Origin of the sequence: Citrobacter sp. Cpo032, from assembly GCF_030332975.1 — a bacterium.
Lineage (GTDB): Bacteria > Pseudomonadota > Gammaproteobacteria > Enterobacterales > Enterobacteriaceae > Citrobacter > Citrobacter portucalensis.
Map to the genome: position 1 here is coordinate 288,357 of NZ_JAOWGU010000052.1, position 57,671 is coordinate 346,027.

The 57,671-nt window shown below is 52.2% G+C and carries 47 protein-coding genes (2 of these 47 cut by a window edge); 28 read left to right on the forward strand and 19 right to left on the reverse strand.

The features are described from left to right. Positions 1 to 598, reverse strand: the 5' portion of a protein-coding gene (locus OGY33_RS23385; protein WP_048215000.1) for a helix-turn-helix transcriptional regulator. The gene continues 128 nt to the left of window position 1, outside the view; only the first 598 of its 726 coding nucleotides appear in the window; it begins with the start codon at positions 596 to 598; its stop codon lies beyond the left edge, outside the window. A gap of 458 nt (positions 599 to 1,056) precedes the next feature. Between OGY33_RS23385 and OGY33_RS23390 the strand changes: the two genes are divergently transcribed. The 6 genes from OGY33_RS23390 (at position 1,057) to opgB (ending at position 6,786) form a co-directional block, all read left to right on the forward strand. Next, positions 1,057 to 1,833, forward strand: a complete 777-nt coding sequence (locus OGY33_RS23390; RefSeq protein WP_003830006.1) for a threonine/serine exporter family protein — start codon at positions 1,057 to 1,059, stop codon at positions 1,831 to 1,833. Continuing rightward, on the forward strand, positions 1,824 to 2,297 hold the full coding sequence (locus tag OGY33_RS23395; protein ID WP_048215002.1) for a threonine/serine exporter: 474 nt from the start codon (positions 1,824 to 1,826) through the stop codon (positions 2,295 to 2,297). Before OGY33_RS23390 ends, OGY33_RS23395 begins: the two co-directional genes overlap by 10 nt. A 125-nt stretch (positions 2,298 to 2,422) precedes the next feature. Then, positions 2,423 to 2,962 (forward strand): primosomal protein DnaT, encoded by a 540-nt coding sequence (gene dnaT / locus OGY33_RS23400; RefSeq protein ID WP_008786116.1) that lies wholly within the window; start codon positions 2,423 to 2,425, stop codon positions 2,960 to 2,962. Positions 2,963 to 2,964: 2 nt separating this feature from the next. Next, positions 2,965 to 3,702, forward strand: a complete 738-nt coding sequence (gene dnaC, locus OGY33_RS23405) for a replicative helicase loader DnaC (RefSeq protein WP_003019133.1) — start codon at positions 2,965 to 2,967, stop codon at positions 3,700 to 3,702. Between the two features lie 70 nt (positions 3,703 to 3,772). After that, positions 3,773 to 4,264, forward strand: coding sequence for a YjjA family protein (locus OGY33_RS23410; protein WP_008786115.1), 492 nt, complete (start codon positions 3,773 to 3,775; stop codon positions 4,262 to 4,264). A gap of 230 nt (positions 4,265 to 4,494) precedes the next feature. After that, positions 4,495 to 6,786 carry a phosphatidylglycerol--membrane-oligosaccharide glycerophosphotransferase gene (opgB, locus tag OGY33_RS23415; protein ID WP_103014422.1) on the forward strand — a complete coding sequence of 764 codons (2,292 nt, stop codon included), beginning with the start codon at positions 4,495 to 4,497 and terminating at the stop codon, positions 6,784 to 6,786. Positions 6,787 to 6,891: 105 nt separating this feature from the next. Here the strand turns inward: opgB and OGY33_RS23420 are convergent, their stop codons facing one another. Next, positions 6,892 to 8,337 (reverse strand): tagaturonate reductase, encoded by a 1,446-nt coding sequence (locus OGY33_RS23420; protein WP_191238878.1) that lies wholly within the window; start codon positions 8,335 to 8,337, stop codon positions 6,892 to 6,894. Between the two features lie 13 nt (positions 8,338 to 8,350). After that, positions 8,351 to 9,373 (reverse strand): zinc-binding alcohol dehydrogenase family protein, encoded by a 1,023-nt coding sequence (locus OGY33_RS23425; RefSeq protein ID WP_048215005.1) that lies wholly within the window; start codon positions 9,371 to 9,373, stop codon positions 8,351 to 8,353. 137 nt (positions 9,374 to 9,510) lie between these two features. On the opposite strand from OGY33_RS23425, the gene OGY33_RS23430 reads away from it, so the two are divergent. From OGY33_RS23430 to OGY33_RS23440, 3 genes are all read left to right on the forward strand, one after another. After that, a complete protein-coding gene (locus tag OGY33_RS23430) occupies positions 9,511 to 10,425 on the forward strand; it encodes a GntR family transcriptional regulator (RefSeq protein ID WP_103014424.1) in 915 nt (304 codons plus the stop codon). A gap of 213 nt (positions 10,426 to 10,638) precedes the next feature. Continuing rightward, complete coding sequence (locus OGY33_RS23435; RefSeq protein WP_003845612.1) at positions 10,639 to 12,000, forward strand: MFS transporter; 1,362 nt, start codon at positions 10,639 to 10,641, stop codon at positions 11,998 to 12,000. 52 nt (positions 12,001 to 12,052) lie between these two features. Continuing rightward, positions 12,053 to 12,568 (forward strand): GNAT family N-acetyltransferase, encoded by a 516-nt coding sequence (locus OGY33_RS23440; RefSeq protein ID WP_137377286.1) that lies wholly within the window; start codon positions 12,053 to 12,055, stop codon positions 12,566 to 12,568. A 105-nt stretch (positions 12,569 to 12,673) separates the two neighbouring features. Here the strand turns inward: OGY33_RS23440 and tsr are convergent, their stop codons facing one another. Beyond that, the gene (gene tsr, locus OGY33_RS23445; protein WP_008786110.1) at positions 12,674 to 14,335 is read right to left on the reverse strand and encodes a methyl-accepting chemotaxis protein; all 1,662 of its coding nucleotides are present in this window, start codon (positions 14,333 to 14,335) and stop codon (positions 12,674 to 12,676) included. 364 nt (positions 14,336 to 14,699) lie between these two features. On the opposite strand from tsr, the gene btsT reads away from it, so the two are divergent. The 8 genes from btsT to OGY33_RS23485 all read left to right on the forward strand — a co-directional run bounded on the left by btsT (position 14,700) and on the right by OGY33_RS23485 (position 28,537). After that, entirely contained in the window at positions 14,700 to 16,850 is a 2,151-nt protein-coding gene (gene btsT / locus OGY33_RS23450; RefSeq protein WP_003830033.1) for a pyruvate/proton symporter BtsT, read from the forward strand. A 50-nt stretch (positions 16,851 to 16,900) separates the two neighbouring features. Further along, positions 16,901 to 17,095, forward strand: a complete 195-nt coding sequence (locus tag OGY33_RS23455) for a YbdD/YjiX family protein (protein ID WP_003830038.1) — start codon at positions 16,901 to 16,903, stop codon at positions 17,093 to 17,095. Between the two features lie 12 nt (positions 17,096 to 17,107). Continuing rightward, positions 17,108 to 18,064, forward strand: coding sequence for a GTPase (gene yjiA, locus OGY33_RS23460; RefSeq protein WP_191238879.1), 957 nt, complete (start codon positions 17,108 to 17,110; stop codon positions 18,062 to 18,064). A gap of 186 nt (positions 18,065 to 18,250) precedes the next feature. After that, the gene (locus OGY33_RS23465) at positions 18,251 to 20,098 is read left to right on the forward strand and encodes a 3'-5' exonuclease (RefSeq protein ID WP_191238880.1); all 1,848 of its coding nucleotides are present in this window, start codon (positions 18,251 to 18,253) and stop codon (positions 20,096 to 20,098) included. Positions 20,099 to 20,634: 536 nt separating this feature from the next. Further along, positions 20,635 to 22,980 (forward strand): type I restriction-modification system subunit M, encoded by a 2,346-nt coding sequence (locus tag OGY33_RS23470; protein ID WP_191238881.1) that lies wholly within the window; start codon positions 20,635 to 20,637, stop codon positions 22,978 to 22,980. After that, positions 22,980 to 24,290, forward strand: a complete 1,311-nt coding sequence (locus tag OGY33_RS23475) for a restriction endonuclease subunit S (protein ID WP_191238882.1) — start codon at positions 22,980 to 22,982, stop codon at positions 24,288 to 24,290. Before OGY33_RS23470 ends, OGY33_RS23475 begins: the two co-directional genes overlap by 1 nt. Beyond that, the gene (locus OGY33_RS23480) at positions 24,287 to 27,544 is read left to right on the forward strand and encodes a type I restriction endonuclease subunit R (RefSeq protein ID WP_191238883.1); all 3,258 of its coding nucleotides are present in this window, start codon (positions 24,287 to 24,289) and stop codon (positions 27,542 to 27,544) included. The genes OGY33_RS23475 and OGY33_RS23480 overlap by 4 nt, the downstream gene beginning before the upstream one ends. Before the next feature lie 69 nt (positions 27,545 to 27,613). Continuing rightward, positions 27,614 to 28,537 carry a DUF5655 domain-containing protein gene (locus OGY33_RS23485; protein WP_153753785.1) on the forward strand — a complete coding sequence of 308 codons (924 nt, stop codon included), beginning with the start codon at positions 27,614 to 27,616 and terminating at the stop codon, positions 28,535 to 28,537. A 175-nt stretch (positions 28,538 to 28,712) separates the two neighbouring features. On the opposite strand, the gene OGY33_RS23490 is transcribed toward OGY33_RS23485, so the two are convergent. The 4 genes from OGY33_RS23490 to OGY33_RS23505 form a co-directional block, all read right to left on the reverse strand. After that, the gene (locus tag OGY33_RS23490; protein WP_191238884.1) at positions 28,713 to 29,777 is read right to left on the reverse strand and encodes a DUF2955 domain-containing protein; all 1,065 of its coding nucleotides are present in this window, start codon (positions 29,775 to 29,777) and stop codon (positions 28,713 to 28,715) included. After that, positions 29,767 to 30,834 carry an HlyD family secretion protein gene (locus OGY33_RS23495; protein WP_191238885.1) on the reverse strand — a complete coding sequence of 356 codons (1,068 nt, stop codon included), beginning with the start codon at positions 30,832 to 30,834 and terminating at the stop codon, positions 29,767 to 29,769. The genes OGY33_RS23490 and OGY33_RS23495 overlap by 11 nt, the downstream gene beginning before the upstream one ends. Before the next feature lie 6 nt (positions 30,835 to 30,840). Further along, positions 30,841 to 31,305, reverse strand: coding sequence for a MarR family winged helix-turn-helix transcriptional regulator (locus OGY33_RS23500; RefSeq protein WP_191238886.1), 465 nt, complete (start codon positions 31,303 to 31,305; stop codon positions 30,841 to 30,843). A gap of 147 nt (positions 31,306 to 31,452) precedes the next feature. After that, positions 31,453 to 31,617 (reverse strand): DUF1127 domain-containing protein, encoded by a 165-nt coding sequence (locus tag OGY33_RS23505; protein WP_003019180.1) that lies wholly within the window; start codon positions 31,615 to 31,617, stop codon positions 31,453 to 31,455. Positions 31,618 to 31,794: 177 nt separating this feature from the next. Here OGY33_RS23505 and OGY33_RS23510 point away from each other — a divergent pair, with 177 nt between their 5' ends. Continuing rightward, on the forward strand, positions 31,795 to 33,207 hold the full coding sequence (locus OGY33_RS23510) for an aminotransferase-like domain-containing protein (RefSeq protein WP_191238887.1): 1,413 nt from the start codon (positions 31,795 to 31,797) through the stop codon (positions 33,205 to 33,207). A gap of 51 nt (positions 33,208 to 33,258) precedes the next feature. On the opposite strand, the gene OGY33_RS23515 is transcribed toward OGY33_RS23510, so the two are convergent. Further along, positions 33,259 to 34,173 (reverse strand): Rpn family recombination-promoting nuclease/putative transposase, encoded by a 915-nt coding sequence (locus OGY33_RS23515; RefSeq protein WP_128316523.1) that lies wholly within the window; start codon positions 34,171 to 34,173, stop codon positions 33,259 to 33,261. Positions 34,174 to 34,403: 230 nt separating this feature from the next. On the opposite strand from OGY33_RS23515, the gene OGY33_RS23520 reads away from it, so the two are divergent. The 3 genes from OGY33_RS23520 (at position 34,404) to mdtM (ending at position 37,485) form a co-directional block, all read left to right on the forward strand. Next, positions 34,404 to 35,219 carry a helix-turn-helix transcriptional regulator gene (locus tag OGY33_RS23520; RefSeq protein WP_191238888.1) on the forward strand — a complete coding sequence of 272 codons (816 nt, stop codon included), beginning with the start codon at positions 34,404 to 34,406 and terminating at the stop codon, positions 35,217 to 35,219. Between the two features lie 48 nt (positions 35,220 to 35,267). After that, on the forward strand, positions 35,268 to 35,918 hold the full coding sequence (locus OGY33_RS23525; protein WP_048215017.1) for a LysE family translocator: 651 nt from the start codon (positions 35,268 to 35,270) through the stop codon (positions 35,916 to 35,918). Positions 35,919 to 36,243: 325 nt separating this feature from the next. Further along, positions 36,244 to 37,485 carry a multidrug efflux MFS transporter MdtM gene (mdtM, locus tag OGY33_RS23530; RefSeq protein ID WP_125363511.1) on the forward strand — a complete coding sequence of 414 codons (1,242 nt, stop codon included), beginning with the start codon at positions 36,244 to 36,246 and terminating at the stop codon, positions 37,483 to 37,485. An 84-nt stretch (positions 37,486 to 37,569) separates the two neighbouring features. Here the strand turns inward: mdtM and OGY33_RS23535 are convergent, their stop codons facing one another. From OGY33_RS23535 to OGY33_RS23545, 3 genes are all read right to left on the reverse strand, one after another. Next, positions 37,570 to 38,130 (reverse strand): YagU family protein, encoded by a 561-nt coding sequence (locus OGY33_RS23535; protein ID WP_079934429.1) that lies wholly within the window; start codon positions 38,128 to 38,130, stop codon positions 37,570 to 37,572. Between the two features lie 238 nt (positions 38,131 to 38,368). Next, positions 38,369 to 39,559: a cystathionine beta-lyase gene (metC, locus tag OGY33_RS23540; RefSeq protein WP_103014436.1), complete on the reverse strand. Its 1,191-nt coding sequence runs from the start codon at positions 39,557 to 39,559 to the stop codon at positions 38,369 to 38,371. A gap of 30 nt (positions 39,560 to 39,589) precedes the next feature. Continuing rightward, entirely contained in the window at positions 39,590 to 40,822 is a 1,233-nt protein-coding gene (locus OGY33_RS23545; RefSeq protein ID WP_048227154.1) for a dicarboxylate/amino acid:cation symporter, read from the reverse strand. 219 nt (positions 40,823 to 41,041) lie between these two features. Here OGY33_RS23545 and OGY33_RS23550 point away from each other — a divergent pair, with 219 nt between their 5' ends. From OGY33_RS23550 to OGY33_RS23570, 5 genes are all read left to right on the forward strand, one after another. Continuing rightward, positions 41,042 to 41,968, forward strand: coding sequence for a LysR family transcriptional regulator (locus tag OGY33_RS23550; protein ID WP_003845596.1), 927 nt, complete (start codon positions 41,042 to 41,044; stop codon positions 41,966 to 41,968). Between the two features lie 75 nt (positions 41,969 to 42,043). After that, the gene (locus OGY33_RS23555) at positions 42,044 to 43,324 is read left to right on the forward strand and encodes a DUF445 domain-containing protein (protein ID WP_191238889.1); all 1,281 of its coding nucleotides are present in this window, start codon (positions 42,044 to 42,046) and stop codon (positions 43,322 to 43,324) included. A gap of 13 nt (positions 43,325 to 43,337) precedes the next feature. Then, on the forward strand, positions 43,338 to 43,802 hold the full coding sequence (locus OGY33_RS23560) for a GNAT family N-acetyltransferase (protein ID WP_032942291.1): 465 nt from the start codon (positions 43,338 to 43,340) through the stop codon (positions 43,800 to 43,802). A 91-nt stretch (positions 43,803 to 43,893) separates the two neighbouring features. Next, entirely contained in the window at positions 43,894 to 45,081 is a 1,188-nt protein-coding gene (locus OGY33_RS23565) for an MFS transporter (protein ID WP_048215022.1), read from the forward strand. Between the two features lie 191 nt (positions 45,082 to 45,272). Continuing rightward, positions 45,273 to 45,674, forward strand: coding sequence for a hypothetical protein (locus tag OGY33_RS23570; RefSeq protein ID WP_149607579.1), 402 nt, complete (start codon positions 45,273 to 45,275; stop codon positions 45,672 to 45,674). A gap of 62 nt (positions 45,675 to 45,736) precedes the next feature. On the opposite strand, the gene OGY33_RS23575 is transcribed toward OGY33_RS23570, so the two are convergent. From OGY33_RS23575 to uxuA, 4 genes are all read right to left on the reverse strand, one after another. Then, complete coding sequence (locus OGY33_RS23575; RefSeq protein ID WP_191238890.1) at positions 45,737 to 46,780, reverse strand: porin; 1,044 nt, start codon at positions 46,778 to 46,780, stop codon at positions 45,737 to 45,739. A gap of 1,037 nt (positions 46,781 to 47,817) precedes the next feature. Beyond that, entirely contained in the window at positions 47,818 to 48,591 is a 774-nt protein-coding gene (gene uxuR, locus OGY33_RS23580) for a Uxu operon transcriptional regulator (protein ID WP_008786090.1), read from the reverse strand. Positions 48,592 to 48,766: 175 nt separating this feature from the next. Continuing rightward, on the reverse strand, positions 48,767 to 50,242 hold the full coding sequence (locus OGY33_RS23585; protein WP_191238891.1) for a fructuronate reductase: 1,476 nt from the start codon (positions 50,240 to 50,242) through the stop codon (positions 48,767 to 48,769). Between the two features lie 80 nt (positions 50,243 to 50,322). Next, positions 50,323 to 51,507 carry a mannonate dehydratase gene (gene uxuA / locus OGY33_RS23590; RefSeq protein WP_032942283.1) on the reverse strand — a complete coding sequence of 395 codons (1,185 nt, stop codon included), beginning with the start codon at positions 51,505 to 51,507 and terminating at the stop codon, positions 50,323 to 50,325. 261 nt (positions 51,508 to 51,768) lie between these two features. On the opposite strand from uxuA, the gene gntP reads away from it, so the two are divergent. Beyond that, positions 51,769 to 53,112: a gluconate permease GntP gene (gene gntP, locus OGY33_RS23595; protein WP_003033260.1), complete on the forward strand. Its 1,344-nt coding sequence runs from the start codon at positions 51,769 to 51,771 to the stop codon at positions 53,110 to 53,112. A gap of 49 nt (positions 53,113 to 53,161) precedes the next feature. Here gntP and OGY33_RS23600 read toward each other — a convergent pair whose 3' ends face one another. Genes OGY33_RS23600 through OGY33_RS23610 form a run of 3 tightly spaced genes read right to left on the reverse strand, consistent with a single transcriptional unit; the run spans position 53,162 to position 56,007 of the window. After that, the gene (locus OGY33_RS23600; protein ID WP_000370411.1) at positions 53,162 to 53,857 is read right to left on the reverse strand and encodes a LutC/YkgG family protein; all 696 of its coding nucleotides are present in this window, start codon (positions 53,855 to 53,857) and stop codon (positions 53,162 to 53,164) included. Further along, a complete protein-coding gene (locus OGY33_RS23605; protein WP_048215027.1) occupies positions 53,850 to 55,277 on the reverse strand; it encodes a LutB/LldF family L-lactate oxidation iron-sulfur protein in 1,428 nt (475 codons plus the stop codon). The genes OGY33_RS23600 and OGY33_RS23605 overlap by 8 nt, the downstream gene beginning before the upstream one ends. Positions 55,278 to 55,287: 10 nt before the next feature. Next, positions 55,288 to 56,007 carry a (Fe-S)-binding protein gene (locus OGY33_RS23610; protein ID WP_048227166.1) on the reverse strand — a complete coding sequence of 240 codons (720 nt, stop codon included), beginning with the start codon at positions 56,005 to 56,007 and terminating at the stop codon, positions 55,288 to 55,290. A gap of 581 nt (positions 56,008 to 56,588) precedes the next feature. On the opposite strand from OGY33_RS23610, the gene OGY33_RS23615 reads away from it, so the two are divergent. Beyond that, positions 56,589 to 57,671: the 5' portion of an L-lactate permease gene (locus OGY33_RS23615; protein WP_008786084.1), read on the forward strand. The gene runs 471 nt beyond the window's last position; only the first 1,083 of its 1,554 coding nucleotides appear in the window; its start codon is at positions 56,589 to 56,591; its stop codon lies beyond the right edge, outside the window.

Consider the following 57,671-nt stretch of genomic DNA (forward strand, 5'->3'; position numbering starts at 1 on the left):
TTATCGACAAGCGACGCATAGCGCTATTCTTTTGGGCGCTGATTGTTTTATTACTTTTCTTCAGCAACGCCGCAATCTGGTTAATCCCCCAGCCTTTCCCAAGGAGGCGCAATACTTTTCTTTCAGAGAGAGTGAGAACGATAGATCGTGCGCTATGGTCTAACAATTGCGGCATAGCAGGCGGAAAGAGCAGCGCCTTGCTTATTCTCTCTGCTCGTGTATTTCCTGCGTGAATGACATTCACTAAACTTTCAATCGGCTCGGCGTCAGAGAGCAGCGAACTGACAGAACACATCAGTAGTTCAACAGCCAGAGGATAAAAAATACGAGATACGAGAAATACCCAATGAATATCACGGTATTGAGATAATAAAGAATAATATTGTTCGCAAACTGAACGTGGATGATTGCAGTCTCCGGTTAAATCAGCAATTACCAAATCAGCACACCGTAGCTGTAATAACGTCAGTTCTTCAACAGAACGACAGTAGGTAAGTTCGTAATCGGCGAACTGCGCTTGCATTACGCCTTTAAGCCCAGTTTGTATAATCGGTGATTTACTAATAATAATTGCGTTTTTGCAGCGTCCTGGCAACATATCCCCTCCACACTCACCAGTCCGCAATCGTACTTAATTAAATTCTCCCGGATAGATTAATAATCTTAACTCACAGGAGAATACTCCGAACAATAAGCGGGGTGAATTGTTATCCTTGGTATTTATTTCAAAAAGTATTGACGGCACCATCCAAATAGCGCCAAATTTTAAGCTATTATTGCACAATTACGTATAAATACATTATCTGTACAATTATAATAACTACAATAGATCGTTAGCATGGCTTACGTATTTGCCATCCGGGAAAATAACGCTACATTTCAATCATGTCTCCCCCTCGTACCTTAGCGAACGGGAGCGTTAAGATGCCACAACCGTATCACCTGTGTCTTTTTTCGACACAAAGATTGATCTTAGCCAGAGCCAGCGGGCTCATGCTTCATGATAAAAAGAAGACATTCGTCACTCAAAGAGATCCTTTTCAGTCAGAGCGAGCCATGCAAACAGAGCAGTCGTCACAGCGAACGGTTACACGGTTATGTATTCAATGCGGACTTTTTTTACTTCAGCATGGGGCAGAAAGCGCTCTGGTTGACGAGTTATCCACCCGCCTCGGGCTGGCACTTGGCATGGATAGCGTAGAAAGCGCCATCTCCTCTAACGCTATCGTCCTGACCACCATTAAAGACGGGCAATGCCTGACATCAACGCGAAAAAATCAGGATCGCGGCATTAATATGCACGTCGTGACGGAAGTGCAGCACATTGTCATTTTGGCGGAACATAAACTGCTGGATATTAAAGGGGTAGAGAAACGCTTTAGCCAGATTAAGCCGCTACGCTATCCAAGATGGCTGGTCGCCTTCATGGTCGGCTTGTCCTGCGCCTGCTTTTGTAAGCTCAATAACGGCGGATGGGATGGTGCGGTGATCACTTTTTTCGCCAGCATGGTGGCAATGTATATCCGTCAGATTCTGGCATCCCGGCATTTGCACCCACAAATCAACTTTTGCATCACCGCGTTTGTGGCGACAACGATTTCTGGTCTGCTGCTAACGCTACCGACGTTTAACCACACCCCAACCATCGCCATGGCTGCCAGCGTGCTGCTGCTGGTTCCGGGCTTTCCGCTGATCAACTCCGTCGCGGATATGTTTAAGGGACACATTAATACCGGGCTCGCCCGCTGGGCAATTGCCAGTTTGCTGACATTGGCAACCTGCATTGGCGTAGTCATGTCGATGACCTTATGGGGGCTGCGCGGATGGGCGTGATCGATTTCATATTGGCGTTAATGCAGGACATGATCCTGTCGGCAATCCCGGCGGTAGGCTTTGCCATGGTATTTAATGTCCCTCATCGGGCGCTCCCCTGGTGTGCGGTACTCGGCGCGCTCGGCCACGGTTCGCGAATGGTAATGATGAGCGCAGGATTTAATATCGAATGGTCAACCTTTATGGCGTCGCTGCTGGTCGGCTGCATTGGGATCCAGTGGTCGCGTTGGTATCTGGCGCATCCGAAAGTCTTTACCGTTGCGGCAGTGATCCCGATGTTCCCTGGGATCTCCGCCTACACCGCCATGATCTCGGCGGTAAAAATCGGTCATTTTGGCTACAGCGAAGCGCTGATGATCACCCTGCTGACCAATTTCCTGAAAGCCTCATCGATTGTCGGTGCGCTCTCCATCGGGCTATCCGTGCCAGGATTATGGCTGTATCGCAAACGCCCACGCGTTTGACGGTGCACTTTCTTTAATACCATGCAGAGAGGGGAATCTCCCCCCTCATCTGCTGCTCTCCTTCTTCTCTGTGTTACTATAAAAGCAGTCCCCTTCTCGGTTGTTGTTCAGTATTGAGAAACATTATGCCCTGCAAAATTTTGACGCCAGACGTCACTAGCATTGACGCCTTACTACACGATCACCACGCCGTGCTGGCCAAGTCTGCGGGTGGCGCCGTAGCCGTATTCGCTAACAATGCACCAGCATTTTACGCGGTGACGCCTGCGAGACTGGCTGAGCTGTTGGCGCTTGAGGAGAAACTGTCACGCCCGGGAAGCGATGTGACATTAGATGATCAATTTTATGAAGAGCCGCAAGCCGCTCCCGTTGCCGTACCAATGGGGAAATTTGCGATGTACGCTGCCTGGCAGCCTGATGCCGACTTTCAGCGTCAGGCTGCTTTATGGGGTGTAGCGTTGAGAGAGCCGGTTACTGCTGAAGAGCTGGCCTCATTTGTTGCCTACTGGCAGGCTGAAGGAAAAGTCTTTCACCATATTCAGTGGCAGCAAAAACTGGCGCGCAGCATTCAGATTGGACGGGCCAGCAATGGCGGAATGCCAAAGCGCGATGTGAACAGCGTCAGTGAACCTGACAGCCACATTCCACCGGGTTTTAGAGGATAACGATGAAAAACGTTGGCGACCTGATGAAACGTCTGCAAAAAATGATGCCACCTAATGTCGAGCCCGCATTTAAAACGGGCGAAGAACTGCTGGCATGGCAAAAAGAGCAAGGTGAAATTCGTGCCGCAGCGCTGGCCCGCGAAAACCGGGCTATGAAAATGCAGCGCACATTCAACCGTTCCGGTATCCGTCCGCTGCATCAGAACTGTTCGTTCGAAAACTATCGGGTAGAGTGCGAAGGTCAGATGAACGCCCTGAGCAAAGCCCGCCAGTATGTTGAAGAGTTTGACGGCAACATCGCCAGCTTTATCTTCTCCGGCAAACCCGGCACCGGCAAAAACCATTTAGCCGCCGCCATCTGCAACGAACTGCTACTGCGCGGCAAGTCGGTATTGATCATTACCGTGGCCGATATCATGTCGGCGATGAAAGAAACGTTCAGTAATCGTGAAACCAGCGAAGAACAGTTGCTCAACGATCTGAGCAATGTGGATCTGCTGGTGATCGATGAGATCGGCATGCAGACCGAATCGCGCTATGAAAAAGTGATTATCAATCAGATCGTCGATCGCCGTTCATCCTCAAAACGTCCGACCGGCATGTTAACTAACAGCAATATGGATGAAATGAACAAGCTGCTGGGTGAGCGCGTGATGGATCGTATGCGCCTTGGCAACAGTCTGTGGGTCATTTTTAACTGGGAAAGCTACCGTAGTCGGGTAACCGGGAAAGAGTATTAAGGTATTAGGACCACTCCTAAGACTGCCAGCGCTATACTGCGCTGAAAAGGCATAACACGAGTTGCATATAATGATGAAAACTACCAAACGTCTGCTGTGCTGTGCGCTTGCCGCCAGCACGCTCATCTCCACCAGCGTTTTCGCCGCCTCCTGGCAGGATTCGCTCTCCAGCGCGGCCAGTGAGCTGAGCAAACAAAGCTCCGGCTCGCAAAGCAGCTCGTCGCTCTCTTCCCTGACCAGCCTGCTGAATGGCAGCAATCAGTCGTTGACCTCCAGCAGCATGAATAACGCAGCCGGGATCCTTGAATATTGCGCGAAACAGAAGCTGGCTTCGGTCACCGACGCGCAAAACGTCAAAAACCAGGTACTGGATAAACTGGGACTCAGCGCGCCTGAGCAGAAGCAAGACACCAACTATATGGACGGTATTCAGGGGCTGCTCAACGCCAAAGATGGTCAACAGCTGGACCTGAACACAATTGGCAACAGCTCGCTGGCGAAGCAGGTAAAAACCAAGGCCTGCGATCTGGTGTTAAAACAGGGCATGAACTTCATTTCCTGACGCACGACATGCCGCGTATAACCTGCGCGGCATCTATTTGTTTTCGACAATACATTCACATTCCAAATAAACAGTCTTTCCCCACAAAAACGCGCATATCTAAACCAATTCTGAATAACAACGTAATTTAATGTCACTACAATTGCAGCAATGTAACAACGCTATTACATTGTTCTCTCACCAAATGATTAGCCTGCCAGGCAATTGCCCGGTTTACTGAGGATCGACCGTTGTCAGAATTAATCTCCATCACTCTGTTTCTCGCTTCAGTGCTGATTTATGCCTGGAAAGCGGGTCGCAACACCTGGTGGTTTGCCGCCACGTTAACGGTGCTGGGGATTTTTATTGTCTTGAATATCACGCTTTATGCCAGTGACTATTTCACCGGCGACGGGATCAATGACGCGGTTCTCTATACGCTGACCAACAGCCTGACCGGCGCGGGTATCGGCAAATATATTCTGCCGGGCGTTGGGATCGCGCTGGCGCTGACGACCGTTTTTGTCGCTCTCGGCTGGATCCTACGCCGCCGTCGCCATCATCCACATCATGTGGGTTACAGTCTGCTGGCCCTGCTGCTGGCGCTGGCCTCCGTTGACGCCAGCCCGGCATTTCACCAGATAACCGAACTCGTGAAGTCGCAGTCACGCGATGGCGACCCGGATTTCCCGACGTATTATAAAGAGCCATCGAAAACCATTCCCAATCCGAAGCTGAACCTGGTGTATATCTACGGTGAGAGCCTCGAACGCACCTATTTTAATAACGACGCATTCCCGGATCTGACCCCGGAACTCGGCGCGTTGAAAAACGAAGGTCTGGATTTCAGCAACACCATGCAGCTGCCGGGTACGGATTACACCATCGCGGGCATGGTCGCCTCCCAGTGCGGAATTCCGCTGTTTGCGCCGTTTGAAGGCAACGCCTCTGCGTCGGTTTCAAGTTTCTTCCCTAACAATATTTGTCTGGGCGATATCCTGAAAAACTCCGGCTATCAGAACTACTTTGTGCAGGGTGCCAACCTGCGCTTTGCTGGCAAAGACGTGTTCCTGAAATCTCACGGCTTTGACCATCTGTATGGTGCGGAAGAGTTAAAAAGCGTGGTGGCGGACCCGACCTATCGTAACGACTGGGGCTTCTACGACGATACCGTGCTGGACGAAGCGTGGAAAAAATTCGAAGAGCTTTCGCGCTCGGGCCAGCGTTTTTCACTGTTTACCCTGACCGTGGATACCCATCATCCGGATGGATTTATCTCCCGTAGCTGCAACCGTAAACGTTATGACATCGACGGGAAGGCCAACCAATCGTTCAGCGCGGTCAGCTGCAGCCAGGAAAACATTGCCGAATTTATCAATAAAATCAAATCATCGCCGTGGTTTAAAGATACCGTTATCGTGGTGTCTTCCGATCATCTGGCGATGAACAACACCGCATGGAAGTATCTGAACAAGCAGGACCGCAACAACCTGTTCTTCGTACTGCGCGGCGATCAACCGCAACAGGACACGCTGGCGGTAAAGCGTAACACGATGGATAACGGCGCAACGGTACTGGATATTCTCGGCGGCGATAACTTTATCGGCCTTGGCCGCAGCAGCTTGTCGAGCGAATCCGTCTCGGAAGTGTTCCTGAACATCAAAGAAAAAATGCTGGCGTGGAAGCCCGATATCATTCGCCTGTGGAATTTCCCGAAAGAGATGAAAGAGTTCACCGTCGACCAGGACAAAAATATGATCTCTTTCTCCGGCAGTCATTTCCGCCTGCCGCTGCTGCTGCGAGTATCGGACAAACGCGTCGAGCCGCTGCCGGAAAGCGAATACTCGGCCCCGCTGCGCTTCCAACTGGCAGATTTCGCCCCACGCGATAACTTCGTCTGGGTCGATCGCTGCTACAAAATGGCACAACTGTGGGCGCCGGAGCTGGCACTCTCTACCGATTGGTGCGTATCACAGGGGCAGCTGGGCGGACAGCAAATCGTACAGCACGTCGATAAAGCCAAGTGGAAAAGTAAAACCGTATTTAAAGACACGGTAATCGACATGGAGCGCTATAAAGGTAACGTCGATACGCTGAAAATTGTCGATAACGACATTCGCTACAAAGCAGATAGCTTCGTTTTCAACGTGGCGGGCGCGCCGGAAGAGGTCAAACAGTTTAGCGGCATTTCACGCCCCGAATCCTGGGGACGCTGGTCCAATGCGCAGCTCAGCGAAGAAGTAACGATTGAGTACAAAGCCCCGCTACCGAAGAAATTCGATCTGGTCATTACCGCGAAAGCCTTCGGTGACAATGCCAATCGTCCGATCCCCGTGCGCGTTGGCAACGAGGAGCAGACGCTGGTGTTAGGCCATGATGTCAGCACCACCACCTTACATTTTGATAACCCGGCGGATGCCGATACGCTGGTAATTGTTCCACCCGATCCGGTCGCCACCAACGAGGGCAATATTCTCGGTCACTCACCGCGTAAGCTGGGGATCGGGATGGTTGAAATCAAAGTAGTGGCTCAGGGTTCGTAACATGAAAGGCCTGATAGCGCTTTGCTTATCAGGCCTATCGTGAACCGAATGTATTGTCTGAAAAAAAACAGCGCCCAACACCACACCGGGCGCTGCATGGCAACCTTATTCCAGACCGTTCACCGTCTGGCGCATACCCTGTACCAGAATCATCTCCAGATTGGTCGTCACCTGCCCGGCAAGGCCAGGTAGCAACGTCAAATCCTCTCCCCAGTGCGCCGCATCGCCAAGCACGGCATCCACCAGTTCACGCAGCGTTAAATCATTGCCTACTCGCGGCCACAGGCTGGCATACAGGCTTACCCACTGTTCATCATCCTGTATCGGATAGCGTTCCCCGTCGCGCTCTGCACGATAAAACGCCATCAGCGCAGCGAGGGCAAACGTTAACCGCACGGGCCAGCGCCCATTGTACTGACCCGCCAGCAGCTGCGGCAAAATTCGGGTGCGGAATTTGGTCATCCCATTAAGCGCAATGGAAAGCAACTGGTGGCGAATGTAGGGGTTCTGAAAACGCCCGCTCACCGCGTCGGCAAATTCACGCAATTCGTCCGCCGGGAGATCCAACACCGGAATAATCTCCTCACTAATCGCCCGCTCGACAAAGCGGCGGACATCAACATCCTGCATCGCCTCGCCAACGGTCTCCAGCCCGCACAGCCACGCGACCGGCACCAGAGCCGTATGCGCACCATTGAGGATAGCGACCTTGCGCTCTTTGTACGGTTTGATATCACTCACCACACGGATATTCAGCGGACACTGCGCCAGCTTCAGCTCCTCTGCCAGCCACTGCGGTCCCTGGATCACAAACAGGTAAAAATGCTCCGCGGTATCGAGAAACGCATCGTGATAGCCTAGCGTAGCCTCCAGCGCAGCGGCTTCTTCGCGCGGATAGCCGGTGACAATACGGTCGACCAGCGTGGAACAGAACGTGTTTGCCGTCTCCACCCAGTCGGCAAATGCCGGAGGAAGTTGCCACTCCTGCGCATACCGCAGCACCAGGGTTTTGAGCGCCTCACCGTTATAGTCGATAAGCTCGCACGGGATAATTACCCATCCCTTATCCACCGCGCCCGCAAAGTGGTTAAAACGCTCCAGCAGCAGGCGTGTCAGCTTGGCCGGAAAACTCACCGGCGGCGCATCATCCACACGGTCCGCTGCGTGATAGCTAATTCCGGCTTCGGTGGTATTCGAAAACACAAAACGGATGTCCGCATTGTGCGCCAGCGCCAGATACGCCGCGAAATCCTGATACGGGTTGATTTCGTTATTCACCGAACGGATAAGCCGTGCCTCACTCACTGCCTCACCCTGCTCGTTAAGCCCGCGTATCAGCGTGGTATACAGCCCGTCCTGGGTATTCAGCGACGGCGGAAAATCGGTATTGATCGGGCGAACGATGGTCACGCCAGCGTTCAGATCGGTTTGCTCGTTGAGGATATCCAGTTGCCAGTCAACAAACGCCCGCAGGAAGTTACCTTCACCAAACTGGATCACGCGCGTTGGGTAGCTGGCCCCCGGAAAATCACGTCGATTCAATGTCTTCATCGCATTTCCCCTCTCAGAACGTGATCACGCCTTTAATCAGCTCACGGTTGTTAATCACATCCCGTTCGTAGATTTCTGCCAGTGTGGCAAACGCGTAACGGTGCGTGAGCATCATGTCGGCGGTAAGTTTGCCTTCCGACATCAAACGGCCCACTTTGGCGAAATCTTCCGGCGTGGCGTTGCGGCTGCCCATCATGGTGGTCTCTTTCTTGTGGAACTCAGGGTCAGAGAACTGCAAATCGCCTTTGAACAGCCCAACGAAGACGATGCTGCCGCCATGACGAATCAGATTCACCGTGTTGTTCATCGCATGCTGATTCCCCGTGGCATCAATAACCTTTTGCGCCAACGAACCGCCAAACTGGTCACGCAACTGCGTATCAAAATCTTCAGCGGATGGGTCGATAACCGGGAGTCCCAACCGGGAAGACACGTGCTCCCGGCGTGCTGGACTGGTATCGGCGACCACCACCTGTGCGCCATCGGCTTTGGCAATCGCTGCCGCCCCCAGACCAATCGGACCCGCGCCGACCACCAGCACCTGCTCACCCGGAGCCACCGCCGCCCGGCGTACCGCATGAGCGCTGATAGCGTAAGGCTCAATCAGCGCCGCCGCCTGCGGGTCAATCCCCTGCGCATCCAGCAGGTTGGTCACCGGAACGGACAGATATTCACTGAAACCGCCATCCTGGTGCACGCCAATCACTGAAATCTTCTCGCAGCAGTTGGTGCGCCCGCTCAGGCATGCCGGACACTGCTGGCAGGCCACGTAAGGAATAACCGCCACCTGCTGACCATTTTTCAGATTCTGTATATTCTTACCCAGACCGACAATTTCCCCACATATTTCATGCCCTAATACACGCGGGTAGCTGAAAAAAGGTTGATTGCCACCCCAGGCATGAATATCGGTACCACAAATCCCTACCGACTTAATTTTAATTAATGCTTCACCCTCACCCGGAATAGGTATTTCGCGCTCTTTCCAGACTAATTTTTTAGGTTCCTGGCAAATCAACGTATTCATCGTAGACATGATTCTGCTCTCCTGTTTTTTTGTTGCCTCAGATATCAACGAAAATAAAAAAGACGGAGAAAGCAGAAACACAATCTGTGAATTCCAGCGCATAAAAATGTTTTAAATCGGGTTTTAATAGATAAAAAGGAGAAGCCATGAGCCGTTCGCAGAACTTACGTCACAATGTGATTAACCAGATAATCGATGATATGGCGCGTGGTCATATCCCTTCCCCACTCCCCTCACAAAGCGCACTGGCGGAGATGTACAACATCAGCCGCACCACCGTGCGCCATATGCTGAGCCACTTAAGCGAGTGCGGCGTTCTGACCCAGGTCGGCAGCCACTATGTCATCGTGCGAAAACCCGATCATGACGATGGTTTTGCCTGCACCACCGCCTCCATGACCGAGCAAAACCGGATTTTTGAACAGGCGTTTTTCACTATGATCAACCAGCGACAGCTGCGTGCAGGCGAGAGCTTCTCCGAACTGCAGCTTGCCAGAGCCGCAGGCGTCAGCCCGGTGGTAGTGCGGGAATATCTTTTAAAATTCGAACGTTACAACCTGATTAAAAACGAAAAACGCGGTCAGTGGAGCATGAAGCAGTTCGATCAGGCCTATGCGGAACAGCTGTTTGAACTCAGAGAGATGCTGGAAACGCATTCTCTGCAGCATTTCCTCAATCTGCCGGACGATGACCCGCGTTGGTTGCAGGCTAAAACGCTGCTGGAGCGCCATCGGATCCTGCGCGACAGCATTGGCAGCAGCTTTCGCATGTTCTCGCAGTTAGATCGTGAGTTCCATGCTTTGCTACTCTCCGCTGCCGATAATGTATTTTTTAATCAATCACTTGAAATCATCTCCGTGATTTTCCACTTCCACTATCAGTGGGATGAGAGCGACCTCAAGCAGCGTAACATCATTGCCATTGATGAGCACATGACCATCCTCAGCGCGCTGATATGTCGCAGCGACCTGGATGCCACCCTCGCGCTCTGTAACCATTTGAATTCAGCCAAACAATCGATGATTCGCTCCATCAACCAGGGTTGTAACGTCGCTCATTAAGTACCGATAAAAAACAGCAAATCATTACCGGGAGCACGATTTTATAAAAATAAAAACGCCTGAAAAATACCTCTTGCCTATGCTCACGCTAAGTCGACTGCATTAAAAATTTTTGTGAGCGGTGATGAGCAAATTGATTCATCACTGGTATTTTTTCAATACTGCACAGTCCTGCTGTGTGAAAAATAAATTATTGAGGTTCAGGAGTCCGGCGTGGAAAAAAATAATATTACCCTCGACCCAAGTTCTTCGTTTGGCACGTCGTCATCTGCGGATATTAATGTTCCGCCTGAGGGCATGGTGCAACGCAGTAGCCGAATTAAACGTATCCAGACCACAGCAATGATTTTATTATTTTTTGCTGCGGTGATTAATTACCTCGACCGCAGCTCACTGTCTGTCGCCAACTTAACGATTCGTGAAGAACTGGGGCTGAGCGCCACGCAAATCGGCGTGCTGCTGTCGGTATTCTCTCTCGCTTACGGTATTGCGCAACTGCCCTGCGGTCCGCTGCTGGATCGCAAAGGTCCGCGCATTATGCTGGGACTGGGGATGTTCTTCTGGTCGCTGTTTCAGGCGATGTCCGGCATGGTGCACAGCTTCACCCAGTTTGTGTTGGTGCGTATCGGGATGGGGATTGGCGAAGCGCCAATGAACCCGTGCGGCGTAAAGGTCATCAACGACTGGTTTAACATCAAAGAGCGCGGCCGCCCGATGGGATTATTCAACGCCGCCTCCACCATCGGGGTTGCCATTAGCCCGCCGATTCTGGCTGCCATGATGCTGGTAATGGGCTGGCGCTGGATGTTCATCACCATTGGCGTGCTGGGTATTTTCCTCGCCATCGGCTGGTACATGCTGTATCGCAACCGCGAGCAAATTGAGCTGAGCGCCACGGAACAAGCGTACCTGAACGCCGGTAGCGTCAATGCCCGCCGCGATCCGCTGAGCTTTGCCGAATGGCGCAGCCTGTTCCGCAACCGTACCATGTGGGGCATGATGCTGGGCTTTAGTGGCATCAACTATACCGCATGGCTATACCTGGCCTGGCTGCCGGGCTACCTGCAAACCTCCTACAACCTGGATTTAAAAAGCACCGGATTAATGGCGGCGATCCCGTTCCTGTTTGGCGCAGCCGGCATGCTGATTAACGGTTTTGTCACCGACTGGCTGGTGAAAGGCGGTATGGCACCGATTAAGAGCCGTAAGATTTGTATTATCGCCGGGATGTTCTGCTCCGCAGCCTTCACCTTCGTCGTGCCGCAGGCCACAACGTCAATGGCCGCCGTGTTACTGATCGGTATGGCGCTGTTCTGTATCCACTTCGCAGGTACCTCGTGCTGGGGTCTGATCCACGTCGCCGTCGCCTCACGTATGACCGCTTCCGTGGGCAGTATCCAGAACTTTGCCAGCTTTATCTGCGCGTCGTTCGCACCGATCGTCACCGGTTTTATTGTTGATACCACCAACTCTTTCCGCCTGGCGCTGATCATCTGCGGCTGCGTCACCATGGTGGGTGCCCTCGCCTACATCTTCCTGGTTCGCCAACCCATCAGCGATCCGCGTAAAGATTAATCCTCCAGATGCCCGATAACACCGCGTTTATCGGGCATGTTATGCTCCTCGTATGAACATCACCTTGCGCGCTACTACTCTGGCAGACACTGCCGCTCTTCCCGCCATCGAACGATCTGCGGGGCAACGTTTTTTACGCATCCCCGAACTGGCGTGGATTGCTGAAGACCAGATGTTATCCGCTGCTCAGCATCAGGCTTTTGCCGCCGCAGGCATGAGCTGGCTGGCGCAGGTCGATGCGCTTCCGGTCGGTTTTTTGGTTGCCGAAACGCTGGGGTCATCGCTGTTTATTGCTGAACTGTCGCTGCATCTGGAGTGGCAGGGAAAAGGAATTGGCCGCAGATTGATTGAGTATGTTGCCGAACAGGCGCGCGCGAAAGGTTACACGTCGCTCACGCTGACCACCTTCCGCAATGTGCCGTGGAATGCGCCATGGTACGCGCGACTGGGATTTGAAATGCTGGCTGACGAGACTCTGCCTGCAAAGTTGCGCCAGAAAAGAGAAGAGGAAGCGGCGCATGGACTGGCATTTGAATCGCGCTGCGCCATGCACCTGATGTTGCGCTAATTGCCCGATGGCGGCTACGCCTTATCGGGCCTACGTAACATTTCCGGCAACCACGTAACTTTCCCGTAGGCCGGATAAGCGATAGCGCCATCCGGCATCACAGGCTTAGAACGTTTCCCAGTTATCCCCGGCATCCGTTACCGCGGCTTTGCGCGGCTGGACCGTTGAAACCGGTTTAGCGGCCGCAACGTCACGCGCGCGCTGTTGGTCATGCTGAATACGGAACACGGCAACGGCCTGAGTAAGGCGGCTAGCCTGCTCTTCCAGCGCCGCAGCGGCGGCGGCGGATTCTTCCACCAGCGAGGCGTTCTGCTGCGTCACGCGATCCATCTCGGCAACGGCCAGACCCACCTGGTCAATACCGCGGCTCTGTTCATCAGAAGCAGAGGCGATTTCACCCATGATATCGGTCACGCGGGTTACCGCATTGACGATCTCATCCATGGTTTCACCGGCGCTTTCTACCAGGGTTGAACCGACATCCACGCGGCTGACCGAGTCTTCAATCAGGCTCTTGATCTCGCGCGCGGCCTGCGCACTACGCTGGGCCAGGTTACGCACTTCACCCGCAACCACCGCAAATCCACGGCCCTGCTCGCCTGCACGGGCTGCTTCTACCGCGGCGTTGAGTGCCAGAATGTTAGTCTGGAAGGCAATGCCGTCGATGACGCTGATAATGTCGGCGATTTTCTGCGAACTGGACGCGATGTCACGCATGGTTTGCACCACGTTATCCACCACTTTGCCGCCTTTCTGCGCGGTTTCAGAAGCACTCAGCGCCAAATGGCTGGCCTGACGCGCGTTTTCGGCGTTCTGCTTCACGGTCGCCGTCAGCTGTTCCATGCTGGCTGCGGTTTCTTCCAGAGATGCAGCCTGCTGCTCGGTACGGGAGGAGAGATCGTTATTGCCCATCGCAATCTCGCTGGCCCCACTGTAAATCGCGTTGGCACCGTTACGCACGTCACCCACGGTATTCATCAGCTCACCCTGCATGTGACGCAGGCTTTCCGCCAGTTGCCCAATCTCGTTGGACCCTTCCACTTCAATACGTTTCACCAGGTCACCGCTGGCGATATGACGAATGCTGTCGATCAGACGGTTCATAGGAGAGATAAGGGTCAGCTTGATACCAAACCAGACCGCAATAATCGCCGCCAGTACGGTAATCAGCACACAAACCAGCACCCACATCGCCTGGCTGTAAGAGCTGTTGTTATCTGCCACCGCGATGTCATACAGGCGATCGTTCTGCTGCATGTAGTTGATATATTGCTTCTCAAAACCATCCTGATAGCTCTGTGTCGGTTGATCAAAGAATGCGTTGATCTTCCCGTCACCCAGTAACTGGATCAGCTCCGCCAGCGCACCATGATAGATGTCATAGGTGCGGTTAATCTCCTGGAACGCGGCTTCGCTTTGGCGCGGATCGCGCGGGAGCGACTCGTAAATCGCCCAGTTTTTTTCCGTCAGTTTCAGCGCCGTACTCGCCACCTGCATCAGCTCGGCAACGGTCGCGCCGCTGCCGATATTGCTCTGATCCATCATGTAGCGAATGCCTGCCCGGTTTAGGGTGTTACGCGTTTGCAGCAGCTCAACCCAGGTGGCGTTCAGTGCAGACTGTTGCTGGCGAATGGTTTGCAGAACGGTAAAGTTCTCTTTGTCATTCTTAAGTGAGTTAAAAAACAAGCCGCCCGAGGCGAGCTGTAAAAGGCCAAATAACGCCAATACCAGCAGTAAGCTGGTAACAATCTTCATTCGTTTTAACATGTTTTCTCTTTCCGCTAGACAGATGTCAGAATTTTCGGCCTGGAAAGGGAAAACTTTATGAAATTTGTGCTAGTTGAATCTATCTCAGCATCGACGATTCGTCGATCCACGCCATCTGCCAAAGCGCTAAGCAGGTTTATTAGTGATCTCAATCACATAAATTTCCCCGTTCCCCCCGCAGTTTACCGCTCACTGACACTTGGGACCGCTTAAGCTGACATACAACCGCTCACTTATTTACCTTACTTTACGCGCGTAATTCTCTGGCAAGATCCCCCCAACATAGCAGTCAAATAACCTCCTCAAACACAAGATCAAACCCACGCGGCTTCGGCCAATTATTAATTAGATACCAGGTTTTACTATGGATACGAAAAAGATATTCAAGCACATACCCTGGGTGATTCTCGGAATCATCGGTGCATTCTGCCTCTCGGTAGTGGCATTACGTCGGGGTGAACACATTAGTGCCCTGTGGATCGTGGTCGCCTCAGTTTCTGTTTATCTGGTGGCCTATCGTTACTACAGCCTTTACATCGCTCAAAAGGTGATGAAACTTGACCCAACGCGTGCCACGCCGGCGGTCATCAATAATGACGGTCTGAACTACGTTCCAACCAACCGTAACGTCTTGTTTGGTCACCACTTTGCCGCTATCGCAGGTGCTGGTCCGCTGGTTGGGCCGGTACTGGCTGCTCAGATGGGCTACTTGCCTGGTACACTGTGGCTGCTGGCAGGCGTCGTGCTGGCCGGTGCGGTGCAGGACTTCATGGTGCTGTTTATCTCTTCCCGCCGTAACGGTGCATCTCTGGGTGAGATGATCAAAGAAGAGATGGGCCCAATACCGGGAACCATTGCGCTGTTCGGCTGCTTCTTAATCATGATCATCATCCTCGCAGTACTGGCGTTGATCGTGGTGAAAGCACTGGCAGAAAGCCCGTGGGGTGTGTTCACCGTCTGCTCAACCGTACCTATCGCGTTGTTCATGGGGATCTACATGCGATTCCTGCGACCGGGACGCGTGGGCGAAGTGTCGGTGATTGGTATTGTGCTGCTGGTTGCCTCTATCTACTTCGGCGGCGTGATTGCGCACGACCCGTACTGGGGCCCGGCGCTGACCTTTAAAGACACCACCATTACCTTTACCCTGATCGGCTACGCATTTATCTCTGCGCTGCTGCCGGTATGGCTGATCCTCGCCCCGCGCGACTATCTGGCTACCTTCCTGAAAATCGGCGTTATCGTCGGTCTGGCGGTGGGGATTGTTATCCTCAACCCGGAACTGAAAATGCCGGCAATGACGCAGTACGTTGATGGTACTGGCCCGCTGTGGAAAGGCGCTCTGTTCCCGTTCCTGTTCATCACCATCGCGTGTGGTGCGGTATCTGGCTTCCACGCGCTGATTGCTTCCGGTACCACACCGAAGCTGCTGGCCTGTGAAACCGATGCGCGTTTTATCGGTTACGGCGCGATGCTGATGGAATCCTTTGTCGCAATTATGGCGCTGGTTGCCGCGTCTATCATCGAACCAGGTCTGTACTTCGCGATGAACACCCCGCCTGCGGGCCTTGGCATCACCATGCCGAACCTGCATGAAATGAGCGGCGAAAACGCACCGCTGATTATGGCGCAGTTGAAAGACGTCACCGCACATGCGGCAGCGACCGTCAGCTCCTGGGGCTTCGTCATTTCGCCTGAGCAGATCCTGCAAACCGCGAAAGACATCGGTGAACCGTCCGTTCTGAACCGCGCAGGTGGCGCACCGACGCTGGCTGTTGGTATCGCTCACGTGTTCCACAAAGTGCTGCCGATGGCTGACATGGGCTTCTGGTACCACTTCGGTATTCTGTTCGAAGCGCTGTTCATCCTGACCGCACTGGATGCCGGTACCCGTTCTGGCCGCTTTATGCTGCAGGATTTGCTGGGTAACTTCGTGCCGTTCCTGAAGAAAACCGACTCCCTGGTTGCGGGTATCATCGGTACTGCGGGCTGCGTAGGCCTGTGGGGTTACCTGCTGTATCAAGGCGTTGTTGACCCGCTGGGCGGCGTTAAGAGCCTGTGGCCGCTGTTCGGTATCTCTAACCAGATGCTGGCTGCCGTGGCACTGGTTCTCGGCACCGTGGTACTGGTTAAAATGCAGCGCACCAAATACATCTGGGTTACCGTTGTTCCGGCAGTATGGCTGCTTATCTGCACCACCTGGGCGCTGGGTCTGAAACTGTTCAGCACCAACCCGCAGATGGAAGGCTTCTTCTTCATGGCGAATCAGTACAAAGAGAAGATTGCTAACGGCGGCGAACTGACCGCTCAGCAGATTGCCAACATGAACCACATCGTCGTCAACAACTACACCAACGCAGGTCTGAGTATTCTGTTCCTGGTGGTGGTGTACAGCATCATTTTCTACGGGTTCCGTACCTGGCAGAAAGCCCGCGCCATCAACGGTCGCTCTGATAAAGAGACACCGTATGTACCGGTGCCGGAAGGCGGCGTGAAGACCTCTTCACACCACTAAGATGTATTCAGCCCCGCTCCGGCGGGGCTTTTCGCTTATCAGGATTGTTTATGTTTGGTACTTTAGGGCAAGCTAAAAAATATCTCGGTCAGGCGGCGAAGATGCTGATTGGCATTCCGGACTACGACAACTATGTCGAGCACATGAAGACCAACCATCCCGATAAGCCGTACATGACCTACGAAGAATTCTTCCGCGAGCGCCAGGAAGCCCGCTACGGTAGCGGCGGAAGCAGTTGCTGTTAGAAGGAGAAGTGAATGACCCCGATTGCAGTTACCCTACTCACCGGTTTTCTTGGCGCGGGTAAAACCACCCTGCTGCGCCATATTCTCAACGAGCAGCACGGTTACAAGATTGCCGTTATCGAAAACGAATTCGGTGAAGTCTCGGTGGATGATCAGCTGATTGGCGATCGCGCCACGCAGATCAAAACCCTGACCAACGGCTGTATTTGCTGTACCCGCTCCAGTGAACTGGAAGACGCATTGTTAGACCTGCTCGACAACCTCGACAAAGGCGCCATCAATTTCGACCGTCTGGTGATCGAGTGTACCGGCATGGCCGACCCCGGCCCGATTATTCAGACATTTTTCTCCCATGAAGTGATTTGCGAACGCTACCTGCTGGACGGCGTAATTGCGCTGGTTGACGCGGTACATGCCGACGATCAGATGAACCAGTTCACCATCGCCCAGTCGCAGGTAGGCTACGCAGACCGGATCCTGCTGACCAAAACCGACGTCGCAGGTGAAAGCGAAAAACTGCGTGAGCGCCTGGCGCGCATCAACGCCCGTGCGCCGATTTACACCGTGACGCATGGTGATATCGACCTCTCCCTACTGTTCGATACCAACGGTTTTATGCTGGAAGAGAACGTAGTCAGCGCCAAACCGCGCTTCCACTTTATCGCCGACAAGCAAAACGATATCTCCTCGATCGTCGTCGAGCTGGATTACCCGGTCAACATTAGCGACGTGTCGCGAGTGATGGAAAACCTGCTGCTGGAATCCGCCGAGAAGCTGCTGCGCTACAAAGGTATGCTGTGGATTGAAGGCGAGCCAAACCGCCTGCTGTTCCAGGGCGTCCAGCGCCTGTACAGCGCCGACTGGGACCGCCCGTGGGGCGACGAGCAACCGCACAGCCAACTGGTGTTTATCGGCATTAATTTGCCGGAAGACGAGATCAGAGCCGCGTTTGCGGGATTGAAGAAGTAAACAGCCGCTCCCTTTTATTTGTGAAAGGGAGCAAATATCTCCGAAGAAAATATCTCGTATCACGCTTTCTGTTTGTAATATTGTCTGTTAATGTCATTAACCATGATGAATTCATGTTTTTATTAATATCCATCAGAATATTAATTTAGCATATTTATATAATTTTCATGAATTGGTAGGCGTAACATGGCAATCATTATTCCCACAATAAGCAGTTGTAGCGAGAAAATTACTGCCGGCGAGAAAAGACTGGCAAGACTTCTGGAAGGGGGACTCAGCGAACAGTGTACCTGCTGGTATGACACCCGAATGGGGGACAAACAAGAGCATCCGGATTTTGTCATTCTAACCCCCGAAAAAGGTTTGTTATTTATAGAAGTGAAAGACTGGTTTATTACAAAAATTAAATCCGCCAACAAATCACATATTCATTATGAAACTAAAGACGGCATTCAACCGTTCAAAAACCCGCTCGAACAGGTTCGTCAATATACCTTTCACACTATCGATAGCCTAAAAAAAGATCCGCTGCTTCGCCAGCAACAAGGAGATTATGAAGGGCACTTTATTATGCCGTATGGGTTCGGTGTTTATTTGAGCAATATCACCCGAGCACAGCTAGAAAAGAGTTTCACTCCCGAAGTGCTAAATGAACTATTCCCAGCCAATCAGGTTATTTGCAAAGATGAGCTCAGCGAGTTTATGACCAGGGAGCAAATCTCAGCCCGGCTCGAATCCCTTCTCAGACATAACTTCGCTCATCGCACAACACCACAGCAACTCGACCGTATCCGATGGCATCTATATCCCGATGTACGCATTAACGCATCGGTTACGCAGGTTGATCTGGACAATTTTACGTTCCACACCCCTGATGTGGTTTGCATGATGGACAGGAACCAGGAACAACTCGCCAGAAGCATGGGTGCAGGACACCGCGTTATTCATGGCGTGGCAGGATCCGGTAAAACGCTCATTTTGCACCACCGTTGTATTGAACTTGCCAACAATATTGAAAACACCAAGCCGATCCTGGTAATTTGCTACAACATCACGCTGGCCAAAAAACTCAAATCACAGCTTGAGCAGCACACTTTAAGACTTCCCGTCGAAGTCATCCATTTTCATGCCTGGTGTTATCAACAGTTAAATGCACATCATTGTCTTCCGCCGAAAAGCAAAAACTTTATTGAGTTGATGGAAAAAGCGCTGACGGTGGCATTTGAAGAGGGGATTATAAAACCGGAGCAATACAGCGCAGTCCTGATAGACGAGGGACACGATTTCAAACCGGAGTGGCTGAGAATACTCGCACGTATGCCGGACAACAAAGATAACTCACTTCTTTTCCTCTACGATGACGCCCAGTCTATCTACCAGAAAAAGAAAGCCCTCGACTTCACACTCTCTAGTGTCAATATTAAAGCCCTCGGCCGCACTACGATCCTGAATACCAACTATCGTAATACCCGGCAAATACTCCATTTCGCCAGCAGCATGGCGTTTAACTACCTCAATAATCACATTGAAGCCGCGCTCAAATACCAGCAACCCGATGCGGGAGGCTTGTCCGGCACTTACCCGGCACTGGCCAGCTTTGATAATCAGGACGAGGAGATTACTCGCGTGCTCGACTGGGTTACAGAGCAGCGGCAGCAAGGGGTTGCATGGTCAGATATTGCCATCTTATGCCCTTCAACCTACAGCATTTCGGATATGCTGGGGCCAAGACTCGCGGCTCGCAAAATTCCCTATCAAATGATTGTCACCAGCGATGATAAAAAGCACTGGTCGCCGCAAAATGATTTCCTTTGTGTAATGCCTTTACCAAGCAGTAAGGGACTTGAATTTCACTCAGTGGCTATTATGGATGCCGCAAAGGAAAGGGATGAGGAAGATCTGAGTGACGACATCAAGCGTCTGTATGTCGGATTTACCCGCGCACGCCAGAATCTTTTGGTGACAATGCACGGGACAGGGAGCTTGCGCGACCATCTTATCAACACCTACGAAAATAGCGCAAAAGTGATCTAACGGAGCCACGCCAGGAATCCGTAAATATTCCCCTCTCCCTACAGAGGAGAGGGATGAATTTTATTTTTACCCTTCCAACTGCGTTACAACCCACTGTTCACAGCCTGACTCTGGCTTCTTTAAAGCCTTCACGCTGATGAAGGTGGTAACCGGTTTGTCATCTCAGCATGATGGCGCAGGTGTTCCACTAATTTGATAGCCACGGTTATTTTAGCGCAGAGCCGCAGCAGAAATAACCGCCCTAATACCCGGTGGCGCTACGCTTACCGGGCCTACAAATGGCACTTTCCTGTAGGCCGGATAAGGCGCAGCCGCCATCCGGCATATCTCCCCAACCGTTTATCGCATTCTTGCAGAGCGAGAATGCTGTTTTTCCTCTCTCCTAAAAACATTCATTAAAATGATCTTTGGTGATAAATGATCACTGAAAATTATAAAAACTCGTTATAAATGATCAACTTACAAATTTCTGGTAAAAAGGAGACTATCTACCCGAAGAAAAAATAAGCCTCATCACAGAGGCCAGGACAGTATTTATGACATCAGGAAATTTCACCCAGACGGCCGCTTTTCTTTGGTCGGTCGCCGACCTGCTGCGCGGCGATTTTAAACAATCACAGTATGGCCGCATTATTCTCCCCTTCACCCTGCTGCGCCGACTGGAGTGTGTGCTCGAAGACAGCAAAGAGGCCGTACTTGCTCAGGCAGAAAAAATTAAAGCACTCAATTTGCCGGAAGAAGCGCAAGAGAAGATGCTCCTGCGCGCCGCAGATGGCCTGACTTTCTTTAACACCTCGCCTATGGATCTCAGCAAGATGGGGCAAAACGGCATCAAAGCCAACCTGGAAAAGTACGTTCAATCCTTTTCAACCGATGCCCGTGAGATTTTCGACCACTTCAAGTTCAACGAGTTTGTGGGTCAACTGGAAGAGGCCAACCTGCTGTATAAAGTGGTACAAAAGTTCTCGAATGCAGATTTAAGCCCGGGCGCCATTTCCAACCATGATATGGGACTGGTGTTTGAAGAGTTAATCCGCCGTTTTGCGGAAGGTTCGAATGAGACAGCCGGTGAGCACTTTACCCCACGTGATATCGTACGCCTGACCACTTCGCTGGTATTCATCGGCGACGACGACGCGCTCACCAAAGACGGTATTATTCGCACCATCTACGACCCAACGGCGGGCACTGGCGGCTTTCTCTCCTCCGGGATGGAATATCTGCACGAGCTGAACCCTAATGCGGTGATGCGCGCTTTTGGCCAGGAGCTAAACCCGGAGTCATACGCCATCTGTAAAGCAGATATGCTGATTAAAGGCCAGGATGTCAGCCGTATCAAACTCGGCAATACGCTTTCAAACGATCAGTTGCCCGCCGAGAAATTCGATTACATGCTCTCCAACCCACCGTTCGGCGTGGACTGGAAAAAGATCGAAGGCGAGATCGGCGACGAGCACGCACAGAAAGGTTTTGACGGACGCTTTGGCCCCGGCCTGCCGCGCGTCTCCGATGGATCGTTGCTGTTCCTGCTGCATTTGATCAGCAAAATGCGCGACGCCCATAGCGGCGGCGGTCGCATTGGTATCATCCTTAACGGCTCCCCGCTGTTTACCGGCGGCGCGGGCAGCGGTGAAAGCGAGATCCGCCGCCACATTCTGGAAGCCGATCTGCTGGAAGGCATCATCGCCCTGCCGACGGACATGTTCTACAACACCGGTATCGCCACCTACGTGTGGATCCTCTCCAACAAGAAAGCGCCGGAGCGCAAAGGCAAAGTCCAACTGATCGACGGCAGCAACCTGTGCGGCAAAATGCGCAAGTCGCTGGGTTCAAAGCGTAACCTGATGGGGGAAGACGATATCCGGCTCATCACCCAAACCTTTGGCGATTTTGAAGCAATAGTGACCACCACGCTGGAAGCTCTGGGGCTGGAGAAAGCGCCGGAGCAAAAATCCAGCCGCGGTCGTCAGTCTGCAACCGCGAAAAGCGAAGCGCCGAAAACCTTCGCCAGTAAGATCTTCAACAGCACCGATTTTGGCTATCGCCGCCTGACCATTGAGCGCCCGCTGCGCCTGTCGGCACAAATTACCGATGAGGCCATTGCCGCATTACGCTTTGCGCCGAAGCCGTTTAACGCGCCGATGGAATGCCTGTTTGACGCATTTGCCGCCCACTGGCAGACAGATAGTTACGGTGATTTCTTTGCGTTAGAAGCCGAAGCCCGCGCCATAATCAAAGCCGAGTTTGCCGAGCTGAAAGAGAAACAAATCAAAGACCTGCTCGACAGCAAACTGTGGCTGGCCCAGCGCGGATTAATGGAAAAAGCCCGGCATATTCAGGCCGCGTTTGGCGATAAGCCTGGCGGCATTTCCGGCGTCAGCGATGACTTTAATCAGTTCCAGACAGACTTAAAAAGCGCGCTGAAAACCGCCGGTGTGAAGCTGGATGCCAAAGAGAACAAGCAGTTTATCGACGCGGTAACCCGCAAAAACCCGGACGCCGCGCCGGTGGTGAAGAAGGTATTAAAAGAAGACGCCCAGCCGCTGTACGGCGCGTTTGCCTATCGTGGGCAGGTGGTGGAGTTTGAGCAGGACGGCGACCTGCGGGATAACGAGAACGTGCCGCTCAACCCTGTCGTTTCCACCAGCGATCTGATCGAGGGCTACGTCAAAGCGGAAGTGTTGCCGCACGTTCCCGACGCGTGGATCAACGCCGACAAGCGTGATGCGATTGACGGCGAGATCGGTATTGTCGGCTATGAGATCCCATTTAATCGTCATTTCTATGTGTACACGCCGCCGCGATCGCTGGAGGAAATTGATGCTGATTTAGATGCGGTAAGTGCCGAGATTATGCAGCTGCTGCGGGAGGTACACTCCTGATGGCTAAGTATAAGGCGTATTCGGAGTATAGGGATTCTGGGGTGGAGTGGTTAGGGGAAATACCAGCTCATTGGAATATTAAACGTTTGGGTCAGTTCTTTGAAGAACGAAGAGTAAAGGTTAGTGATAAAGATTACCCTGCTTTATCGGTTACTATGCAAGGTATAGTTCCTCAACTAGATACAGCTGCGAAAACTGAAGCTGGAGATAACCGTAAATTAGTTTTAAAAGATGACTTTGTGATAAATAGCCGTTCTGACAGAAAGGGGTCAGCTGGTATATCCCGATTTAACGGCTCGGTATCCTTAATTAGTATTGTCATGCGCCCAAAGAGTATTAACCCAAGATTCGCACATTACCTACTCAGGAGTCGTCAGTTTCAAGAGGAATTTTATCGTTACGGGAAAGGGATCGTTGCAGATTTGTGGAGTACTAACTCTTCAGAAATGAAAAATATACTACTCCCAGAAATTCAATTTCTTGAAAGCGAACAAATTGCGAGTTTTCTCAATCATGAAACTGCAAAAATCGATAACCTTATAGAGAAACAACAACAGCTTATTGAACTATTAAAAGAAAAACGTCAGGCAGTGATTAGCCATGCTGTAACCAAAGGGCTAAATCCTGATGTGCCGATGAAAGATTCAGGTATTGAGTGGTTGGATTCTATCCCCTCGTCATGGGAAGTTAAACCAACGTATGCCATATGTTCAGCTTCTACCGAAAAAAACACTGATGGTTTAGAAAATAATGTACTTTCATTAAGTTATGGCAATATTATAAAAAGAAAAACTGATACAAATTTCGGATTATTACCTGACTCATTTAACACTTATCAGATAGTAAAAGATGGAGATATAATACTAAGGCTAACTGACTTACAAAATGATAAAAATAGTTTACGGGTTGGACTAGTGACCCAGAGTGGAATTATTACACCGGCTTATTTAAAGCTTAGCGTAAAACACGCTATAACACCATCATTTTCATATTACCTACTTCATACCTATGATATTTTTAAAGTGTTTTATGGCATGGGCGGAGGCCTGAGACAATCAATGAAATTTGAAGATTTTCGTAGATTACCACTGCTAATACCATCGAAAATAGAACAAGAGAGTATCGTCACTTTCATTGATAAAAGAATCATCAAAATCGACATCCTAATCGAAAAACAACTCCAGCAAATCGCCCTCCTCAAAGAACGCCGCACCGCCCTTATCTCCGCCGCCGTCACCGGTAAAATCGACGTCCGCAACTGGCGCGTCCCCAACGAGCAAACCGCAGGCGAAGCGGAGGTCGCCGTATGACTCCCGACATCACTCGCGAGATCAACCTGCAAAACGACATCATCCGCCAGATGTCCGCCAACGGCTGGATTGTCGGCAAAGGCGACGGCTACGATCGCGAACGCGCGCTCTACGTGCAGGACACGCTGCAATTCGTGCAAACCACCCAGCCGCAGGAGTGGGAAAAGTTTGCGAAGGTTTACCCCAACGACACCGAACGTCATTTTCTCGATAACCTGGTTACTCAACTGCAAAAAGCCGACATCAACGCCACCGATATGCTGTCGCGCAGTTGGGGCACGCTCGGCGTACTGCGTCATGGTCTGAAGATCCGTAACGCCCGCTTTTTTCTCTGCCAGTTTAAACCGGAGCACACTCTCAACCCGGACACCCTCGCGCGCTATCTGCAGAATCTCTGCCGTATTGTGCCGGAGCTGGTCTACAGCCCTTACGCCAACGCAGCCGATGACAATGAACTGAAAGCGAAACGCTGGCGTATCGATCTGGTGCTGTTTATCAACGGTCTGCCGGTTGCCACGCTGGAATTGAAATCCGAGTTTAAGCAGGCGGTGCAGAACGCCATCACGCAGTATAAGAAAACCCGGCTGCCGAAAGATCCGGTCACCAATAAGCCAGAGCCGCTGCTGACCTTTAAGCGCGGGGCGCTGGTGCACTTCGCCGTCAGCCAGTTCGACGTCTATATGGCGACCAAACTCGCGGGCGACGACACCTTCTTCCTGCCGTTCAACAAAGGCACCAAAGTAGGCGGCGCGGGCAATGACATCCCGGAAGACGCGGGCCGCTATGCGACCGACTATCTGTGGAACGAAGTGCTGCAGCCGGATAACCTGCTGAAAATCCTTGCCAACTTCGTACATCTGCAAATCGAAGAGAAAGAGGACTGGAACGGGCAGAAGTACAAAAAAGAGAGTCTGATCTTCCCGCGCTATCACCAGTGGGATGTGGTCAACAAACTGCTACAGGCCGCGTCGTTCGAGGGGACCGGCAACAAATATCTGATCCAGCACAGCGCCGGTTCCGGCAAATCGAACTCCATTGCCTGGACTGCGCACCAGCTTTCTCGCCTGTATGATGACAGCGGCGAGAAGCTGTTTCACTCGGTCATTGTGGTTACCGATCGCACGGTGCTCGACGATCAGCTGCAGGACACCATTTACCAGTTTGAACATGCCGACGGCGTGGTCGGGCGCATCAATAATAAAGAGGGTGATGGCTCCAAGTCGGAAAAGCTGGCCAGCGCGCTGGAACACTCGCAGCCGATTATTATCGTCACCATCCAGACCTTCCCGTTCGTGCTGAAAGCGATTGAAAACAGCGTCAGCCTGAAGCAGCGTAAATACGCGGTGATTGCCGATGAAGCCCACTCGTCGCAAAGTGGATCCACGGCGCGGCAGCTAAAAGAAGTGCTGATGAGCGAAGAGCGGGATGACGACACGGTACTGTCGTCAGAAGACAGCCTCAACGCCACCATTGCTGCACGTCGCAACAGCGGCAACCTGAACTATTATGCGTTCACCGCCACGCCGAAAGCCAAAACTCTGGAGCTTTTTGGTCGCCTCCCGCACCCAGGCGAACCGGCATCGGCCACCAACAAACCAGCGGCATTCCACGTATACACCATGCGTCAGGCCATCGAGGAAGGCTTTATTCTCGATGTACTGAAAAACTACACCAGCTATAAAGTGGCGTATCAGCTGCTGCAAAAGCTGGAAGATAAAGACCGCGAAGTGGACAGCAATCGAGCCAAGGTCAGGCTGAACCAGTGGGTGACGCTGCACGATTACAACGTCTCGCAGAAGGTGAAAGTGATCGTCGAGCACTTTCGTAAGCATGTGATGAACCTGCTCGGCGGGCAGGCAAAAGCGATGGTGGTCACCAGTTCACGCAAGGCGGCGGTACGTTACAAACAGGCATTTGATAAGTACATCACCGAAAACCGCTATGCAAAAATCAGCGCCATGGTGGCGTTTTCCGGCGAAGTCGAGTTTCAGGAGAGCGACCCTAACAGCGACGCATTACTGAACCAGAAATTCACCGAAGCAAACATGAATCCGGGGCTGAAAGGCCGGGATATGCGTAAAGCATTCGACAGCGATGATTACCAGGTGATGCTGGTCGCCAATAAGTTCCAGACCGGTTTTGACCAGCCTAAACTGTGCGCTATGTATGTCGATAAAGCCCTCGGCGGCGTTGAATGCGTCCAGACGCTTTCGCGGCTGAATCGCACCTACCCGGGCAAAGCGGAATCAGGTACTTTTGTGCTCGATTTTTATAACGAGCCGCAGGATATTCTGGATGCCTTCCAGCCCTATTATCAGACCGCCGAGCTAACCGACGTCAGCGATCCCCAACAGGTATTTGATCTGTTTGAGAAACTACGTGCCAGCCAGATTTTTCAGTGGAACGAAGTGGATCAGTTCTGTGACGCATTTTTCACGAAAAACAAATCCAACGCCGCCATCAGTAATATCTGCCGCCCGGCCGTCGAGCGCTGGCAGAAGCGTTATGCCCTCGCCGTCGACACATATCTGACCGCCAAAGAGATGTTTGAAAGAACCAAAAAAACCGGTGATGTGGTGCTGATCACCAATGCCGAAAACAGCTTCAAAGCCTGCAAGCAGGAAAAAGATCGGCTGGAGATTTTCAAGAAGGATCTCGGCAGCTTTGTGCGTTTTTACGAGTTTATGTCGCAGATCGTCGAGTACGATGACAAAGATCTGGAAAAACTCAGCCTGTTCGCCCGCCATCTACGACCTTTGTTGCACGAACAGCGGCTGGAGGAAGACGAGATCGATCTCAGCAACGTGGAGATGAGCCACTACCGCTTATCGAAGATCCACGAACAGCATTTGAAGCTACAGGAAGATGCTGCGGAATATACGCTCGATCCCAGTAACGACGTGGGTACGGCGAAACCGAAAGACAAGAAAGAGGAGTTTCTGTCGCAGATTTTGTCGCGAATGAATGAGCTGTTTATCACCGACCATCTGACGGATAAAGATATGCTCAGCAGCGCAATGACCGTGTTTAATAAAATCAGTGAGAATGAAACTGTGATGAAACAAATCAGGAATAACAGTCCCGAGCAGGCGATATTAGGCGATTTTTTCAAGGCGGTGGACGACGCGGTGATGGACAGCGACGAAGCGCGACAAGAATTTATGCTGCAGTATTTATCGAACCCGCAGTGCGCTAAGGGCTTTGCCCGCCTGATGTTTGATATGGCGACGGGTCATTTAACGTTGCCTGCATAAGGTGTTTATAATGTGCAAGCCGTTCGGGAGTAAGCAATAGCATATGCAGGAAAATAACAGGAGGGATCCATGAGCGATATACAACTGTTCCGCCACTGCGCAGGAAGAGTACAAGAACTACCGGGCAAGGCCGCAGCTGTCGAAAAAGATCTGCAAAGGCTGATTGAATCCCATATGGAAACCTTTCTTGGCGTTCGGTTTCTCGACACTGAATACAGTACGGGTAAAACACACCGTGGCCGGATTGATACATTAGGTCTCGATGAAAATAGCTGTCCGGTTATTATCGAATATAAACGACATAGCAATGAAAACGTGATCAATCAGGGCTTATTTTATCTCGACTGGCTACTCGACCACAAGGCGGAGTTTCGCTGGCGGGTGATGGAGAAAATGGGTAAAACTACGGCCGAAGCCATCGATTGGTCAGGCACGCGATTAATCTGTATTGCTGCTGATTTCAATAAATACGATGAACATGCTGTTCAGCAAATTAACCGTAATATCAGTCTGATTCGCTACAAGCTATTTTCCAGCGATCTGTTGATGCTGGAACTGGTGAATGCCGTAGTAGAAAATAGCCCTCAGCACGACGTGCAGGACATCCCAGCCAGCAGCAATGGGAAGCGTCATACCCGCACACAGCGCGAACAGCTATCTTCTGCTTCTCCAGCACTACTTTCACTCCACGAGCACCTAAAAAGCTATGTGCTGTCGCTTGGCGATGAAGTCCAATATAAAGAGTTAAAACTCTACGATGCCTTCCGTCGTATCCGTAACTTCCTGTGCGTTGCGGTTTACCCAATAACCGATCCCCACCTTCGCCTATGGCTGAAGATAAGCCCGCAACATGTCCAGTTTGAAGAGGGATTTAGTCGGGATGTGACCAATATTGGTCATTGGGGAACTGGTGATGTGGAACTCATCATTCGTAATGAATACGATCTTGATAAAGCTAAGCTTTTGGTTGAGAAAGCATATCAGGAAAATTAAACGACTTTACCCAATACATCGCCACATTGAACGCCCGTTTTCACCAGATAGGCCAAGCCTCGGACACAGGCAATATTGTTCTGATGCCCGGTGGCGCTACGCTTACCGGGCCTACAAATGGCACTTTCCCGTAGGCCGGATCAGGCGCAGCCGCCATCCGGCACTCACTGCCCACTCACTCGGTAATCACAAACCGCGTTACGGCAAAGCAGTTCAACACCCGGTGTACCAGAAATACCATGGTGAGCGTTGCCACCAGCGCGACGGTGACGGAAGTGATACGGTACAGATCGCTGAATACCAGGTCCTGATCCGGGTGCAGGTTCTGGCCAAACATAATGCCGATAGTAGTGATACTGGCAAAACCCACGCCCGCGCCGACTTTTTCCATTACGTGCAGGCGGGCACTGAACGCCAGCCCGAGGCCAATCAGCGGCATCATCAGCAGCATATGGTTGCTGAAATCATAGATAAGCAGTTGCACCAGCAGAATATACAGGCAGGCCAGCACCACGCCGACCACGCGCCAAATCGAGCTGATCACCGCGCCACGGTAGTGCATCGGAAACAGGATCAAAATGCCGGCCATCAGCGCCGACAGCGAATCACTCAAATCGCAGATCTGGAAGACCACAAAAATCATCGTCGCCACCGTGCCGGAAAGCAGCGATTCATGGCGCACCCGGGCGGCATCTTTCTCAATGCGCGGCGATGGCTGGCGGGGTTCCACGTCCGGGATCAGATAATGCAGCAGCGCGCTCAGCGCCACCGCCATGACGCAGGCTTCCATATTGGAGAACATCAGCGTATGCCAGTTGGTGGTGGGATAGCTCATAAAGTTGAGCATCGTACTCTGGCACACCACGCCCATCGAACCGAGCAGAAACAGCGGTCCTTTGCTCATAAAACGAAAACGCATCACATACAGGCCGAACACCACCAGTGTCATAACCAGCGGCCACTGCGACAGATAGCCGACGATCAGCACCATTTCGACACAGTTCACCGCCGCGCTGAACACAAACTGTGTTGCCACATGGCGGTTGAATACCGGTACCAGCGACAGCAGCATCAGCGGATAAACCACAAAGAACACGCCGTACTGCACGTTGTAGAAGGTCGAGATACTCAGCGCGATTGTCCCGGCAACGGAGATACGCAGGGTCTGGCGAAAATCATTGGCGGTGTAGACAATATTCCCGTGCGGCGTAAAGACGTGGGCCAGCGTGTTAATAGACATAGTGTAGCCAGCTAATGAGGTGGATCTGCGCCCCGGCAAAGGTGCGGGCGAACACGCCCTCGCTGTTATACAGCTGTACAGTGGCGCGCGCCCCGGTCGGTAACGGCGTGTCAAGCGGTTCGTTCAGCGCGACGTGAATGCGCATACGCTGGGCATCGCGCACCCAGCGGGTGGACTGTTCCGGTTGCGACAACTGGCCATTAACCTGTTCCTGGCCCGCCAGAATACCGGCATCGCTGCTGGTGACGCGGGCAGAGAAAACCTTGCCCGGCATGGCGTCGAACACCACGGCGGCATCGGTATCCACTTTAGTGTGGCGCAGACTTTTCTCGCGAAAGTCGGCCACGATATCGGTCTGATGGCTGACCAGCGCCAGTAGCGGCGTGGCGGCAGTGGCGTAAAGTCCGGGGCTAAGCTGGAGGTTACTCACCGTGCCGTCGGTCTGGGCATATACTTTGCTCCAGCCGAGGTTCAGCTGCGCCTCTTCCAGCGTGTTACGGTATTTTTGCAGCGTTACGTTACGTTTGTCATCGCGCTCTCCGCGCTGGATCAGCAGGTTCTGAATACTGGCATTCAGCGCCGCCACCGACTGCTCGCTGGTTTGCCAGGCGGTACGCACCTTGTCGAGATCGGATTGCGACACGTTCTGCATGGCGCTCAGGCGCTGATAGCGGTCTAAGGTGGTCTTATCGTTGCGGGCGTTGAATTGCGCGGTGCGCAGGTTGGCACGGGCAGAGGCGATCTGCGCATCCAGCTGTTGGTTACTCAGCTTCGCCTGCTCAAGGGCAATTTGCGCAGCCTCGACCTTATTGATAAATGGCGTCGGATCCAGTTCGTACAGCAAATCGCCCTTCTTCACCTGGCTATTGTTATGCACATGCACCTGCGAGACGTAGCCGGAAACGCGTGAGGAAACGGGCGTTACCACACGCATCACCGTGGAGTCCGGCGTCAGCGGGATCCAGATATCGGCAACGATAAACCAGGCGAATATTACCAGGAAAGCGGCAATACTCACCCTTACCCAACGGGCAAATTTTTGTTCTGGGGTCATCATAGTTTTTTAGTGTTGATTGTCTTCTTCGCGGATTGTCCGCAAATTGCAGGCGAGTTGATTTAACGTCGTGCTAAAGGCGGCAAGCTCTGCTTCAGGAATGGTACAGGTGACGCGATGTTGGTATGTCTCTATCACCCGGTTGAGTTCGTCCAGCCTTGCGCGGCCTTGCGCGGTCAGCGCCAGCAGGCGGATGCGTTTGTCATAGGGCGATGTGGAACGCAGCAGATAGCCCTGCTTTTCCAGTAGTGTGAGGGTGCGCATCAGCGGCGGCAGTTCAATGCCCTGCACCTCCGCCAGTTCACTGACCGAGACGTTGTCTCCCAGTTGATACAGCTGCATCAGTACCGTCCAGCTTGACTGTGTCAAACCAGTATCGGTGATGGCAGCATCAATAATGGCCCGCCACTGGCGCACCACCATCGCCATGCGCATCCCCATCGGACGGCGGGCAAACAGTTCATCTTCAGTCATCTTACTTCCCCTCATCGCTGAAAAGAAAATAATACTTATCAGGATAAGTATCAAGAAACAGACTATCAACAAGCATGAATTGATAAACACCGTGAATATAAAAGAGGCCGGATGCGCTAACACCCGGCCTCGGTCGATAGAAAATAATTACTCCACCTGATCGCGTCGCAGCCCGACGTCCCGCAACCGCTCATCGCTCATCTGTTGCAATAGGCGCCGCGTTTGCGCCCGCAGCCGCCACGCCTTGTATGCCCGCCAGATCAGTACAAACCCAATAAACGGCTGTTTTGCTTTATTCTCGTGAAATTCCATACCTTGCCTCCCCGCCTTGCCAGAGGCTTTATCTTCACGGATTTGGCCCAAAACAATACAGACTCAAAAAGTACTTTTATTTAACATACAGATTGGTTAAAAAGAGTTCTGCATCGCTTTTTTCACGCCATTCTGTACTGGTTTTTTAATCTGTATGGTACCCATGAGGGATACAGCATGACGCGTTACCAACATCTGGCCAATCTGCTGGCCGAACGCATTGAGCAGGGGCTGTATCGCCATGGCGAAAAATTGCCTTCGGTGCGTAGCTTGAGTCAGGAACATGGGGTCAGTATCAGCACCGTCCAGCAGGCATATCAGACGCTGGAACAACTACAGCTGATCACACCGCAGCCGCGTTCCGGTTATTTTGTCGCACCGCAAAAAGCGCAGCCGCCGGTGCCGCCAATGTCGCGCCCGGTACAGCGTCCGGTCGAGATAACCCAGTGGGATCAGGTGCTGGACATGCTGGCAGGTCATGCGGATAAATCGATAATCCCTTTTAGCAGTGGCGTGCCAGATATCAATCAACCCAGCCTGAAGCCGCTGTGGCGCGAGCTAAGCCGCGTGGCGCAGCATAATCTCAAGGCGGTGCTGGGTTACGATGAATTACCTGGCTGCCGGGAATTGCGTCAACAGATTGCACGGCTGATGCTGGACAGCGGTTCGGTGGTCAATGCAGACGATATTGTGATCACCAGCGGCAGTCAGAGCGGAATGTCGCTGGCGCTGCTAACGGTTTGCCAGCCTGGCGATATTGTCGCCGTTGAATCACCGGCCTACTACGGCACGATGCAGCTACTGCGCGGCTTAGGGATCAAAGTTATTGAGATCCCAACCGATCCGGATACCGGGATCAGTGTTGAAGCGCTGGAGCTGGCGCTGGATCAGTGGCCGATCAAAGGTGTGCTGCTGGTTCCCAACTGCAACAACCCTCTCGGATTCATTATGCCGGATGCGCGTAAGCGGGCAGTGCTCGCCCTCGCCCAGCGCCACGACATCGTTATTTTTGAAGACGATGTGTATGGCGAACTGGCAACGGAGTACCCACGCCCGCGCACGATCCACTCCTGGGACAGCGACGGTCGGGTAATACTCTGCAGTTCGTTTACCAAATCCGTCGCCCCCGGACTGCGAGTGGGCTGGGTGGTGCCCGGTCGCTATTACAACAAGCTGCTGCACATGAAGTACGCCGTCATCGGCACTAACGTTCCCGCTACGCAACTGGCGGCGGCGACCTTTGTGCGCGAAGGTCATTATCATCGGCATATCCGGCGTATGCGCCAGATTTATCAGCGCAATATGGAGATCTACACCTGCTGGGTACGGGAATACTTCCCCTGCGGGATCTGCGTCACCCGACCGAAAGGCGGCTTTATGCTGTGGGTCGAGCTGCCGCTCCAGGTCGATATGGTCTGTGTCGCTAAGCAGCTCTGTCGCCTCAAAATCCAGGTTGCACCGGGTTCTCTGTTCTCCGCATCGGGGAAGTATCGCAACTGTGTGCGCATCAACTGCGCATTGCCGCCAAACGACAAGCATCGGGAAGTAATGCAGAAGCTCGGAGAGGCGGTAAAAACGGCAATAGAGTAGATCGAGCTGCCCGGCGCTTCCGGGCAGGCAATTAGGCAGTTTAAGCTATATCTAATGGCTTAAACCCTGAATCTCTTCAGCGGAAAGTCGGGTGATTTTTTGTACCGTGCTGATATCGATGCCATCTGCCAGCATGGTGCGGGCAATACGCAGTGCCTCATCACGTCGCCCCTCTCGAAGCCCTTCCAGCCTGCCTTTTTGTAGTCCTGCCTCATGTAATCTGTCCGCGATCGTCATCAATTGCTCCTTGTGCTGCGGTGAACGTTCGGCAACCCCGCGAATAAACTCACTGAATCGAGGTGCATCGCCAGTTCGTAAAATATAATTAAACAGCGTCTTTATCTGAGTGTCATTAGTCAGTCCGGTAAGTAGCAGGGAAACAATTTGCTCGACCAATCCCATAAGATCGCGTTGACGGATATGTTTTTGGATTAACTCCAGCAGCGCCATACGTCGATGCTGCACAATTTCGTCATCCGGAATAACCGTAATATCCACCAGCGGAAACGCCGCAGCATACAGCTGACGAGCCAGCTTCGGGTTGGCAAACTCATCCAGCCAGCACAGCGAATAAGGGTACGGGCTTTTAGCGCCGTGATAAAACAGCATCGGCACCACCAGCGGCAACTGCTGATGCCCGGCATCTAAATGTTTCTGCATGGCCGCTACCGCATAGCGCATCAGTCTGAATGCCATATGCGCATCCGGTGTGCTTTGGTGTTCAATCACCACATAAATATATCCATCCCCATCCGTCGTTTTCACCGACCACAGCACATCGGAATAGTACGCACGTAAATTCTCTTCGATAAAACTGTCTGACTCGAGTTTAAGCGTCTGAAGATCGCAAAGCTCGCGCAGCGAAGCGGGAAGATGTATTTGCAGAAAATCCCGTGCAGTCTCAGGGTGACGTAAAAATGTTTTAAAAACCGCGTCATGCGGTGTTGAAGCGGAAGCTTTGTTCATGGCGATCCTTCACCTGAAAATAAGATGCCATGACTGTAGCGCCGGAAAACCACATCCTCACCTGCAACTTTCTCTCTTTGCGAGACGATTTCCGGGATAACAACGCCCTTATGTAACGTCTGCATTTGTCTGGAACACGTCACGCAGAATCGCCAACTCAATGCGCATTCCCACTTTTTCACCACTCGGCCTGTGCTATAACAAATCATCACTTTCAGGGAGGACACGATGTGACGCATACCCGAGATATTCCACAATCGTTCTGGCGTGATGAGCAGTTGCCGTGGCTGGAACTGCGCAGCACCTGGCAAAGCCAGCAGGCCTATAAGCGGCATCACCACTCTCAGCTCTCGATTGGGGCAATTCTCGAGGGGGAAACGTGCTGTCTGTGCGATGGCGAGGAATACCATCTGCAGGTGGGCGATCTGATTGTGATACCGCCGCTGGCACCTCACAGCTGTAATCCTGTTAACGGACAGTTTCGCAGCTATCATATGCTTTATCTTGATACCCAGTGGTGTCTTGCTAATCTGCCTGCGCAGAACACCAATCAGCGGCTTTGCACGCCTGCTCCCGTTATCCGCGATGCGCAATTATTCCAGCGTTATATGCACCTTGTGACGCTCATGCCGCAACGCCAAACCGCGCAATTAACGGATGCCGCGCAAACATTGCTTCACTCGCTGCCGTTGCAGTCGGTCACACCAGAAAACCTAAGCGCCACCAGCCAGTATCTGCGCGAACGGTTGCAGTCCAGCCTGCTCGCGCCGCCCTCGCTCGATGAGCTGGCACATGAATGTCACATGCGTAAAGAGACGCTGATCCGTACCTTTAAGCAGGACACCGGGCTGACGCCAGGAAGTTATCTGAACATCATACGGATTGACTATGCTCGCCAGCGGCTGCGGGCCGGAGACGAAATTGCCGATGTCGGCTACCAGAGCGGGTTTGCCGACCAGAGCCATTTCCATCGCACCTTTGTGCGCTACACCGCCGCCACACCGCGCCAGTACGCGTTGGGACGATCAATATCAGACAATAATTAGCGCTGCGTCAGGCGTACGGTGATCTCAGATTCATTCTCTGAGGTCGCTATGTCGCTGCTTTCTTTACTTTTTCCTTCTGCTTTTCCCGCGCTGGCACTGGCGCATTTCGTCGCATTGCTTAGCCCCGGGCCGGACTTCTTTTTACTGGTCGGTTACGCCGCACGATACCGGATGCGCGGCAGCGCCGGGTTGTGCGTGGGGATCGCTTTCGGCAACGGGCTGTATGTTCTGCTGGCAATTATCGGTTGGGGGATCCTGCGCCAGCTTCCCCTGTTGTTTACGGTTATTGAGCTGCTGGGCGCGCTCTATTTATTGTGGATTGGCAGCCTGCTGGTACGCAGCCGCCCGCAAACGCTGACCGGAACAGACGCCCAGTCTACCTGTCCAGGATTTGGCAAACAGCTACTACTGGGATTGGGTTCGTCACTGCTCAACCCAAAAAATGCGCTGTTCTATCTGGCGCTAATGACCGCCCTGCTCGGCCCGTCGGTGACGCTGCTGCAACAAACCATGAGCGGGATCTGGATGACCAGCATAGTGCTGTGCTGGGATCTGCTGATCGTGATGTTCATTGGTTTACCGCAGATCCAGCGACGGTTATCCAGAGGGATATTATGGGTAGAACGTATCGCTGGCGGTGTATTAATTATCTTCGGTTGTGCCATCGCTCTGCGGTTTTTGCAGAGCATCGTAGTCTGATTTGCAGGGCGATTTTCTGCACATAAACCGGATAAACTCGTTTAATTAATATCCAATCCGCATTACACTGCGGATGGTTATTACCCGTTCAACTTACTCTTCCTGAGGTGCGATGTGCTGATTGTTACCTGTAATCGTTACGTTTTCTGACCCCGCGTCAGTGAGCGTATCTTCTGTTTGCGCTTCGCGCAGACAGCGTTTTTGATTACATGAAATTCAGTACATTTGCAGTCTGCTTTTTTTCTGTCATCGGTCTGACGTCTCAAAGACGGTATTGAATTTCGCTATTCCCGTTGAGGGTTTTCTCCCGACAAGGAGCTGTTTTATGCAACGGATTCTCGCGTTTTTCTCCCAACGCGCCACAACGCTTTTTTTTCCTGTCGCATTGATTTTATATGACTTCGCCGCCTATCTGTCGACGGACCTAATCCAGCCCGGCATCATTAATGTCGTACGCGATTTCAACGCCGACGTCAGCCTGGCGCCCGCGGCGGTCAGCCTCTATCTGGCTGGTGGTATGGCGCTGCAATGGCTGCTGGGGCCGCTTTCCGATCGGATTGGCCGCCGTCCGGTACTGATTGCGGGAGCGCTAATTTTTACGCTCGCCTGCGCTGCCACATTGTTCACCACCTCGATGACGCAATTTCTGGCCGCCCGTTTTGTGCAAGGCACCAGCATCTGTTTTATCGCCACCGTCGGCTATGTCACGGTGCAGGAGGCATTTGGGCAAACAAAGGCCATCAAGCTAATGGCGGTAATCACCTCTATTGTGCTGGTGGCACCGGTTATCGGCCCGCTCTCCGGAGCGGCGCTAATGCACTTTGTACACTGGAAGATCTTGTTTGCCATTATCGCCGTCATGGGGCTTATCGCACTCATTGGACTCACATTAGCAATGCCAGAAACCGTCCAGCGTGGCGCGGTGCCGTTCAGTGCGCGCAGCGTAGTGCGTGATTTTCGCGACGTTTTCCGCAACCGGGTGTTCCTGTTTGGCGCAGCCACGCTGTCGTTAAGCTATATCCCGATGATGAGCTGGGTGGCGGTCTCACCGGTTATTCTGATCGATGCTGGCGGCATGACCACATCGGAGTTTGCCTGGGCACAGGCCCCGGTATTTGGCGCGGTGATCGTCGCCAATATGGTGGTCGTCCGCTTCGTGAAGGATCCGACCCGGCCACGCTTTATCTGGCGAGCGGTTCCCATTCAGTTGAGCGGGCTGGCGGTATTGATTGCTGGCAATTTACTGTGGCCGCACGTGTGGTTGTGGTCAGTGCTGGGGACCAGCCTGTATGCGTTTGGCATTGGAATGATCTTCCCAACGTTATTCCGCTTTACACTATTTTCCAACAACTTACCGAAGGGTACGGTTTCGGCGTCGTTGAATATGGTGATCCTGACGGTGATGGCGGTTTCTGTCGAAATTGGGCGTTGGTTATGGTTCAACGGCGGCAGGATTTCGTTTCATCTGCTGGCGGTGATGGCTGGTATTGCCGTCGTGTTCACGCTGGCAGGCTTACTAAAGCGCGTACGTCAGCATGAGGCCACCGCATTAGTCACAGAGAGTTAACCTCCTATGAACCGCCCCCATTCGCGAACACTGGTTTTGTGTTTAGCGGTCGGGGGCAATCCATCATAGTGCATCAACTTTTAATCATCTGACGAGAGATAACGGAACTTCCGCATCGGGTTCATGCGTGATCCGATTACGCAGGTCACGACGAATCATTTCAATGACCCAAAACCAGAAAATATGTCCAATAATTTCCGACACATATTCATCAAATGGTAGCTGAGACAAGGGCGGCGAAAGATGAAGGGCGGGAATGAAGATGCCATGAACTGCCACCGTCACGATTAAACCTGCCAGTACCCCCTGCCAAAGTTTAACTTTTGGAAAAATTTCAGCGGCAACGCAATATCCGACTGCAAACACTAATGAAAATATGATGTGCGTGACCATAACCGGATTAATCACATGTTCAGAAAAGGTATAGACCGTTTGCGTGGGGTCAATCCCTAAATAGTCTCGGAGAAAAAGGTACGGAGGATTAAACTCATTTCTTCCCAAAGAAAATGTCCTGGGTGGAAGCGGAACTTCGGCTCCCCACTTAACAAATGCAGAAAGTACGCCAGAAACGATACCGACTAACACGGCAACGCCATAATGGCGGCGTTCCGTCGGTGTCCTTGAGAATAAATCTTTCAGCTTCATAACTCATCATCCCTTATATGCCATAACACTTAAAACCAGTGGCTATGCTACCCAGGAGGGATGCTGAAAATTGTGACAAAGATTACTTTTGATAAAAAATGATCTTAAATGACTACTTGTGAGTTAATTTGATTGTGAATATAGCGTCATCGCGAATGTCATACAGGCGTTTTATCCGGCCTACTGGGTTACGTAGGCCGGATAAGCATCAGCGCCATCCGGCTACGCTCACCTCACCTTACGCAATGCGTGCAAATCCCGCTTCCAGATCGGCAATCAGGTCGTCGATATCCTCAAGGCCAATATGCACCCTGACCAGCGTGCCGCTGAAATCTACCTCTCCAGCCGGGCGAATGCTGTTCAGCTCTTCCGGCTGGTTCGCCAGAATGAGCGACTCAAATCCGCCCCACGAATAGGCCATATGGAACAGCGAGAAGTTATCGAGGAAATTCGCCATCTGTTCGTCGGTCAGTCTCTTTTTCAGCACAAACGAGAACAGGCCTGAGCTTCCGATAAAATCACGCTGAAAATACTCATGGCCCGGACATTCCGGTAATGCCGGATGATTCACCCGTGCCACTTCCGGCCTTGCCGACAGCCAGCGGGCAATATGGATACTGCTCTCCTGATGCTGCTTAAGGCGTACCGCCAGGGTGCGCAATCCGCGGCTGCCGTTGTAGGCCGTATCGGCGTCCAGCGTTTGCCCCATCAGATAGGAGTTCTCGCGCAGGCGATCCCAACAACGGGCGTTCGACACCGCCGTGCCCAGCATGGCGTCCGAATGGCCGATGGTGTACTTCGTTCCCGCCTGAATGGAAATATCCACGCCATAATCCAGCGCTTTGAACAGCACGCCCGCCGCCCAGGTGTTGTCGATCATAATGACAATCTCCGGATTCACCGCGCGGATAGCCTTCACCATCCCCGGCACGTCCTGGACTTCCATGGTGATAGAACTTGGTGACTCAAGGAATACTACCTTTGTTTCCGGACGCAGAAGATCGACAATGCCAGCGCCAATCAGCGGATCGTAATATGTTGTTTCCACGTTGAATTTGCTCAGGATCTTATTGCAGAAATCCTGGGTTGGTTCATAGGCCGCCCCCGTCATCAGAATATGATCGCCACCCTGAACAAACGCCAGAATCGCATTGGTCACCGCCGCAGCACCACATGGGTACAGCGCACAGCCAACGCCGCTTTCCAGTTCGCTCATTGCCTTCTGGAAGGCAAAGTGGGTATAGGTTCCGCGACGACCATAAAACAGCTCGCCGTTCGCGCGATTGGCGGTGGCAAATTTCTTGTCCTTCACGGTATCAAATACCAGTGAAGAGGCGCGTTGGATAACCGGATTCACCGCTCCCTGGGTATAGCGTTTGTCGCGACCAGCAACAACCAGGTGCGTTTCAAGCTTCATTGCGTCTTTCATAACATCTCCTGTTCTTAATCCGTGTGAAACCTATACCACCGCAGCAGTAGAGTTTATTTCAGCGTTGGTCTGCTTTTTTCCAGCGAACCGTTCAACAATCTGCGCCGCATTCAAATCATGGATAACGTTAATCAGTGTGGCCGGCGCATCGGTAATGGTGCCCAGCACCACCAGCATCGGGATTGCTTCCATCGGCAGGCCCAGCGTGGTGACGATAAAGATTTCACCGAGGAACGCCCCGCCCGGCACGCCACCAACGATAATGGCGGAGAGCACCGCAATCAGCATCGTCAGGAAGAAGGTTTCGGTGGTGAATTCCATGCCCAGCACGGAATAGATAAAGACAATTTTTAGCGCGGCAATCATCGCCACGCCGCCCTTGTTGAGGTTAACCAGCAGCGGAATGGAGACATCAACGATTTCCGGGTTAATCCCCATCGCCTTACCGGCACGCAGCGTCACCGGGAGCGTCCCCAGTGAAGAGCAGGTACCCAGCGCGGTCGCAGACGGTTCAATCGCGTTACGCCAGAAGGCTTTGACCGCCGGAATACCGCCGCCAATATACGAATAGAGAATCGAGCCAAAGACAAAGTAGACCAGCGTGGCAACCATAAACAGGCCGATGGCGCGGGCAAAGGTTAACAGTAGTGCAGAGTCCTGACTGGCCATGGTGGCGGCGAAGTAGCAGCCCAGACCAATCGGCGCGACCTTCATAATGATCGAGACGATCTTCATGATCACGGTATTGGCGTCTTCCAGCAGCGACGCAATACGTTTACCGGCCTGATCCGACTGGCCAATTGCGACACCGGCGATGATTGCCATTACGATCAGCGCCAGAATATTGGACTTAGAAAACAGTCCGATAAAGTCGCTGGTGGTGATCATACTGACAAAATCCATCTTACCGCTGCCCGCCTGCACCGACTGCGAGAGATCGATAGTGACGCCCTGCGCCGGGTTATACCAGAGCGCCAGCGCGACGATCCCGGCGGCTGGAATAAAGGCCATGGCGATCGAAACAATAAAGATAATCGCCATAATGCGCCCCAGCCTTTTTAGGTCGGTCATACTGGCGATCGAAGACATAACGCTGATCCCCACCAGCGGCACAATAATCATAAATAGCAGGTTTAAGAATATCTGACCTATTGGCTGGAGTTTACTTGCAAACGATGGGGCATAAATACCTAATAAGCCGCCAATCACCAGAGCAACTAATAAAATAATCGACGATCTGTAGGGTTCGAGTCGTGACCACATAATCGGTACCTTTAGAATAATAATTAATGAGATTAAATTCACAATGTGATGAGTTTCCGTTTCGCCTCCTTTTATTTTGTGACGTAACTCACCTAAGTTGTTATTTTTTCATTTTGCCAGCAAGTTGTTTCCTGTGATTCAATAGTTGCATGTTTAAAACGCGAATGTAACGGCCTATTCGTACCGTTTTTGCAAATCACTTGTGAATTAAAGGAAACTATGAGTACGCCGATTTCACTCAAGCATCTGGAGTTTTTTACTAAAATCGTCGACTGCGGAGGATTGTCAGAAGCCGCGGCGCAGCTCAACGTATCGCCGTCTGCGGTCAGCAAAAGTCTGGCTGCGATGGAAGACACGCTGGGCACGACATTAATTAAACGCACCACCCGCAGTATTACCCTGACCGACGCCGGGCAATATCTCTTCAACCGCGCTAATAAGCTTTTGAAAGAATTCGATGAAACGCTGAATACCACTTCCGGTTATTACCACAGCCCGCAGGGTGAATTACGCATAACCTGCTCAATTGCGTTTGGTTATTCCCGGCTGGTGAACCTGGTGGATAAATATCGCTCCCAGTTCCCGGATGTGAATCTGTATATCGATCTCAACGATAACTTTGTGAATCTGAACGAAACAGATTTCGACATCGCCCTGCGCATCTCCACCGCACCGCCGCAAAACTATGCGATGCGCAAGCTGGTGCCTGTTCGCTGGGCGTACTGTGCTTCACCCGGCTACCTCGCCAAAAAAGGCATGCCCCAGCGTCGAAGCGATCTGGTGGATCATGATTGTCTGGTTTATCCCGGCCTCACACCGGTGCTCAAGGTGGCGGATGAACAGGATCGTCTGCATCAGTTGAAACTGCATATGCCGATCCAGGCCAACAGCAGTCTGGTATTGCTGAAGTCAGTGTTAGAAGATCAGGGAGTGGCGTATTTGCCCACCTATCTGATTGGCGATCATATTCAAAAAGAAGAGATAACGCCGCTGATGCTCGACGGCACTATCACCTGTGAAACTCACGCCCTGTATGCGCTGTACTTTCCCAGCAAGTACAGCAATCCGAAGGTGCGATCGTTTATCGATTTTCTGGTGGCGGAACTCGGCCCCTTGCCCGCCTGGGACAACTGGATCCCGGAGTAAGCCCAGCCCACCTGAAAATGGGAGGCGCTCCACATTTTTTGCACGATCCCCCCGTCTGGCTCTATCCTTAAGCCTATGAATAAAATTGCTGAACTCAAACGCGCCAAGCGACTGGCGCTCTCATTGCTGCTGATTGCCGCTGCCACCTTCGTCATCACGCTTTTTCTGCCGCCTAATTTCTGGGTACTGGGGATCAAAGCGATCGCCGAAGCGGCGATGGTGGGCGCGCTGGCGGACTGGTTTGCCGTGGTGGCGCTTTTTCGCCGGGTGCCGATCCCGTTTATCTCGCAGCACACGGCGATTATCCCGCGCAATAAGGATCGGATCGGCGAAAATCTCGGGCAATTTGTGCAGGAAAAATTTCTCGATACCCAGTCGCTGGTCGCGCTGATCCGCCGCCATGAACCGGCGCTGTTGATCGGCAACTGGTTCAGCCAGCCGGAAAACGCCCAGCGTATTGGCCAGCATCTGCTGCAGATCATGAGTGGTTTTCTCGAACTGACCGACGACTCGCGCATTCAAAGGCTGATCAAGCGGGCGGTGCACAAGGCCATCGACAAAGTCGATCTCTCCGGTACCAGCGCGCTGATGCTGGAAAGCATGACCAAAAACAATCGCCATCAGGTGCTGCTCGACACGCTGATTGCCCAACTGATCGCCCTGCTCCAGCGCGACAGCTCGCGAGCGTTTATCGCCAGACAGGTCGTGCACTGGCTGGAAACCGAACATCCACTGAAAGCGAAGATCCTGCCAACCGAATGGCTGGGCGAGCACAGCGCCGAGCTGGTGTCTGATGCCGTTAACTCCTTGCTGGATGACATCAGCCACGATCGCGCACATCAGATCCGCCATGCCTTCGATCGCGCCACGTTTAAGCTCATCGATAAGCTCAAACACGATCCGGAGATGGCCGTGCGGGCCGAAAGCCTGAAAAGCTATCTGAAGGAAGATGAAGCCTTCAACCGTTATCTTGGCGAGCTGTGGGCAGACCTACGTCAGTGGGTGAAAACCGACATTAACGCCGATGATTCCCGCGTGAAGCAGCGCATCGCCAGCGCCGGGCAGTGGTTCGGCGAAACGCTGGTAGCCGACAGCGCCCTGCGCGCCTCACTGAATGGGCATCTTGAGCAGGCCGCACATAAAGTAGCGCCAGAGTTCGCCACTTTCCTGACACGCCATATTAGCGACACGGTGAAAAGCTGGGATGCACGCGATATGTCGCAGCAAATCGAGCTGAACATCGGTAAAGATTTGCAGTTTATCCGCGTCAACGGCACGTTGGTTGGCGGTTCTATTGGGCTGGTGTTATTTCTGTTGTCGCAAATTCCTTCCCTGCTGACGCTGGCGAATTTTTAAGGAGAAAAATTCAATGACGATGAACATCCGCATTTTTTCCCTGCGCGAAACACCGGAAAAACTGCACGAGGTCACCGCTTACTTTCAGCAACAATGGGCCTCAGAAGACTCCATGAGAGTTTACGAGGATGCACTGCATCGTTGTATTGGCGCAAAGAACCCGCTACCGCAGTGGTACTGGCTGCAGGACGGCGACAGCATTGTTGGCTGCGCCGGATTGATCACCAATGATTTTATCAGTCGCGGCGAACTGTGGCCGTGGCTATGCGCACTCTATATCGATCCTCGCTATCGTGGTCACGGTCTGGCGTTTCGCCTGATTGAACATATTGCGCAGCAGGCCAGACAGTTAGGCTTTATGCGGCTTCATTTGTGTACTGACCTGGAAGGCTTATACGAGAAAGCGGGATTTTACTTTGACGGGGCGGGCTATCATCCGTGGGGGGAAGTCTCACGGGTCTACAGTCGTAATCTTTGACAGCATTAGGCCTTGCGTTATTTTACTTTTCATTATCATTTACACATGTAATATAACAATTATCAGCTAACAGCGCGAAATGAGAGTCCGTATGTCCCAGGGAAGCCCAGATTCAAATCGTCATGCCATCAGCGTCGCGCTTTTTGGCATGCTGGTCTTAACACTGGGTATGGGAATTGGGCGCTTTCTGTATACACCAATGCTGCCGGTACTGCTGTCGGAAGGTCAATTTACATTTGACCAACTCTCCTGGATTGCCAGCGCCAACTACGCCGGGTATCTGGCGGGAAGCCTGCTCTTCTCCTTCGGGCTCTTCCATCTTCCCTCACGCTTACGCCCGATGCTGCTAACGTCCGCGCTCGCTACCGCAGGGCTGATTCTGGCGATGGCAAGCTTAACGCAGCCCGCGCTGGTGATGCTGATCCGCTTTCTGGCGGGCGTCGCCAGTGCAGGTATGATGATCTTTGGCTCAATGATCGTTCTGCATCATACCCGGCATCCCTTCGTGATCGCGGCATTGTTCTCCGGCGTTGGCGCAGGCATTTTGCTGGGCAATGAATATGTTATTAGCGGTCTGCATTTTGCGCTTTCATCGCACACGCTCTGGCTGGGCGCAGCGGCAGCCTCGGCTCTGTTCTTTGTGCTACTGGTTATACTCCTGCCATCTCGCAACCACGTGCTCCCCGCTGCGGCCCCGGTAAAAACAGAGCATCAGCCTATGTCCTGGTGGCTGCTGGCTCTACTGTACGGGCTGGCCGGATTTGGCTACATCATTGTCGCCACCTACCTGCCGCTGATGGCGAAAAGTGCCGGTTCGCCGCTGTTGACTGCCCATCTCTGGTCGCTGGTCGGCATATCGATAATTCCGGGGTGTTTCGCCTGGCTGTGGGCCGCCCGACGCTGGGGAGTATTGCAATGCCTGACGGCGAATTTGCTGATTCAAAGCGCCTGCGTGGTCATGACGCTCGCCAGCGGCTCCTTGCCGCTGCTGGTGATAAGCAGCATGGGGTTTGGCGCAACGTTTATGGGAACTACTTCACTGGTGATGCCGCTTGCCCGTCAACTAAGCGTGCCGCGCAATATTAATCTGCTGGGCCTGGTCACTCTAACTTACGGCATTGGACAAATACTTGGTCCGCTATTAACCAGCCTGCTGGGAAGCGGCGCACAGGCGATCGTTAACGCCACGGTGTGCGGCGCGGTCGCGTTGTTTATTGCGGCGCTTATCAGCCTCACGCAATTATACAAACAGCGTTTCGCCTCGCCCAAAAGAGTATAAACGGCAAACATCTAAAGAAGTTATATTCGGATTAGTCCGCAATTAAATGTCAGCATTTAATAAACCGCAAATAATCGGCAATTACCCGTCAGACAATTTATAATTCCCGGCTGTTCATTTATATACTCAATTTAAAATGCGTAAAAATGGACATATTAATTCAACATCAACACCATCTTCGGGAAAGGCACATGTCGTGGTTTAAAAAAATACTACTGGGGTTAATTATTTTGGCAGGTTTAATTGGTACGCTAAAGGATTATAAAGACTTTGGCCTGTTTGGCGCACTGGGATTGTTTATTATCTTCCTGTTATCAACAACATTCTTATGGCAATGGGCCTCTGGCAAGTTACCGGAGATAACAAAGTTACATGCCATACTTATTTTACTGGCCAGCGCGGTAGCCTCTATTTTTGTTATCAATATGGCAATTGCCGGAAATTTGCGTGTGGATTTAATGGAAGTCATGCGCGTTACCATTACCCATAATCCGCTTTTTTATCTGATCCTCTGCGTGGTCGCATGGGTAAAAGTGGGCATCTGGCAATGGCTGTTTAGCGGTGTACAGATGAAAGAAAGCCAGCCGGTTTAAACTCCAACAGATGTAAAAAAGGCGTCTTAACCAAGACGCCTTTTTCGTACTAGTATAACTACTTAGAACTGATAGGTCAGACCCGCAACAACCTGATTGTCGCCGTCTTTGCCATCGAGCAGGTTAATTTTGTAACCCACATCAGCAACCATGTTTTTGTTGAAGTAGTAGTCTGTGCCCAGCGCAACGTATTCGGTCAGATCATTATTGTTGTTGTCACGCGTATGGACGTAGCCCACGTTCGGACGCAGACCAAAATCAAACACATAGGCCGCCATCGCTTCAAAGTGTTGCGCTTTGTCCGCATCCTGAGGGACACCCTGAGAATTTTTTTCGTGCGTATTCAGGAGCAGGTTGTGAGACTCACCGTACATGGTCGCAACGTAGATAGCGTTTGCATCATATTTCAGGCCAGCACCCCAGAATTCTGCGTTTTCGCCATCCCAACCATTTTGTTTCTGCTGAGCAGTCACAGAACTGTTGGTGTAGGCTGCAATGGCAGATACGCCGGAATCAGCGATATTGTCGTAGCCCAGGGAGAAGCCGTAGCCATTGCCGTGCTGTTTCGTCGGATCCTTATCGGAATCATCCTGACCCTGATATTGCGCGCCCAGGCTCAAGCCATCAACGGCACCAAACAGATTTTTGGTGCGGAGTGTTGCAACGCCAGAAGTGCGTGTAGTAAGGAAGCGGTCAGTATTTTCATAGGAGTCACCGCCGAACTCTGAAAGAGTGTCAGTGTAAGCTCCCACGTCGTAAGCGATACCGTAGTTACGACCGTAGTCAAAGCTAACGTCATGGCCATAATCCAGACCAGCAAACGCCAGACGTGTATTAACACCATTCTGAGAACCTTCTGCTTTAGCGGCATCAAACTGACTTTCAAACTGACCATAGCCAGTCAGTTGATCGTTGATTTGAGTCTCACCGCGAAAACCCAGACGTGCGTAGGTGCCGTCAGCATCGGTGCCGTCAGTCCAGGAGTGGACCGCTTTGACTTTGCCGTACAGATCCAGTTTGTTGCCATCTTTATTATAAATTTCCGCTGCATGAACGGAGGTTACCCCTAATGCCATTACAGCTAATGCCACTACTGACTTTTTCATGTTATTACTCACTTTTAATTGTGAATTTTGCTATCAACTTTGTTATGAAGGCGGAATGCCCACATAAAAAAGTCCCCTCCAGATAAGGGGAAACACCAATAACACACCGAAAAAATATACCAATAAAGGCAATAATGAAGTGGCAAGACCTATTTCAATTTTGGGTTTTAAAGAAAACCCGAACAGAGAGTAATTACTTAGATTCTTCGCTTGTGCTCTCATTAATAGAGCGATGCAACATTAATGCCTCGGCAATAATGTCTTGTTTACTTTTACGGGTTTCAAATGCCAGCGTCCGAACATATTCCCATAGAGAAGTATCGACACGGGCACTTAATAGAACCATATCTTTTGATCGGGTTCCCCTGGCTTTTCGGATATCAGGGTAATCTCGAGAGGGCATCGTCATCATCTCCTGAACGCAATAAGACGCTTATGGCGATGAAATATGCAGTCAGTGTAAAAACATGTCAACGGTAAAAAACATTCACAATCGTAATAAAACTGTTAATAAATAGCAGAAAAATGGAACGATATTTCAAGTGAAAGATAACTTGTTTATAGAATAATGTGTAATTTTAACTTTACATACATTCGTTTTTATTCATTTGATTAAAAAAGCATGAATCATTCACATGGATAATGATATACAGTCAAAACATCATTGCAGCCAATAGGTTACATGTCGTTATTAATGTCTACTTTTACGCAAACCACGTGTTTTTATGCGCTGTTATGCCAGGCGGCCCTGCCCTAACCACAGCGGAAATTACTTTGATTCTCACTTAATACAGACCAGTTTTGTCTAAAAATACGCACGAAAAGGTAAAAATAAGGTAAATAGCGCATTTTTTCGCAAGCAAAAATAAGTTGTTTTTAATTGATGAAAATCAATTTACATCACACAGGGGCAGCGAAAAAAATGATCATTGAAGACTATGGAAACCATTTTTTACATGAGGTTTAAGACGTGAAAAGAAAGGTTGCTATGCAATGCCGAGCGGGCCGGAACAGCCCGCGTGGGAGAGGTGGTAAAATCAGGCGTTAACTTTATCGAGCGGCCAGGAGTCAAACAGATAGCCATCGAAGTCGATGTCATCAACATTTGAAAACTCCAGCAGGCGCTGTTTGACGTTTTCCAGATGCTGCCACATCGCCAGCTTGGCCGCGCGGGCATCCTTTTTGATTAACGCCGCCAGGATCTGTTTGTGGTCACCCATCCACTCTTTACGATAGTGGGTATCATCGAGATGGCTATGAAGCTGGATCCACATAGGGTTGTTCTCGCGCCACTGCCATGACTGGCGGAACAGCTCCACCAGCATGCTGTTATGCGTGGCCTCGGCGATAGCGAGATGGAACTGCATATCACCGCTTTCAGAACCATTCGGTTCGCTGGAGGCCAGCTCCCGCTCTTCCAGTTGCAACGCCTGGCGCATTTTGACGATATCTTCGCGGGTGGCCTGCAGCGCGGCAAATTCGGCGATGTTGCTTTCCAGCAGCTGTCGCGCCTGGAGCAGCTCAAACGGGCCTGCATCATTGCAATGATTCACATCCGAACTGTCGATAGTCTGAGCTTCTGCATTGTCGAGCACGTAGATCCCGGCGCCACGACGCACGTCCACCAGACCTTTAATTTCCAGCATGATTAACGCTTCGCGCACCACCGTGCGAGTGACATTGAGTCTCTCGGCGATTTCACGCTCCGGCGGCAAGCGCTCACCAGGCTGGTACGGCGTCTGGACAATCAGATCGCGGATCATTGCACCCACTTCCTGGTAGGGTCTTTGCTGAGAAGTGTTCGATTTCATCGTGTTATGTCCGTCAGATGCGTCAATTCAGAATCCGGAGGCTGGATGACTGCGCACACCTTATCCGGCCTACCAATAACGTTTTTTCGCCTGAACTATAGCATTTGCGGGAAGCCAAAAACAGAAAACGGGTCAACCAAATTAGTATTTTGATTGACCCGTCATACCTGGGAGGTTATTCGTCAGCGCTTAACGCTGCAACGCACTCGCGTGCGCCGTGTTCACACAACTGTTGATACGCCGCGGTAACCGTCGCAACAAAGTCGGTGTTTTCCGCCAGATCATGACCAAAAATGCCGCTCAACCCCAGCAGCGCCGTCACGCGTTCGGCTCCCTGGAACTGTTGGTTAATGCGCTGGATTTCGGCCTGCATTGGGTCGACAACATCAATGACCTGCCCCTGTTCATCCACACCGTGGGTGTAGCGCATCCAGCCCGCGATGCCCAGTGCCAGATGACGCCAGCCGCTACCGTTTTGCAGATGCAGACGCACCGGATCCAGCAGGCGCTGTGGCAGTTTCTGGCTGCCGTCCATCGCAATCTGCCAGGTACGGTGGCGCAGAGATGGGTTGCTGAAACGCTCGATCAGCAGCGTCGCGTAGGCGTTGAGATCGGTACCTTCCGGCATCGACAGCGTTGGCGCTTGCTCCTGCATCATCAGCGCAAACGCCGCTTTGCGGTATGCTGGATTGGTCATAGTGTCAGCGATGGTTTCATAACCGCCGAGATAGCCCAGATAAGCGAGGAAAGAGTGGCTGCCGTTGAGCATGCGCAGTTTCATCATTTCAAACGGTACTACGTCGGCAACAAACTGTGCGCCGACTTTGTCCCAGTCAGGGCGACCGTTAACAAAGTTGTCTTCAATCACCCACTGGCGGAACGGTTCGCAGGCGATAGCGCACGGATCGTAAACGCCCAACTGGTCGGCAATCTCCTGCAACGTTTCTGGCGTTGCCGCCGGAACAATGCGGTCTACCATGGTACACGGGAAGGTGGCGTTCGCTTCAATCCACTGCGCCAGCTGCGGGTCACGCGCCTGCGCCAGGCCCAGCACCGCGACTTTCGCCACATGCCCATTTTCACGCACGTTATCGCAGGACATCACGGTAAAGGCCGCCAGCCCCTGCTCACGACGCAGATGCAGCGCCTGTACGATGTAACCAATCGCCGATTTCGGCGCGGCCGGATTTGCCAGATCGTGTTTAATCAGTGGGTTATTGAGATCTAACTGGCCGCTGGCAGCATCGGTGCAGTAGCCTTTTTCCGTGACCGTCAGCGAGACAATTGCCGTCTGCGGGCGCGCCATGGCCTGTAAAATACCATCACAGCCGTCAAGCTCCGGGTGCAGGGCTTCTTTCATTGAGCCAATCACTTTCAGCACGGTGTTGTCCGCGCCTTTTTCCGCCACGGTATACAGCAATTGTTGCTTGCGCAGGTTTTCAATCAGTATGCAGTCATTACCCGGCATCAGGTTAACTTCACAGATACCCCAGTCGCTGTCGGTGGTTTCCAGCAGATGGTGGGTGTACAGCGCCTGATGCGCGCGGTGAAAAGCGCCGCATCCCAGGTGAACAATGCGGGATTGCAGACGAGAGCTGTCCCATGCGGGGCGCGCAACCGGCAGGTTGCTATTGGCAATTGTCGTTGTCATCGTGAACTCCAGATCCCGTCGGAAAGACCAACGGTGAGAAAAGAAAAAAGCCGGCCAGACAGGCGACCGGCAACACTGCTTTAGCGGCTAAAGAAAGCGCGCTGGATAGCCATCTCAACGCCACGCACTTCCGCCAGGCCTTTCAGGCGACCAATCGCGGAGTAACCTGGGTTGGTTTTCTTTTTCAGGTCGTCAAGCATCTGGTGACCGTGGTCCGGGCGCATAGGGATCAGATCCTCTTTGCCCTCGGCTTTACGGCGCTGTTCTTCCTCAACGATCGCTTTCACCACTTCGTACATGTCAACGTCGCCATTTAGATGCGCCGCTTCATGGAAGGTTTTCGGGTTATCTTCACGCAGCGTGGAGCGCAAATGGGTGAAGTAAATGCGCGGGCCAAACTGTTTGATCATGTCGACCAGGTCGTTATCCGCACGAACGCCGTAGGAGCCGGTACACATGGTGAAACCGTTCGCCATGCTGTTGACCGTATCGACCATCCACTGCATATCTTCCACGGTGGAAACAATGCGTGGCAGGCCAAGGATTGGGCGCGGCGGATCGTCCGGGTGTACCGCCATGCGCACACCGACCTCTTCTGCTACCGGAATAATCGCCTTCAGGAAGACGGCAAAATTCTCACGCAGCGCAGCTTTATCGATATCCTTATAGCGTTCAAGATGCTGGCGGAACTGGTCGAGCGTGTAGCCCTCTTCCGCGCCCGGTAAACCGGCGATGATATTGCGGGTCAGACGTGCTTTGTCTTCTTCGCTCATGGTGGTGAAGCGTTCATTCGCCTGCGCAATCTCTTCGGCGGTGTAGTCCGCTTCCGCGCCCGGTCGTTTGAGGATATGCAGCTCAAAGGCGGCAAATTCAATTTGATCGAAACGCAGCGCTTTGGAGCCGTCCGGCAGGACGTATTCCAGGTCGGTACGGGTCCAGTCGAGAACCGGCATAAAGTTGTAGCACACGGTACGAATGCCGCACTCGGCCAGGTTACGCAGGCTTTGCTGGTAGTTGGCAATCCACTGCTGATAGTTGCCGGAACGGGTTTTAATGTCTTCGTGGATCGGTACGCTTTCGACGACCGACCATACCAGGCCCGCCTGCTCAATAATGGCTTTGCGTTTCAGGATCTCATCAACCGTCCACACTTCCCCGTTCGGGATATGGTGCAAGGCAGTGACAACGCCCGTTGCACCCGCCTGACGCACATCCGCTAAGGTGACCGGATCGTTAGGACCATACCAGCGCCATGTCTGTTCCATGTTTTATTCCTCGTTTACGTTATGGACTCGACGATATGGCACATAAATTCCTCCTTTTGGTATTACATGTCAACCTGAAGCGATAAATTGGTTAACCAAATCACGATATCTGCTGACCATACCGCTAATTAACGGCCATACAACCCAGTATTAATGTAAACATGTAACGCAATGTGACATCCATCGCATCATAGGTTGACCAATATATGTAACATATCAACCAAAATCATAATAGTTCAACCAAAGTAAGGTAGACGTTATATGCACGTTCTCAATATTCTGTGGGTTGTATTCGGCATCGGCCTGATGCTGGTGCTCAATTTAAGATTCAAGATAAACTCGATGGTCGCTCTGCTGTTGGCGGCACTCTCGGTCGGTATGCTGGCGGGAATGGATTTAATGGAACTGCTGCATACCATGAAATCCGGTTTTGGCAGCACGCTGGGTGAGCTGGCGATTATCGTGGTATTCGGGGCCGTCATCGGTAAGCTGATGGTTGATTCCGGGGCGGCGCATCAGATTGCCCATACGCTGCTGGCGCGACTCGGTCTACGTTACGTGCAGCTGTCGGTGATCATTATTGGTCTGATCTTCGGCCTGGCGATGTTCTATGAAGTGGCGTTTATTATGCTGGCACCGCTGGTGATCGTCATTGCCGCGGAAGCGAAGATCCCGTTCCTCAAGCTGGCGATTCCTGCGGTTGCCGCCGCCACCACCGCCCACTCACTGTTCCCACCGCAGCCGGGTCCGGTCGCGCTGGTTAACGCCTACGGCGCTGACATGGGCATGGTTTACATCTATGGTATCCTGGTGACCATTCCGAGCGTGATCTGCGCCGGACTTATCCTGCCGAAATTCCTCGGCAACCTCGATCGTCCAACGCCGTCATTCATGAAGGCCGACGTACCGGTTGACCAGAACAACCTGCCGTCCTTCGGCGTGTCTATTCTGGTGCCGCTGATCCCGGCGATCATCATGATCTCCACCACCATCGCCAACATCTGGCTGGTGAAAGGGACGCAGGCGTGGGAAGTGGTCAACTTCTTAGGCTCCTCGCCGATTGCGATGTTTATCGCCATGGTTGTCGCCTTCGTGCTGTTTGGTACCGCGCGCGGTCACGATATGCAGTGGGTGATGAACGCCTTTGAAAACGCGGTGAAAAGCATCGCCATGGTGATCCTGATCATCGGCGCGGGCGGCGTACTGAAGCAAACCATTATCGATACCGGCATCGGCGATACCATCGGCATGCTGATGTCGCACGGCAATATTTCTCCCTACATCATGGCGTGGTTGATAACCGTGCTGATTCGTCTGGCAACGGGTCAGGGCGTGGTCTCAGCCATGACGGCGGCGGGGATTATTAGCGCAGCAATCCTCGACCCGGCAACCGGTCAACTGGTGGGCGTCGACCCGGCGTTGCTGGTGCTGGCAACAGCGGCGGGTTCCAACACCCTGACCCATATCAACGATGCTTCGTTCTGGCTGTTCAAAGGCTACTTTGATCTGTCGGTGAAGGATACGCTGAAAACCTGGGGTCTGCTGGAGCTGGTAAACTCCGTGGTTGGCCTGATAATCGTGTTGATCATCAGCATGATTGCATAACGTTGATACCGCTCTGGCCCACAGCGCCAGAGCGGTTTTCCATCCTGCCTCAACAATCCTCAATAATCAGATATACCGCCTTCACCGGACCATGCACCCCAACCACCTTGATAAGCTCAATATCCGCCGTCGAGCTGGGTCCACTGATGATATTAATGCACGATGGCATACGCTCACCGGCCTGTGCTTTCTGATGCAGTTTTTCTGCCAGCTGCGCCACGCGCGGCAGGATGGTGCTTTTACGCAGCACGAAAATAGAGGACTCCGGCAACAGGCTCAGGGAGCGCCCGCGCTCCGGTGCGGAAAACAGCACCACGCCGCCGGACTCGGTCAGGCCATATTCGGCATACACCACGCCGACTTTCGCCTGCTCGGCCTGGGTAATATTTTCGCTACCACGCGCCGGATCCCAGACCACGGCGTTGCATTCCTGCTGCAAGCGTTCGGTGATGCCCAGCTCCACCAGCCGGCTGTCGCCGCTCAGCACCACCGGCTGCTGACCCAATTCTTCGCACAGGCGCAGTGCCGCGTCTGCGGCCTGGTCCTCGCTGGTCAGTTCGCAGCGGGCCAGCATCACTTCGCTGGCAAACTGGATAAACGCAGAGCAGCGCTGCTCGGGGCTAAGCTCGGTCAGGCGCTCGTTGGCATAGTTGTTAACCGGTGCGGCATCCGCTTGCGGTTCGAAGCGCAGCGGGCGACCCAGCGCCTGGGCGATGGTGTTTAAAAACGCGGTACGGTTATCCATTCTTTTTCTCCTGCGCCTGATGTTTCTTAAACCAGCTACGGAAGCTCTCGCCGTCAGCATCAGGCAGATCGCGCGCCTCCATCCAGTCACCAATCGCGCCAACCTTGAGCGGGGTTTTGCCGCCATTGATAAACCAGCTCGCCGCATGCGCGCCCGCCATCATCCCGACTTTCCACAGCCCCGGATGGCTATTGGCATAGGCGAACATCTTGATCGCCCGTCGCTCGGCTTTCGGCGTAATGCCCTCCTCGGCCATCACCCGGCGATGACGCAGGATCAGTTTTGACAACGGAATACGCACCGGGCAGACGCTGTCACAGGCCGTGCATAAAGAACAGGCGTACGGCAGGTCTTTAAAATCTTTATAGCCGCCGAGCAGCGGAGAAATCACCGCGCCGATAGGTCCAGGATAGATAGAGCCATAGCCGTGTCCGCCGATGTGGCGGTACGCCGGACAGGTGTTCATACAGGCTCCGCAGCGGATGCAGCGCAGCACCTCGCGAAACTCTGAGCCCAGCACCTGCGAGCGACCGTTATCGACAATCACCAGATGGAACTCTTCCGGTCCGTCAACGTTGTCCGCCTCACGCGGGCCGGTCAGCCAGGTGTTGTAGCCCGTCAGACGTGCGCCCACGGCGCTGCGCGCCAGCATGGTAATCAGCACATCCACCTCGGCAAAGGTCGGCGCGATACGCTCCATGCCCATCACCGCAATGTGCGTTTTCGGTAGCGTGGTGCACATGCGCGCGTTGCCTTCGTTGGTCACCAGACACACCGAGCCGGTTTCCGCCACGGCAAAGTTACAGCCAGTAATACCGATTTCGGCACTGAGGAAATCCTCGCGGATCTTCTGACGAATGAACAAGGTCATGGCTTCCGGGGTTTCCGGGCCGTCATACCCCAGACGTTCGTTCAGCACGCGGCGGATCTGGTAGCGATCTTTATGAATCGCCGGAACCACGACGTGCGAAGGCGGATCCTGATCCAACTGCAGGATATATTCCCCGAGATCGGTTTCGATCACCTGGATTCCGGCATCCTGCAGCACATGGTTGACGCCGATTTCTTCGGTCACCATCGACTTGGACTTCACCACCTTCTGCGCATTTTTACTCTGCGCGACCTGCAAAATGTAGCGAGTGGCATCTTCTTTGGTTTTGGCGAAATAGACGTGTCCGCCGTTTTCCGTCACTTTCTCGGAGAGTTGGTACAGGTAAGCGTCGAGGTTGCTCAGAACGTGATCGCGGATCTGGCTGGCACGATCGCGCCAGTCTTCCCAGTGGCCTAACTCATCAACCATTTTTTGCCGATTCGCGCCGATACGCTCCTGCGCATTAGCCACGGCTTTGCGCATGATCGGATCTTCTATCTGCTGACGAATACGCAGTTTAAATTCTACATCGCTGGTTTTTATCGACATCTCTTTCCCCTCAGCGGCTCATCAGCACTTCAGCAATATGCATCACTTTGACCGGCTGGCCTTCCCGTTGCAGTCGACCGCCAATGTTCAGCAGGCAGCTAACGTCTGCGCCAATCAAAAATTCCGGCTTTGCGTCCATCAGATGTAATACTTTCTCTTTCACCATCTCACCGGATATCTCGGCCATCTTGACCGAGAACGTCCCGCCAAAGCCGCAACAGGTATCCTGATCGGCAAACGTCAACAGCTCCAGTCCGCGCACGTTTTTCAGCAGCGTAAGCGGCTCTTCCTTCACTCCCAGTTTGCGGGTCAAGCTACAGGAAGGATGATACACAGCGCGGCCCTGCAGGCTGGCACCAACGTCCACCACACCCAGTTTGTTGACGATAAAGGAGGTGAGATCCTGCATACGCGCGGAAACTTTCTCAGCACGCAGCGCCCATTCCGGTTCATCGGCCAGATACGTCGGGTAGCTTTTTACCGCGTAGGTGCAGGAGCCTGCCGGAGAGATAATCGGGTAGTCGTTGTCTTCCAGCGCGGCGATCAGGTTTTTCATCCCGGGGATCGCCTCTTTGATGTATCCGCTGTTGATGGCTGGCTGACCGCAACACCCTTGCTTCTCGGGGAAATTCACGCGACAACCCAGTTTTTCCAGCAGCAATACGGAGTCTCGTGCCATCCGTGATTTCAGTGCGTCACCAATGCAGGTAACAAAGAAATTTACATTCACAATAACTACTCCATTGCTTCATTTCTGTTTATTGCGCTTGATATCGCGATATCAAGCAAAGATTCAGCTGTATTTCACGCCCAGTTTTTGTATTTGCTTGTTTTACTAATGTCTGGGTTCATTATGATGCACGGATCGTTTTCCTTTGATAGCGACTCACCTCTTCTTATATCAGGACAATCGCAAATGTCTGTATTTTCATTTGTATGACAAAACCAAATAATCTCCTAATCAACATGCATATGCAATACCCATGTTTATTTATTTCGGACTTGCTCACATTTTTATATTGAAAACAACTGTGTTATTAACACCTTATAAAATAGTTTCGAATGATTACTACCTTCGTCACTACCATTATTAAAAATATTATTAAATAACCACTTATGGGTATTCACCTTGCTCTTAAGTATATTTACATGGCATTGAATTTTAATTAAAAGATTACAATAGTTACAAAACCACAAATCATAATTACTTTATTCACTGAAGCGATTCAGTTTACATATTTTATTTATACAGCAATGTAGCCTTCCCGCCATAAATATAAATCAGGTTTAATGAACCAATCAGGAATAGCAATGAACGAATATTTTATGTTTGCCCTGGCACTCTCTCCTTTACTACTTATGGTATTTTTAATACTGAAATTAAAAATGCCCATCCATTATTCCGTACTGATTTCTTTGGTATTCACCGCTGCACTATCGGCAATATTCTGGGAAATGCCCGTACAAAATCTGAAAGCCGCGATAGGCTATGGCGCACTGAAGGGACTATGGCCGATCGTGATTGTGATCCTAGGCGCTATTTTCAGTTATAACGTCATGCAAGCGACCAAAGCACTGGATATTTTGCGCGATATTCTCGCCAGCATTAGCGAAGATAAGCGTATTCAGGTGCTGCTGATTTCATGGTGTTTTGGTGGATTTCTTGAAGCCGCAGCGGGCTATGGCACGGCGGTCGCCATCCCGATCGGCATTCTTATTGCGCTGGGATTCAACCCGCTGAAAGCAGCGATTGCTTCTCTCGTGGCGAATACCGTTCCCACCGCATTCGGCGCGGTCGGAATCCCGGTTTCTATTCTGGCAGAGCAGGTTAATCTGCCGGTTTATACCTTAGGCGGAACCATTATTTTGCAGCTCGCGCTGTTTAATATCCTGCTGCCGTTTGTGATTGTCTGCATTATTGGCGGCGGCCTGAAAGCCATTCGTGGCGTATTTCTGATCACGTTGATTTGCGGCATCACCACGCTGGTTCCGCAATATTTTGTCGCCATCCATCTTGGCGCGGAATTACCCGCTTTTGCCGGTAGCCTGGTCAGCCTGTTTGCCGTGGCGATGGTCAGTCGCCTGCGCAAAGGGAAAACCGATCCCGAGTGGCGCATTGAGGTCAGCCATACACGCGAAACCACGCCGCGCTCGGCAAAAGTGCTGTTCCGCGTGGGCTCTATCTATCTGTTTATTTTTGTGTTTATCCTGCTGTGTTCGCCGCTGTTCCCGACAATAAAAGGCGCGGCGTCCCAACTGGCTTCGGTGCTGCATTTCACGTTGGCTGACGGCAAAACGATGGCGTTAAAAGTTGAATGGGTGACCACGCCAGGGATGCTAATCATCTTTGCGACCATTATCGGCGGTTTTATTCAGGGAGCGTCCGCACGCGGG

Excerpts from the sequence above, each read along its gene's own strand:
- OGY33_RS23390 (WP_003830006.1), top strand. The coding sequence starts at position 1,057 with ATGCAAACAGAGCAGTCGTCACAGCGAACGGTTACACGGTTATGTATT.
- OGY33_RS23395 (WP_048215002.1), top strand. The coding sequence starts at position 1,824 with ATGGGCGTGATCGATTTCATATTGGCGTTAATGCAGGACATGATCCTG.
- dnaT (WP_008786116.1), top strand. The coding sequence starts at position 2,423 with ATGCCCTGCAAAATTTTGACGCCAGACGTCACTAGCATTGACGCCTTA.
- dnaC (WP_003019133.1), top strand. The coding sequence starts at position 2,965 with ATGAAAAACGTTGGCGACCTGATGAAACGTCTGCAAAAAATGATGCCA.
- OGY33_RS23410 (WP_008786115.1), top strand. The coding sequence starts at position 3,773 with ATGATGAAAACTACCAAACGTCTGCTGTGCTGTGCGCTTGCCGCCAGC.
- OGY33_RS23420 (WP_191238878.1), bottom strand. The coding sequence starts at position 8,337 with ATGAAGACATTGAATCGACGTGATTTTCCGGGGGCCAGCTACCCAACG.
- OGY33_RS23425 (WP_048215005.1), bottom strand. The coding sequence starts at position 9,373 with ATGTCTACGATGAATACGTTGATTTGCCAGGAACCTAAAAAATTAGTC.
- OGY33_RS23430 (WP_103014424.1), top strand. The coding sequence starts at position 9,511 with ATGAGCCGTTCGCAGAACTTACGTCACAATGTGATTAACCAGATAATC.
- OGY33_RS23440 (WP_137377286.1), top strand. The coding sequence starts at position 12,053 with ATGAACATCACCTTGCGCGCTACTACTCTGGCAGACACTGCCGCTCTT.
- tsr (WP_008786110.1), bottom strand. The coding sequence starts at position 14,335 with ATGTTAAAACGAATGAAGATTGTTACCAGCTTACTGCTGGTATTGGCG.
- btsT (WP_003830033.1), top strand. The coding sequence starts at position 14,700 with ATGGATACGAAAAAGATATTCAAGCACATACCCTGGGTGATTCTCGGA.
- OGY33_RS23455 (WP_003830038.1), top strand. The coding sequence starts at position 16,901 with ATGTTTGGTACTTTAGGGCAAGCTAAAAAATATCTCGGTCAGGCGGCG.
- yjiA (WP_191238879.1), top strand. The coding sequence starts at position 17,108 with ATGACCCCGATTGCAGTTACCCTACTCACCGGTTTTCTTGGCGCGGGT.
- OGY33_RS23465 (WP_191238880.1), top strand. The coding sequence starts at position 18,251 with ATGGCAATCATTATTCCCACAATAAGCAGTTGTAGCGAGAAAATTACT.
- OGY33_RS23470 (WP_191238881.1), top strand. The coding sequence starts at position 20,635 with ATGACATCAGGAAATTTCACCCAGACGGCCGCTTTTCTTTGGTCGGTC.
- OGY33_RS23475 (WP_191238882.1), top strand. The coding sequence starts at position 22,980 with ATGGCTAAGTATAAGGCGTATTCGGAGTATAGGGATTCTGGGGTGGAG.
- OGY33_RS23480 (WP_191238883.1), top strand. The coding sequence starts at position 24,287 with ATGACTCCCGACATCACTCGCGAGATCAACCTGCAAAACGACATCATC.
- OGY33_RS23485 (WP_153753785.1), top strand. The coding sequence starts at position 27,614 with ATGAGCGATATACAACTGTTCCGCCACTGCGCAGGAAGAGTACAAGAA.
- OGY33_RS23490 (WP_191238884.1), bottom strand. The coding sequence starts at position 29,777 with ATGTCTATTAACACGCTGGCCCACGTCTTTACGCCGCACGGGAATATT.
- OGY33_RS23495 (WP_191238885.1), bottom strand. The coding sequence starts at position 30,834 with ATGATGACCCCAGAACAAAAATTTGCCCGTTGGGTAAGGGTGAGTATT.
- OGY33_RS23500 (WP_191238886.1), bottom strand. The coding sequence starts at position 31,305 with ATGACTGAAGATGAACTGTTTGCCCGCCGTCCGATGGGGATGCGCATG.
- OGY33_RS23505 (WP_003019180.1), bottom strand. The coding sequence starts at position 31,617 with ATGGAATTTCACGAGAATAAAGCAAAACAGCCGTTTATTGGGTTTGTA.
- OGY33_RS23510 (WP_191238887.1), top strand. The coding sequence starts at position 31,795 with ATGACGCGTTACCAACATCTGGCCAATCTGCTGGCCGAACGCATTGAG.
- OGY33_RS23515 (WP_128316523.1), bottom strand. The coding sequence starts at position 34,173 with ATGAACAAAGCTTCCGCTTCAACACCGCATGACGCGGTTTTTAAAACA.
- OGY33_RS23525 (WP_048215017.1), top strand. The coding sequence starts at position 35,268 with ATGTCGCTGCTTTCTTTACTTTTTCCTTCTGCTTTTCCCGCGCTGGCA.
- mdtM (WP_125363511.1), top strand. The coding sequence starts at position 36,244 with ATGCAACGGATTCTCGCGTTTTTCTCCCAACGCGCCACAACGCTTTTT.
- OGY33_RS23535 (WP_079934429.1), bottom strand. The coding sequence starts at position 38,130 with ATGAAGCTGAAAGATTTATTCTCAAGGACACCGACGGAACGCCGCCAT.
- metC (WP_103014436.1), bottom strand. The coding sequence starts at position 39,559 with ATGAAAGACGCAATGAAGCTTGAAACGCACCTGGTTGTTGCTGGTCGC.
- OGY33_RS23545 (WP_048227154.1), bottom strand. The coding sequence starts at position 40,822 with ATGTGGTCACGACTCGAACCCTACAGATCGTCGATTATTTTATTAGTT.
- OGY33_RS23550 (WP_003845596.1), top strand. The coding sequence starts at position 41,042 with ATGAGTACGCCGATTTCACTCAAGCATCTGGAGTTTTTTACTAAAATC.
- OGY33_RS23555 (WP_191238889.1), top strand. The coding sequence starts at position 42,044 with ATGAATAAAATTGCTGAACTCAAACGCGCCAAGCGACTGGCGCTCTCA.
- OGY33_RS23560 (WP_032942291.1), top strand. The coding sequence starts at position 43,338 with ATGACGATGAACATCCGCATTTTTTCCCTGCGCGAAACACCGGAAAAA.
- OGY33_RS23565 (WP_048215022.1), top strand. The coding sequence starts at position 43,894 with ATGTCCCAGGGAAGCCCAGATTCAAATCGTCATGCCATCAGCGTCGCG.
- OGY33_RS23570 (WP_149607579.1), top strand. The coding sequence starts at position 45,273 with ATGTCGTGGTTTAAAAAAATACTACTGGGGTTAATTATTTTGGCAGGT.
- OGY33_RS23575 (WP_191238890.1), bottom strand. The coding sequence starts at position 46,780 with ATGAAAAAGTCAGTAGTGGCATTAGCTGTAATGGCATTAGGGGTAACC.
- uxuR (WP_008786090.1), bottom strand. The coding sequence starts at position 48,591 with ATGAAATCGAACACTTCTCAGCAAAGACCCTACCAGGAAGTGGGTGCA.
- OGY33_RS23585 (WP_191238891.1), bottom strand. The coding sequence starts at position 50,242 with ATGACAACGACAATTGCCAATAGCAACCTGCCGGTTGCGCGCCCCGCA.
- uxuA (WP_032942283.1), bottom strand. The coding sequence starts at position 51,507 with ATGGAACAGACATGGCGCTGGTATGGTCCTAACGATCCGGTCACCTTA.
- gntP (WP_003033260.1), top strand. The coding sequence starts at position 51,769 with ATGCACGTTCTCAATATTCTGTGGGTTGTATTCGGCATCGGCCTGATG.
- OGY33_RS23600 (WP_000370411.1), bottom strand. The coding sequence starts at position 53,857 with ATGGATAACCGTACCGCGTTTTTAAACACCATCGCCCAGGCGCTGGGT.
- OGY33_RS23605 (WP_048215027.1), bottom strand. The coding sequence starts at position 55,277 with ATGTCGATAAAAACCAGCGATGTAGAATTTAAACTGCGTATTCGTCAG.